This window comes from Pantoea sp. X-Soil-ISGK-259, assembly GCF_059730705.1.
The window spans coordinates 456,868-514,538 of sequence record NZ_AP035987.1 but is presented as its reverse complement, the minus strand read 5'-3'; the positions used below and the strand labels follow the sequence as shown (position 1 = coordinate 514,538).

Annotated in this window: 43 protein-coding genes and 5 pseudogenes; 27 read left to right on the top strand and 21 right to left on the bottom strand. The window is 50.6% G+C overall.

What is annotated here, in order from left to right; genetic code table 11:
* Window positions 1-200: 200 nt before the first annotated feature.
* The 5 genes from AC6I77_RS21605 to AC6I77_RS21585 are packed head-to-tail and all read left to right on the top strand — an operon-like array spanning window position 201 to window position 4,462.
* Window positions 201-1,388 (top strand): M20 metallopeptidase family protein, encoded by a 1,188-nt coding sequence (locus AC6I77_RS21605; protein ID WP_497817339.1) that lies wholly within the window; start codon window positions 201-203, stop codon window positions 1,386-1,388.
* 21 nt (window positions 1,389-1,409) lie between these two features.
* Complete coding sequence (locus AC6I77_RS21600; protein ID WP_485523319.1) at window positions 1,410-2,258, top strand: ABC transporter substrate-binding protein; 849 nt, start codon at window positions 1,410-1,412, stop codon at window positions 2,256-2,258.
* Window positions 2,259-2,264: 6 nt separating this feature from the next.
* On the top strand, window positions 2,265-2,990 hold the full coding sequence (locus AC6I77_RS21595) for an ABC transporter permease (protein ID WP_497817338.1): 726 nt from the start codon (window positions 2,265-2,267) through the stop codon (window positions 2,988-2,990).
* A gap of 9 nt (window positions 2,991-2,999) precedes the next feature.
* Complete coding sequence (locus tag AC6I77_RS21590; RefSeq protein WP_497817337.1) at window positions 3,000-3,686, top strand: ABC transporter permease; 687 nt, start codon at window positions 3,000-3,002, stop codon at window positions 3,684-3,686.
* The gene (locus AC6I77_RS21585) at window positions 3,683-4,462 is read left to right on the top strand and encodes an ABC transporter ATP-binding protein (RefSeq protein ID WP_312545034.1); all 780 of its coding nucleotides are present in this window, start codon (window positions 3,683-3,685) and stop codon (window positions 4,460-4,462) included. The genes AC6I77_RS21590 and AC6I77_RS21585 overlap by 4 nt, the downstream gene beginning before the upstream one ends.
* Before the next feature lie 126 nt (window positions 4,463-4,588).
* Here the strand turns inward: AC6I77_RS21585 and AC6I77_RS21580 are convergent, their stop codons facing one another.
* A complete protein-coding gene (locus tag AC6I77_RS21580; protein WP_497817355.1) occupies window positions 4,589-5,251 on the bottom strand; it encodes a glutathione S-transferase in 663 nt (220 codons plus the stop codon).
* A 180-nt stretch (window positions 5,252-5,431) separates the two neighbouring features.
* On the opposite strand from AC6I77_RS21580, the gene AC6I77_RS21575 reads away from it, so the two are divergent.
* The gene (locus AC6I77_RS21575) at window positions 5,432-6,001 is read left to right on the top strand and encodes a TetR/AcrR family transcriptional regulator (RefSeq protein WP_003855868.1); all 570 of its coding nucleotides are present in this window, start codon (window positions 5,432-5,434) and stop codon (window positions 5,999-6,001) included.
* A 3-nt stretch (window positions 6,002-6,004) separates the two neighbouring features.
* Here AC6I77_RS21575 and AC6I77_RS21570 read toward each other — a convergent pair whose 3' ends face one another.
* Window positions 6,005-6,775, bottom strand: a complete 771-nt coding sequence (locus tag AC6I77_RS21570) for a helix-turn-helix transcriptional regulator (RefSeq protein WP_003855869.1) — start codon at window positions 6,773-6,775, stop codon at window positions 6,005-6,007.
* Between the two features lie 104 nt (window positions 6,776-6,879).
* Here AC6I77_RS21570 and AC6I77_RS21565 point away from each other — a divergent pair, with 104 nt between their 5' ends.
* Complete coding sequence (locus tag AC6I77_RS21565; RefSeq protein ID WP_312545030.1) at window positions 6,880-7,959, top strand: alcohol dehydrogenase catalytic domain-containing protein; 1,080 nt, start codon at window positions 6,880-6,882, stop codon at window positions 7,957-7,959.
* 240 nt (window positions 7,960-8,199) lie between these two features.
* On the opposite strand, the gene AC6I77_RS21560 is transcribed toward AC6I77_RS21565, so the two are convergent.
* A complete protein-coding gene (locus AC6I77_RS21560) occupies window positions 8,200-8,709 on the bottom strand; it encodes an anti-virulence regulator CigR family protein (protein ID WP_476158057.1) in 510 nt (169 codons plus the stop codon).
* Window positions 8,710-9,092: 383 nt separating this feature from the next.
* Here AC6I77_RS21560 and AC6I77_RS21555 point away from each other — a divergent pair, with 383 nt between their 5' ends.
* Window positions 9,093-9,251: a con-10 family general stress protein gene (locus tag AC6I77_RS21555; protein ID WP_167518484.1), complete on the top strand. Its 159-nt coding sequence runs from the start codon at window positions 9,093-9,095 to the stop codon at window positions 9,249-9,251.
* A 113-nt stretch (window positions 9,252-9,364) separates the two neighbouring features.
* The gene (locus AC6I77_RS21550; protein WP_008924444.1) at window positions 9,365-9,934 is read left to right on the top strand and encodes a DUF4142 domain-containing protein; all 570 of its coding nucleotides are present in this window, start codon (window positions 9,365-9,367) and stop codon (window positions 9,932-9,934) included.
* Window positions 9,935-10,499: 565 nt separating this feature from the next.
* Here the strand turns inward: AC6I77_RS21550 and eptA are convergent.
* The 3 genes and pseudogenes from eptA to AC6I77_RS21535 form a co-directional block, all read right to left on the bottom strand.
* Window positions 10,500-12,149, bottom strand: coding sequence for a phosphoethanolamine transferase EptA (gene eptA / locus AC6I77_RS21545; RefSeq protein ID WP_497817336.1), 1,650 nt, complete (start codon window positions 12,147-12,149; stop codon window positions 10,500-10,502).
* Window positions 12,150-12,662: 513 nt separating this feature from the next.
* Window positions 12,663-13,897 (bottom strand): annotated as a pseudogene (locus AC6I77_RS21540) (NAD(P)/FAD-dependent oxidoreductase).
* A gap of 244 nt (window positions 13,898-14,141) precedes the next feature.
* The gene (locus AC6I77_RS21535) at window positions 14,142-14,750 is read right to left on the bottom strand and encodes a dTMP kinase (protein WP_497817335.1); all 609 of its coding nucleotides are present in this window, start codon (window positions 14,748-14,750) and stop codon (window positions 14,142-14,144) included.
* Between the two features lie 434 nt (window positions 14,751-15,184).
* Here AC6I77_RS21535 and AC6I77_RS21530 point away from each other — a divergent pair, with 434 nt between their 5' ends.
* The gene (locus AC6I77_RS21530; protein WP_318252025.1) at window positions 15,185-15,361 is read left to right on the top strand and encodes an SseB family protein; all 177 of its coding nucleotides are present in this window, start codon (window positions 15,185-15,187) and stop codon (window positions 15,359-15,361) included.
* An 85-nt stretch (window positions 15,362-15,446) separates the two neighbouring features.
* On the opposite strand, the gene AC6I77_RS21525 is transcribed toward AC6I77_RS21530, so the two are convergent.
* Both AC6I77_RS21525 and AC6I77_RS21520 read right to left on the bottom strand, forming a co-directional pair.
* Complete coding sequence (locus AC6I77_RS21525; RefSeq protein WP_497817334.1) at window positions 15,447-15,977, bottom strand: GDYXXLXY domain-containing protein; 531 nt, start codon at window positions 15,975-15,977, stop codon at window positions 15,447-15,449.
* The gene (locus AC6I77_RS21520; protein WP_497817333.1) at window positions 15,970-18,177 is read right to left on the bottom strand and encodes a DUF4401 domain-containing protein; all 2,208 of its coding nucleotides are present in this window, start codon (window positions 18,175-18,177) and stop codon (window positions 15,970-15,972) included. Before AC6I77_RS21520 ends, AC6I77_RS21525 begins: the two co-directional genes overlap by 8 nt.
* 392 nt (window positions 18,178-18,569) lie before the next feature.
* Here AC6I77_RS21520 and AC6I77_RS21515 point away from each other — a divergent pair.
* The 8 genes and pseudogenes from AC6I77_RS21515 (at window position 18,570) to araC (ending at window position 30,571) form a co-directional block, all read left to right on the top strand.
* Window positions 18,570-19,928 (top strand): annotated as a pseudogene (locus tag AC6I77_RS21515) (esterase-like activity of phytase family protein).
* A gap of 607 nt (window positions 19,929-20,535) precedes the next feature.
* Window positions 20,536-22,194, top strand: a complete 1,659-nt coding sequence (gene eptB, locus AC6I77_RS21510; protein WP_033763433.1) for a kdo(2)-lipid A phosphoethanolamine 7''-transferase — start codon at window positions 20,536-20,538, stop codon at window positions 22,192-22,194.
* Window positions 22,195-22,519: 325 nt separating this feature from the next.
* Window positions 22,520-23,653, top strand: a complete 1,134-nt coding sequence (locus tag AC6I77_RS21505; RefSeq protein WP_008924432.1) for a glutathione-independent formaldehyde dehydrogenase — start codon at window positions 22,520-22,522, stop codon at window positions 23,651-23,653.
* Between the two features lie 374 nt (window positions 23,654-24,027).
* Window positions 24,028-25,191, top strand: a complete 1,164-nt coding sequence (locus tag AC6I77_RS21500; RefSeq protein ID WP_039661883.1) for a PAS domain-containing protein — start codon at window positions 24,028-24,030, stop codon at window positions 25,189-25,191.
* A gap of 45 nt (window positions 25,192-25,236) precedes the next feature.
* Window positions 25,237-25,931 (top strand): IS6 family transposase gene (locus tag AC6I77_RS21495; protein ID WP_497817332.1). Its coding sequence is split into 2 segments (ribosomal slippage): window positions 25,237-25,810 and window positions 25,810-25,931, totalling 696 coding nucleotides; the frame shifts between segments, so codons are not numbered across the junction.
* Between the two features lie 228 nt (window positions 25,932-26,159).
* Window positions 26,160-28,190 carry a beta-galactosidase gene (locus tag AC6I77_RS21490; protein WP_497817331.1) on the top strand — a complete coding sequence of 677 codons (2,031 nt, stop codon included), beginning with the start codon at window positions 26,160-26,162 and terminating at the stop codon, window positions 28,188-28,190.
* Window positions 28,187-29,611: an MFS transporter gene (locus tag AC6I77_RS21485; RefSeq protein ID WP_003848210.1), complete on the top strand. Its 1,425-nt coding sequence runs from the start codon at window positions 28,187-28,189 to the stop codon at window positions 29,609-29,611. The genes AC6I77_RS21490 and AC6I77_RS21485 overlap by 4 nt, the downstream gene beginning before the upstream one ends.
* A gap of 82 nt (window positions 29,612-29,693) precedes the next feature.
* Window positions 29,694-30,571 (top strand): annotated as a pseudogene (gene araC, locus AC6I77_RS21480) (arabinose operon transcriptional regulator AraC).
* Between the two features lie 214 nt (window positions 30,572-30,785).
* Here the strand turns inward: araC and AC6I77_RS21475 are convergent.
* Window positions 30,786-31,430 (bottom strand): NAD(P)-dependent oxidoreductase, encoded by a 645-nt coding sequence (locus AC6I77_RS21475; RefSeq protein ID WP_497817330.1) that lies wholly within the window; start codon window positions 31,428-31,430, stop codon window positions 30,786-30,788.
* 221 nt (window positions 31,431-31,651) lie between these two features.
* Here AC6I77_RS21475 and AC6I77_RS21470 point away from each other — a divergent pair.
* Window positions 31,652-32,346 (top strand): IS6 family transposase gene (locus AC6I77_RS21470; RefSeq protein WP_497817329.1). Its coding sequence is split into 2 segments (ribosomal slippage): window positions 31,652-32,225 and window positions 32,225-32,346, totalling 696 coding nucleotides; the frame shifts between segments, so codons are not numbered across the junction.
* Window positions 32,347-33,103: 757 nt separating this feature from the next.
* Here AC6I77_RS21470 and AC6I77_RS21465 read toward each other — a convergent pair.
* The 3 genes from AC6I77_RS21465 to AC6I77_RS21455 all read right to left on the bottom strand — a co-directional run bounded on the left by AC6I77_RS21465 (window position 33,104) and on the right by AC6I77_RS21455 (window position 36,901).
* Window positions 33,104-35,161, bottom strand: coding sequence for a pyrroloquinoline quinone-dependent dehydrogenase (locus AC6I77_RS21465; protein WP_497817354.1), 2,058 nt, complete (start codon window positions 35,159-35,161; stop codon window positions 33,104-33,106).
* Between the two features lie 49 nt (window positions 35,162-35,210).
* Complete coding sequence (locus AC6I77_RS21460; RefSeq protein ID WP_140915774.1) at window positions 35,211-35,579, bottom strand: hypothetical protein; 369 nt, start codon at window positions 35,577-35,579, stop codon at window positions 35,211-35,213.
* A gap of 488 nt (window positions 35,580-36,067) precedes the next feature.
* Window positions 36,068-36,901 carry an oxidoreductase gene (locus tag AC6I77_RS21455; RefSeq protein WP_140034279.1) on the bottom strand — a complete coding sequence of 278 codons (834 nt, stop codon included), beginning with the start codon at window positions 36,899-36,901 and terminating at the stop codon, window positions 36,068-36,070.
* Window positions 36,902-37,007: 106 nt separating this feature from the next.
* Here AC6I77_RS21455 and AC6I77_RS21450 point away from each other — a divergent pair, with 106 nt between their 5' ends.
* Window positions 37,008-37,928 carry an AraC family transcriptional regulator gene (locus AC6I77_RS21450; RefSeq protein WP_140915775.1) on the top strand — a complete coding sequence of 307 codons (921 nt, stop codon included), beginning with the start codon at window positions 37,008-37,010 and terminating at the stop codon, window positions 37,926-37,928.
* 59 nt (window positions 37,929-37,987) lie between these two features.
* Here the strand turns inward: AC6I77_RS21450 and AC6I77_RS21445 are convergent, their stop codons facing one another.
* Complete coding sequence (locus AC6I77_RS21445) at window positions 37,988-39,466, bottom strand: SulP family inorganic anion transporter (RefSeq protein WP_105099632.1); 1,479 nt, start codon at window positions 39,464-39,466, stop codon at window positions 37,988-37,990.
* Between the two features lie 485 nt (window positions 39,467-39,951).
* On the opposite strand from AC6I77_RS21445, the gene AC6I77_RS21440 reads away from it, so the two are divergent.
* The 3 genes from AC6I77_RS21440 (at window position 39,952) to arsC (ending at window position 42,125) form a co-directional block, all read left to right on the top strand.
* Window positions 39,952-40,305 carry a metalloregulator ArsR/SmtB family transcription factor gene (locus AC6I77_RS21440; RefSeq protein ID WP_008924815.1) on the top strand — a complete coding sequence of 118 codons (354 nt, stop codon included), beginning with the start codon at window positions 39,952-39,954 and terminating at the stop codon, window positions 40,303-40,305.
* A gap of 86 nt (window positions 40,306-40,391) precedes the next feature.
* On the top strand, window positions 40,392-41,675 hold the full coding sequence (locus AC6I77_RS21435) for an arsenic transporter (protein WP_105099633.1): 1,284 nt from the start codon (window positions 40,392-40,394) through the stop codon (window positions 41,673-41,675).
* A 48-nt stretch (window positions 41,676-41,723) separates the two neighbouring features.
* Window positions 41,724-42,125, top strand: coding sequence for an arsenate reductase (glutaredoxin) (arsC, locus tag AC6I77_RS21430; protein WP_140915776.1), 402 nt, complete (start codon window positions 41,724-41,726; stop codon window positions 42,123-42,125).
* Window positions 42,126-42,488: 363 nt separating this feature from the next.
* Here the strand turns inward: arsC and AC6I77_RS21425 are convergent, their stop codons facing one another.
* On the bottom strand, window positions 42,489-44,150 hold the full coding sequence (locus AC6I77_RS21425; RefSeq protein WP_497817328.1) for a methyl-accepting chemotaxis protein: 1,662 nt from the start codon (window positions 44,148-44,150) through the stop codon (window positions 42,489-42,491).
* Window positions 44,151-44,452: 302 nt separating this feature from the next.
* Between AC6I77_RS21425 and AC6I77_RS21420 the strand changes: the two genes are divergently transcribed.
* On the top strand, window positions 44,453-44,905 hold the full coding sequence (locus AC6I77_RS21420) for a GNAT family N-acetyltransferase (RefSeq protein WP_110411859.1): 453 nt from the start codon (window positions 44,453-44,455) through the stop codon (window positions 44,903-44,905).
* A gap of 449 nt (window positions 44,906-45,354) precedes the next feature.
* Here AC6I77_RS21420 and AC6I77_RS21415 read toward each other — a convergent pair whose 3' ends face one another.
* Complete coding sequence (locus tag AC6I77_RS21415; RefSeq protein ID WP_008924809.1) at window positions 45,355-45,756, bottom strand: winged helix-turn-helix transcriptional regulator; 402 nt, start codon at window positions 45,754-45,756, stop codon at window positions 45,355-45,357.
* A gap of 85 nt (window positions 45,757-45,841) precedes the next feature.
* Between AC6I77_RS21415 and AC6I77_RS21410 the strand changes: the two genes are divergently transcribed.
* Window positions 45,842-46,777 carry an aromatic alcohol reductase gene (locus tag AC6I77_RS21410; protein ID WP_438476011.1) on the top strand — a complete coding sequence of 312 codons (936 nt, stop codon included), beginning with the start codon at window positions 45,842-45,844 and terminating at the stop codon, window positions 46,775-46,777.
* Window positions 46,778-47,181: 404 nt separating this feature from the next.
* Here AC6I77_RS21410 and AC6I77_RS21405 read toward each other — a convergent pair whose 3' ends face one another.
* The gene (locus tag AC6I77_RS21405) at window positions 47,182-48,099 is read right to left on the bottom strand and encodes a LysR family transcriptional regulator (protein ID WP_140034278.1); all 918 of its coding nucleotides are present in this window, start codon (window positions 48,097-48,099) and stop codon (window positions 47,182-47,184) included.
* Between the two features lie 130 nt (window positions 48,100-48,229).
* Between AC6I77_RS21405 and AC6I77_RS21400 the strand changes: the two genes are divergently transcribed.
* Window positions 48,230-49,627: an amidohydrolase family protein gene (locus tag AC6I77_RS21400; RefSeq protein ID WP_140034239.1), complete on the top strand. Its 1,398-nt coding sequence runs from the start codon at window positions 48,230-48,232 to the stop codon at window positions 49,625-49,627.
* Between the two features lie 178 nt (window positions 49,628-49,805).
* Here AC6I77_RS21400 and AC6I77_RS21395 read toward each other — a convergent pair.
* The 3 genes and pseudogenes from AC6I77_RS21395 to AC6I77_RS21385 form a co-directional block, all read right to left on the bottom strand.
* A pseudogene (locus AC6I77_RS21395) lies at window positions 49,806-50,066 on the bottom strand (transposase); the annotation flags it as partial.
* Between the two features lie 376 nt (window positions 50,067-50,442).
* On the bottom strand, window positions 50,443-51,687 hold the full coding sequence (locus AC6I77_RS21390) for an aromatic amino acid transporter (RefSeq protein WP_497817327.1): 1,245 nt from the start codon (window positions 51,685-51,687) through the stop codon (window positions 50,443-50,445).
* Window positions 51,688-52,742: 1,055 nt separating this feature from the next.
* Window positions 52,743-53,273, bottom strand: a pseudogene (locus AC6I77_RS21385) (DUF2778 domain-containing protein).
* Between the two features lie 681 nt (window positions 53,274-53,954).
* Between AC6I77_RS21385 and hemH the strand changes: the two are divergent.
* The gene (hemH, locus tag AC6I77_RS21380; protein ID WP_110411858.1) at window positions 53,955-54,926 is read left to right on the top strand and encodes a ferrochelatase; all 972 of its coding nucleotides are present in this window, start codon (window positions 53,955-53,957) and stop codon (window positions 54,924-54,926) included.
* Window positions 54,927-55,255: 329 nt separating this feature from the next.
* Here the strand turns inward: hemH and AC6I77_RS21375 are convergent, their stop codons facing one another.
* Window positions 55,256-55,951 carry a cyclase family protein gene (locus tag AC6I77_RS21375; protein WP_497817326.1) on the bottom strand — a complete coding sequence of 232 codons (696 nt, stop codon included), beginning with the start codon at window positions 55,949-55,951 and terminating at the stop codon, window positions 55,256-55,258.
* A gap of 1 nt (window position 55,952) precedes the next feature.
* Window positions 55,953-57,302, bottom strand: coding sequence for an MFS transporter (locus AC6I77_RS21370; protein ID WP_039661342.1), 1,350 nt, complete (start codon window positions 57,300-57,302; stop codon window positions 55,953-55,955).
* Between the last annotated feature and the right edge of the window lie 369 nt (window positions 57,303-57,671).

Here is a 57,671-nt window from a genome sequence, read left to right as displayed (position 1 = left end):
TTGCTGATCCGCTGCTATCTCATACGCCTTTCCAGTAAATATGTCTATCTTATTGATTTTAAATAACTAACTGTGGGTTATTCCGCGTTGCTTTCTGAGTCGTGCTGTGAATAAATAAACCGTCATTATCATCCACCTTCAGGATGAGTTAAATAAAACCGTCGGCAGCAGACTGCCGATAGCATATTGCCGGGGCTGCGATGAATCAGGAAAAGGCACGACTGGCCGGAGAAATTAAAGCCGGAGTTAATGAACTGGAATCGCAATTAGTGGCGATTCGACGTGATATCCATGCGCATCCGGAATTAGGCTTTGATACGCTGCGCACAGCCAGTCTGGTCACCGACTATCTGCAGACGCTGGGACTTCATCCCCGCACCGGTGTAGGTCGCAGCGGTGTGGTGGTGGATATCGACGGTGCAGAGCCGGGCAAAACATTGCTGTTGCGCGCCGACATGGACGCGCTGCCGATCCAGGAACAGACCGGTTTACCTTTTGCCAGCCGCTATCCTGGTAAAATGCACGCCTGCGGTCACGATATTCACACTGCGACGATGCTGGGTGTGGCAACGTTATTACCACGCTATCGTCAGCAGCTTAAAGGGCGCGTCCGGCTGATTTTCCAGCCTGCAGAAGAGACACCCGAAAGTGGTGCTGAAGCGATGATCGCGGACGGCGTAGCGGAGGGCATCGACTGGGCTGTCACTTTGCATAACAAGCCTGAACTGGCGGCGGGGGACGTTGCCCTGACACGCGGTGCCAGCACCGCCTCCAGCGACGAATTCGATGTCACGGTACACGGCGTATCCACACACGCGGCACGTCCGCACATGGGCACCGATCCAATACTCGCCACCGTGCATCTTATCAGCCAGTTGCAGACCATCATTTCTCGTGAACGCGATCCTGCACACTCTGCCGTCCTGACTATCGGGCACATTCAGGGTGGGACTACCCACAATATCATTCCTGACAGCTGTCTGTTCCAGGGCACCATCCGCACCAAATCGCCAGAAGTGCGTGCTGCCATGGAAGCCTCATTTAAGCGGATGTGCGAAGGGGTGGCGCTGGCACAGAACGTGCGCGTGGAGGTTAACTTCCAGCGTGGTGTGCCGCCATTAATGAATGACGATCGCCTGATTGATTCACTGGAAGAGATTCTGTCGCATCAGTTTGATAAAGCGATCATCGCGCAGCCCAGCGCCAGCTTTGGCGCCGAAGATTTTTCACTGTTCACCGAACGGGTTCCGGGTTGCCAGATCCATATTGGTTCGGCCACGCCAGGCCGGGACGATCATCTGCATAATTCCGATTATCAGCCTGATGAACGAAGCATTACCGCCGGGACGCAGGCGCTGACCCGCCTTGCAATTGATTTGCTCTCTTAATAATAAATAAATGAGGTTTTTATGATGATGCGCAACCGTCTGTTCACGGCTTCTCTGACCGTGGCACTGCTCGCCACTTCCGCATTCAGCCAGGCGAAAGATTTCGGCACACTGAAGTTTGCTACCGAAGCGGCCTATCCTCCGTTTAACCAGACTACGCCGAGCGGTAAAATCGTGGGCTATGAACCGGATATGGTGGCGGAACTGGCAAAGCGTGCAGGCTTTAAATATGAAATCATCGCGCAGAAATGGTCGGGCATGATTCCTGGCCTGATCGACGGTAAATATGATGCAGTGGTCGACGCCGTGACTGTGACGCCAAAGCGTGCTGAAGCGATCGATTTCACCCATCAGTACACCGTCAGCGTCTCAAGTTTTGTGACCGCCAAAAAAAGCCCACTGGCCACGCTGCCAGGCAGTGGCACGGTTGTGACGGCGGATGATGCCGCTGGCATGAAAAAAGCGATCGACGATCTGAAAACCACCTTTAAAGGAAAAACGATCGCGGTACAGGTTGCCACCATTCAGGCGGACTTCCTGCAAAAATATCTGGGCGATGTCGCCACCATTCGCACGTATCAGGCCGGTCCTGAAACCTTCGCCGACCTGATGAATGGCCGCGTCGATGCCGTCATGGCTTCGCGCACCAACCTTAACGCCTTTGTGAGAAAAAACAGCGATGCGATCAGTAGCAGCGGCTACGGCTTCTCCGGTGGCGTGCTGGGTGCGGGATCGGCCATTGGTCTGCGTAAAGGCAACAGCGAGCTGCAGCAGGTGCTGAATCAGGCGCTGGATTCCATGATCAAAGACGGAACGCTGAGCAAACTGTCGATGAAATGGTTTGGCGAAGATGTCGCGCCAAAAGCGTAACCACTGATGCTGATGAATATTGACTGGCAGATACTGGGTTTCGGGGATGAGGGCTGGGGTGGCGTGCTGCTTAGCGCCGCCGCCGTCACTGTCAGCGTATCGCTCTGCGCCTGGCTGCTGGGTGCGGTGCTGGGCAGCGTGCTCTGCTGGATGCAGATCGCCGGTTCGCGCTGGCAGCAGAGACTGGCGGCAGGCTACATCACACTGTTTCGCGGCGTGCCGGAACTGCTGGTGATCTATCTGTTGTACTTCGGTGGACGGCAGGTCGTTTCCACCGTGGGCACCGCGCTGGGATTCCAGGGACCGTTCGATGTGAACGGTTTTGTCGCGGGTGCGATCGCCATCGGGCTGATCTCCGGCGCCTATCAAAGTGGTGTGTTTCGCGGCGCGTTCTACGCCATTCCGGGCGGTACGCTGGAAGCCGCGACGGTAACCGGCATGGGGCGGCTGATGATGTTTCGACGCATTATCGTGCCGCAGGCGTTACGCACTGCGCTGCCGGGCATGGGCAACCAGTGGCAATCTGTTATCAAAGAGTCGGCGCTGGTCTCTGTCACCGGGCTGGTCGAAACCATGAATCAGGTTTCCACGGCAGCCAACTCCACCCAAATGTCCTTTTTCTTCTACAGCGTGGGTGCGGTGATCTACCTGATTATCACCACCTGTTCCGATATGGTTTTCCGCTACGTGGAAAAGTTTGCGATGCGCGGTCAACAGCGCGTGAAGGGGTAAGGAGTCCACGTGGATATCATGTTTTTACATCAGACGCTGCTGGCACTGCTGAAAGGATTGCCACTGACGATTAATCTGGCATTGCTCTCGCTGCTGGGCGGCGGCGTGCTGGCGCTGCTGCTTAATCTGCTGCGCATGACGCGCGTCGGCAGTTTTTTCTGTCGTTTTTACGTGTGGCTGTTTCGTGGTACGCCGTTGCTGATCCAGATTTTTATGGTGTATTACGGCCTCGGCAGTTTACCGGCGGTGCGTGAAAGCCTGTTCTGGCCACTGCTACGTGACCCGTACTGGTGTGGTTTGCTGGCGCTGATTCTTAACGATGCTGCTTACACCTCAGAAATCCTGCGCGGCGGTTTGCGTGCCGTCAGCCAGCAGTCGCTGGAGGCCGCTAAAGTGTCGGGCATGTCGTCGTACAAAATCTTTACGCGCATCACCCTGCCGATAGCGATTCGTCAGGCGCTACCCGCCTACAGCAATGAAATCATCTCGATGATCAAAGCAACGTCACTGGTCAGCACCATCAGCCTGATGGAGATGACCGGTATTGCTGACTCAATAGTCTCTTCCACTTTCCGCGCGCTTGAAGTGTTCCTGAGCGCGGCGGTGATCTACCTGATACTCACCATGCTGGTCAGCAAAGGGGTCTCGATGCTGGAACGACGCTTATCACCTTACTATTTTGGAGCACGCTCATGACCGCACCAACCATCATGCTGAGTCATCTCAGAAAGAGTTATGCGGGACATGAAGTGCTGCACGACATCAGCCTGACCGCGCAGGATGGCGATGTGATTTCGCTGATTGGTGCGAGTGGGTCGGGCAAAAGTACACTGTTGCGCTGTATACCGTTTCTTGAAGTGCCACAGGCGGGTGAAGTTGCGGTGGGCGACATTAACGTCACGCTGGATAACGCCGATGAGAAACTGAGCCGCGAGCAGCGACGTCGCATCAAGCTGATGCGAATGCAGCTCGGCTTTGTGTTTCAGAGCTTCAACCTGTGGCCGCATAAAACCGTGATGCAAAATATCATCGAAGCGCCGGTTCATGTGCAGAAGCGCAGTCATAAAGAGGCAGTTGAAGAAGCCGAAGCGCTGCTGCATAAAGTGGGACTCTATGCAAAACGCGACGCCTGGCCGTCGCAACTCTCTGGCGGACAGCAGCAGCGCGTGGCAATTGCCCGAGCGCTGGCGCAGCAGCCGAAAGCGATCCTGTTTGATGAGCCGACCTCTGCGCTGGATCCGGAGCTGGTGGGGGAAGTATTACGAGTGATACGCAGCCTGGCAGAAGAGGGACGCACCATGATTATCGTGACGCACGAAATGGGCTTTGCGCGTGACGTGTCGAACAAAGCGGTGTTTCTGCATCAGGGCATGATTGAGGAGTCCGGTTCGCCGGAGCAGGTGTTCCTTGACCCCATCTCGCCACGCTGCCGAACCTTCGTGAACAGCCACTTTGAGCGTAATGCAGGCTAGAGCAGCAGGGGAACGTATTACCGCTAAGCCGCGTGTCTTAAAATCAGAAAACCCCGGAAGCATTTCCGGGGTTTTTTTCAGCCAGGCTGCGTGATTCGGTCAAGCCTGTAAAGCAGTATCCTGAAATTAAGGATTAAAGACAGGGCGGCCCGCTTCAACCAGTGCCTGCCACTGCTGATAGCTGGGACGGCGCTGGATGTTTGAATACCACGCTTTCAGAGCAATACATTCGTCTGGCACAGCAAGGTTCACCAGAGCCGCGAAGATCATGCCGCCGGTTACGGCGATGTCGGCCATCGTAAACGTATTGCCCGCGACATAAGGCTGTGAGCGTAAAACGCCATCGAAATAGTGCATGCCACGGATGGCCTTTTCACGCATCTTCTCACCCCATTCCGCATTCTGATAGAGCTCAACCTCTGGCCCTAATCCTGCGGTGGCATGGTGGAAATAGACGCTGACCGCATCAAGAAATTCGATTTCAGCCCGTTTGGTCATCATATGGATAACGCCTTTTTCTACCGGCGTGACGCCCGTCAGAACAGGGTTTTCATCCAGCACGTCCAGATATTGCGTAATCGCGGTGCACTCTGCGATCAGCGTTCCATCTTTCAGCGCTAATACTGGCAGGGTTCCTGAGTAATTGATCGCTAAAAATTCAGGCTTTTTGTGCTCGCCTTTCCACAGATTGATCGGAATAAATTTCACCTGAGAAAGTAATCCCTTTTCCGCCAGGGCAATTCTTACCCGAGCAGGATAAGGGCCATCATACCAGTCATAGATTTTCATCGAGGGGAGTGAAGAAGCTGCAGATGCATTGTTGATATCAGTCATGATTAAACCACCTACCTGTCAATTGGTAGGTAGATAGTGGCGCCAGATATTTATCCTGTCAAGACCTGTCTACCAGTTGGCAGGTAAAATTTTTTCTTTATAATGGGTTTAAACTTCAATAAGGAAAACCGACTGATGAGCCTGAACGCACGTGAAGCTATCCTGGCAGCAGCAAAGAGTGCTGCTCAGAATCATGGGTATAACGGGATTAACTTTCGCAGCATCGCTGATGAGGTGGGGATTAAGAATGCCAGTATCTATTATCATTTCGCCAGCAAAGCCAACCTGGGGGCCGCCGTCGCTAACCGATACTGTCAGGACACGGCGCAGAATTTAAAAACCATCCGCGAACAAAGTGCGTCACCGGATGAGGCGCTGCAGCGTTATCCGCAGATTTTCCGTATGTCGCTGGAAGATGCCAACCGGCTCTGTCTCTCCAGCTTTATGGCAGCGGAATATGACGATCTGCCGGAGGAAGTGAAGCGCGAGGTGCAGTGTTTCGTTGAGGCGAACGTTGAGTGGCTGACGCAGGTCCTTAATGAAAAGGAACCTGATAATACCGGGAAAAATGCTCAGCGCGGACTGGCGATCTACACCGCAGTGGCCGGTGCGCAATTAATTGCCCGCACGCGTCAGGATATTAACCTTTTCGATAGCCTGATTATGACCTATCAGGAGACCGGCCTGATTCCGCTGTCGCGATGAACATTATCCTTCAGGCACATAAATCGACATCTTCAGCGAGGGCGCATCATTCGACATGAAGCTGGAATAACTGAAATTTCGCTTCACGCCATCCTTGCCTGTCAGGCATTTTGTCCCGGAGACGGGAGCAGCTATCACATGCTCGTTCCACCATTCGCTGAATTCCTGACACTCGCGCTCAAGCCGGCTAATGAGTGATGGAAATGCGGGGTTATGCGCATTTCGATCGTAGTCAGCATGAAACAGGCCCAGCATTCTTTGGGCTTCTTTATGCCAGGTGTCTCCGAACAGGGCACGGGCCTCAGCTGTGGTCAGCATGAAAATCAGGATGTTCCTGTCTTTGACCGATAACTGGCCGAAGTCGGTGATCAGCTCTGCAGCAGCGCTGTTCCATATCAGCACATCCCAGTGTGCGTTAGTGACGTAGGCGGGCTCGGCTAAGCTCCGAATCAGTTTGATTACGCCCTCCGGAATAACGCCGTCGTTCTCAGTCTCTGTTTTCCGACGAGTAAGCGACTGCAGATGCAGCACCTCGACCTTATCAAGCTCCAGCGCCCGGCCCAGCGCGCTGACGATCCGGTCTGAGAGCGTGTCTACCCGGCCCTGTTCGATTTTTGTATACCATTCTGTACTGATGCCAATTCTTGCTGCGACCTCTTCACGCCGTAATCCCGGCGTGCGACGCCTTTCACGGGTTCTTAAATCCCTGCTGTCAGGCTTGGTCCTGGCGCGGCGCGAACGCAGGAAATGACTTAATTCACTTTTTGGCTGCATGAGTTAACCTGGTCGTAATTTATACCCCTATAAAACTAGTCTATTTTCGCCACCGTTAAGCCCTTTTATAGTCGTGTTCTCCACAGCAGATGAGAGGTAACACTATGAAAGCAGCTGTACTCGAATCATTCGGTAATCCACTCAGCATTCAGGATGTCCCGCCGCCGATCCTCGGAACAGGGGAGGTGATCGTGGATGTTGTAGCCGCTCCCGTTCTTTCCTACGCCAGCGAAGTATTCAGTGGCGCCAGAAGATACCTTTTACCTCCACCGGTTATTCCTGGGTGTGGGGCCATTGGCCGGGTGCGCGAAACAGGGCCCGATGCTGCATGGCTTAAACCGGGTGACTGGGTTTTTTGCGATCCCACCGTCCGATCGAGAGATAACGCGCAGTCGCCTGAAATCGTGTTACAGGGCTGGAGTGCACGGGGGGAAGGCGGACAAAAAATCCAGCAATACCATCTGAATGGCAGCTTCGCTGAACAGATTCGTGTGCCCACTGAAAATGCTGTGGCAATAGGTGATATCGATCCTGCTGAAGCCGCTGCATGGTGCGCCATCAATACGTTACTGGTGGCCTATGGTGGTTTACTGGCGATGGAACTTAAAGCCGGTGAGAACTTACTGGTTAGTGGGGCCACCGGTAATTTTGGCAGTTCAGCCGTGCTGGCTGCCCTCGCCATGGGAGTCAGTAAAGTCATCGCGCCCGGACGCAACCCGCGGGTTTTGCAGGAGCTCAGGAAACGGTTTGGCTCGCGGATTGAAACCGTCACGCTCAGCGGTGTCGCTGATGAAGATATTTCTGCAATGAAAAGTGCTGCGGAGGGTCCCATTGATGCGGTGCTGGACTTGCTCCCGCCTTCAGCTCCGGCATCCACGGCGCGCAATGCCATTATGTCGGTGAGGCCCTATGGTCGTGCGGTGCTGATGGGGGGCGTCGGCATGCTGGGTGGGGATGATCTGGCGCTGCCTTATCCGTGGATCATGCGCAATCTCATCACCATTAAAGGACAGTGGATGTATGAACCTCAGGCTGTGTACACGCTCGTGGGGCTGATCCGGGCAGGATTACTGGATCTCAGCCATTACGCGGTAACGGAATTTGCACTGAGTGATATTAATCGCGCCATCACGCATGCCGCTGAAAATAGCGGTCCCTTTAAGCTGACGGTGATCCGCCCGTAACGGTTTCAGAGAAAGCCTGTTGCTTACTTTTAGCTGCGCTATTCATTTACGCTCAATAACGACGCCTCATGGACTAACCCATTAAATGTCGAGTGATTTATAATTTCTGCGCAACTGAATGCGCCAGGGAATCCCGGTAAATAACAGAGTCGTAGTCGTGACTACCCATGGCAGCTAAATAACAGTAACAGGACATTCAGTCAGGTTCAGGCTTAATTACACTGAATCACTAAAATGTGGTTAGTCGAAGACACCATTGATGACGGCGGTTACGATAGCGGTGCTTAGAGCAATAAGCACCAGGTCATCTCCTACGGCTCTCCACTCGTAGCCAGGATAATAGGGCAGTTCATTTATCATTGATGGAGGCAACGTTTTTTTGGCGATACCCGGCGGCAAAGGTTTACCCCGCGCAACTTTTTTTGCTATTCCTGGCGGGAGGGACTGATAACCGACCAGTCCATGATTGACGGCAAGATTACGCGCAAGAGAGAAGTTGATATCTGACTCAAAGTGATTGGGTTGCCTATCGTGCTTACGATTTCCGTGTTTGTCTTTTGCGCCCGCATTACCATGCCCCTTGTTTCCGTGCTCTCCGCTTTTGCCGTTATTACCCTGGGTTCCGCTATTACCATTACCCTGACCGCCACCACCGTTGCCGTTGCCCGGATTTGCAGAAACTGGTGCAGCAAGCACGGTACAGGATATAACCACCGCAAATGCGGCTTTTAAAGAGCGAGATTTGATCATGTTATCTTTCCTTAATATTATTCAATATTCTGAACCAGGACATTAAAAAGCGATGTAAGGAGGTGACATGAGTTCACCCTCATCACATTATTATTCCACCTGTTCATTATTACCCAGCATTAAACGGTCGACAAGCGCATAGCAATCTTAAGAATTATCTCAAAAAAAAATCCTAAAAAGCTGTACCGTGTTTTGATATTTTGTATGAATTTCATGCTGAAGCCTTTGCTTGTAATAGATAAAAATCCGGCTTTAAGCGAGGCGGAATGCCTTTTCATTATTTTTATAATGCTGCAATTCATTGTATATATTTGCGATTACCTGAAATTACTACGACGCTTAATAACTCTGCAATATATGGCACCTTAAGCGAGGTAGAAAAGATGACGATTCATCGAGGCGGATCAGGTAATTTCCTGGAAAACCCGCAGCGGACTGAAGAAGCGGAAAGCAAAGGCGGCTCTGGCCGACACTTCGCACCTGCAAGTTTCATCTCTTTCTACCGTGATTGCCAGCTACCATTTCCTGTATTAAAAATCTGAACGGCTTTAGCAATACGCGAGTTCACGCGCGAACTGATACCTGGACTTATTTCACTATCAGGCTGAGCTGAGTTTTCTGATACCGGTCTCCCCATAATATTCAGGAGTTCAAAATGAAAATTAATAAAAGCTATAAAGGATGGCTGGCTGTATCAGCCGTTGTCGCTCTCTTCAGCACTGCCAGCGTGCAGGCTGAGACGCAGACAAGCGCCCCGCAGGGTGGGAATACACCGCAGACCATTAAGAATGACAAGCTCAGTCCTGGTGACGAAAAAGCACTGAAGGATATGGCTCAGGCCAATATCAATGAAATTGCCGCCGCCAAAATTGCGCTGAACACGACACAAAGCGCAGAAGTTAAAACCTTTGCGCAGAAGATGGTTGAAGATCATGGCAGTGCCTTGAAAAAAGTTCAGGCGGTTGCTAAGCAAAAAGAGGTGGCATTACCTACTGCACCAGATGCTAAACATAAGGCCATGGCCGACAAACTGGAAAAGCAGAGCGGTGGTAATTTTGACAAAATGTATATGGAAAATGCCGGTGTAATGGACCATAAGAAGGTGCTGGCGACGTTGAAAAGTGACGCGACGAAGATAAAGGATCCCGATGTGAAGGCGCTGGCCGATGCACACACCCCTGTTGTAGAACAGCATCTGACGTCCGCCCAGCACATGTCGATGTAACGGGGCTGCCCGGTTACCGAATTATCCGCCAGCGCTGTTACGGGATCAATTAAGCGGATTCACATCTACGTGGATCCCGATTTCGACAGCACGCATGAAGAGCGATTTTTGTGGCGTGCAGTGGATATGACTCGTTCAGGTGACCTCTGGATGATGAAGTGGCATGCGCTCAGACACTGACGTGGAAGCCGTCATTCACGCCATTCCGCTGCCAGCACTCAGTAGCCGGAGATCATTATGACGCGGTGCAAACTGCTATGTCTCCGGTCAACGATACCGGCTTTGAACCCGTGTACTCAGTGCCGATCGCGGAATCATGGCGTCAGCAGCCTTGTTACTGCTGTGACCGGGAAAGCATCCGTTATGCTGCGTACTCAGGTGGTAACCAACGAGGGAGAAGGTCAGGCCCGGTTGCCACTGCTTTACGCCAGCTTCGCAAAGCTGGGTAGTGCACCTTCTCCTCAGGATATTATCGAAAACAACCGCGCCATAAACTGGCCGGTTAGCCCGGTTCCGCTGCTAACATCCAGCCTGAATAAAGCCCCGAAACGAGGCTTAATGATTTTTATTTTCCACCAGGCTTATTCCTGCATGTCGCCAGTATATCGTCCGTCGCAACATACTCCCGAGTCTGAACGCCGGTAATACCCAGCAGGGTTGAAAACAGATTGTCCTGAGAGTATTTTTGCGTCGAACCCCGATGGCTCAAACATGTGTAGTCCACGGCATAACGCTGCTGGTAATCGGGCGACAGCCAGATAAGCAGCGGCACGCGGGTCTGGACTTCAGGCGCGATAGCATAGGGCAGGCCATGCAGATAAACACCTTTTTCACCCAGTGACTCACCGTGATCAGACAGGTAAACCAGACTGGTCGTAAACTTCTCCTGATGGGCTTTCAGTAATTCAATCGCTTTATCGACGATATAGTCCGCATACAGGATGGTGTTGTCATAGGTATTAACCAACTGTTCCTGCGAACACTCCTGAATCTGATTAGTTTCACAGGTGGGTTTAAATTTGCCGAATTCCGGAGGATAACGGTGATTGTAGGTCGGGCCATGACTGCCGATAGTGTGCAGCACGATCACGCCACTGCCCTGAAGCTGGTTGATATACGCCTCCAGGCCATGGAAAAGAATCTCATCATAGCACTCGCCTTTGATGCACATTCCCGGAAGATTCAGCGCGGTCATATCCTGATTAGGCACGCGATCGCACGCCCCTTTGCATCCCGCATCGTTCTCATGCCATAGAACACTCAGACCTGCACGCTGAATCACATCCAGCAATCCTTCCTGATGACTGGCCAGGGCGTCATCGTAATGCCTGCGTGGCATGTTCGAGAACATGCAGGGAACGGAGACCGCCGTGGAGGTGCCACAGGAGGAGAAGTCATGAAAATAGACAACGTCCTCTTTCGCCAGTAAGGGGTTGGTCGGTCGTTGATAACCGCCCAGAGAAAAATTGGCGGCACGAGACGTTTCACCCACCACCAGAATCGTCAGGTTCTTTTTAGGGCCATCCAGCATGACCGGAAGTTGATGGGCATCTTCACCTATTTTCACCAGCGGAAGATTGGCCCGCTCGCGGTGATTATAGTAGGAGAGCGAGGCAGCAATGAAATTCGACGGACTCAGGGATTTCACCAGCTCGTGATTGTTACGAAACAGTGAGGCGTAATCCTTATAAAACAACATGGCTATGATGGCTATCAGTGCAACAGAAATCACCAGACTCACCGCGCGCTGAATCACGCCTTTCCATACCGGAACCGACTTTTTAAACGCAGGCCATAAGGCCAGAGCAGCCATAAAAATACCGGTAAAAAATATCACCGCAATCATCTTTGGTGTCAGGAGCGCCATACTTTCTGCTGGCGTGGTATCCACCATATTGGTGATCATCGAGCGATCAAGGACGATGCCATAGTGCTGAATAAAGTACTGAGCCGCAGCGGAGACAATGACAAACAGTGCAATGGTTATCCTGTCCAGCCACAAAAATGAGGCAAGCGTCAGCACAATATTAATGACGCAGAAAGCGACGATTGGCATGGAGAGGAAAAAAAGATATTTGCTAAGCCCGTTCATCTCTATAAGCGAGTAAGCCTGGCGGTAAAAGGCGAAATTGAGAAAAACAGAAATATAGAGTGAGAATAACAGGATGAATGTAATGCGGGGCAATACAGGCTGACTCATTCTGAAGCGTGCCATAAAGGTATTCCGTAACCTTGAAGAAGTGGATCCAAAAAGATTGTTTTTAAAATTGATTAGTAAAAATTAATAAAAGCTATGTGCCGTATACCACAGATAGATGAAGCTCAGCACAGTAAATACTGAAATAGCCAAAGAAAAACATTCGCTTAATGAAAATTTGAGCATGGCTGGCGCCTGAAAGTTTGCATATTCACATTAGCTAATGTGAAGCTAAAATGAACTTATTGCTACAGTTTGTGCGGTATATCTTGGGTTTTTGTGATCTGTATCTCATTAATTAAACTGAGGTCCTGAAATTGATTAGTGTGGCTGGGGGGATTACAGAACAATTTGAGAGACGCTGAACGTCTGGTATCTGACAGGAATCTATAAAATAAAAAGAGTCAGCGCCCGTTCAGTCTATCCTCTGTAATATTAGCCCTGCGTCTCATACGCAATCGGCTTCATCAGAAAAGGCTCAATCCGGATAGAAAGCGAACGGGTTTCCCCGTCCGTTTTTACCAGGAACAGTTACACCTCTTTTCGTCCAGAAAAACGCTCTTTCATCATAGAAAACGCAATGCCGATATCCAGCGCCGGTGAGGGTGGCACAAAACTGGCTTTTCCCAGCGACAGCATATCCGCAATATGCGGGTTATCCTGCTTCATAATGAAATCTGCCAGCAGACTGCCCGCTACGGTCTGTTTAGAAACGCCAGCACCGTTACAGCCACCCGCTGTGCAAACAAATTTGTTCAGCATGCCCCATTCAGGCGCCCCGTTCCGCGTAACGCTGATGGTACCGGACCACGTGTGAGATAACTTGACACTGCTCAGGGTCGGATAGACTTTATTAAATAAACGCTGATGCAGTTGAGTTGCCAGGTAAGTCCTGGCGGTACTCACCTGACCTTTAAGCGCGGGTATTACATGCTGGCGAATCAGGAAGCGGCGATCTGTTGTGAAACGGAAGGTTGCTCCGGCAATGGCATTGACGGGCGTCAGCCCCCAACTCTGCATAGGAGGAAGGGTCGTGAGTTGTTCATCTGTCAGTGGATCGGTAATGCTGGCAAACGTGGCCATAGCGGCCTGACGCGAGAGTCCCGGACGCAGCTCTGGCGAGAGTGCATTGGTAGCCAGCATCACTTTTGGTGTTTTGATCACGCCAAATGGCGTCAGCACTTCAGCCACGCTGCCATAACGAATACCCAGTACTGGTGTATTATCGTAACGTTGAATATTTTCAGGAAAATAATGGTTCAGGCCGGCAATCAGCTGCGCCGGATTAACCAACACGCAAACTGGCGTGAATATTCCTTTGCTGTAAAAGCGCGTGCCGAGTTTAGGGTACAGTTCTTCGCTGCTTAACATCTGCCACGGCTCATCCATTAAATCGAGATGGCTGGCGTACTCCTTCAATATACGATCATTGCCACGCTCCGCCTGGCAGTGATATTTACCGACCTGTTCCCAGTCGCACTGAAGATCATGCTCTGAAATGACCTGCTCCAGCTGACGAATGCCTTCCTGAAGCAGGTTACGGTAAGTGTTGGCCTTTTTTAATTCGGCCGTTGAGCTGCCAATATTATGAGGCAGCCCGATAACAAACCCGGAGTTGCGTGCGGATGCGCTTTCCCGTGTGGTGTACGCGTCGACGATGATGATTTTCAGGGTGGGATTAATTTCAGCCAGGCGGCGCGCAAAAGCGACACCGGCAAATCCCGCACCGACAATGACCCAGTCGGCGGTGATATCCCTCGCAGCATAGGTTGCGAGGGGAAACATGACTCACCCGCAGGTCAGCCTGAATGATTATGATTGAATGGTATTGATGCGTAGCGCAATTCCCTGTGCCTTATTTGAAAAATAAAGCAATTTTTATAAGGGAAAGTGGGATAACTGTACCAGCGCTAATCTGACCATTGTTGATTTCAGACAAGTATAATTCTGGTGGGGAATTATTACTCAACAGGTAAAGAGGGGCGGACGCGTAAAGATCTTTGCAGGGCGTTAAAGCATTCTGTTGATTTCAGCGACTATTTGCATTGTTGCTTCTTCGATACTTCCTTCATTGCGGCATAAAAACCAGCCGTGCCTGGCAACCTCAAGCTCAAAAGCACGGGTACAGGCGATATGTTCTTCCAGGCGGTGAATCACCGTACTTCCCAGACCCCGCGAACGCGCTGCGGCTCTTTCCCATGAAACCTCTGGTGCGGTGACCACCCCGACATGCAGGTCTGGTGCTCGCACGTTGTGCTCTATATTTAGCTGCACTATCTCTGCGAAAGGCACCATTCGTCGAAATGCGGCATCCGACGGATACCAGCGATCCATCAGAATAATGCAGTTCCCGGGCTGCTTAGTGAGTACGTTCTGTGAAATCCAGGCACGGCTTAAAGCAAAGCGGTCACAGATCTCCCGTTCCAGATCGAGGGAGGGATTTCTGGCGAGCCGGTTAACCAGCGCCATGGATTCCGCCCTGAAGGGATCGCTTTTTTGCTCGCTAAGCCGGACCACCTTCCTGTTATCTGCTCTTAGCACTTGCGTAATGGACTCCAGCAGGGTGGTTTTACCGGTTCCCTTGGGCCCATCCAGAGTCACAAAAAGCTGACGATTCATGATCCCAATGACATGGGAGTCGGGGAGTGTATATAGCGGGTACTTGCCAAAAGCATGTTTTTTACCTGATAAAGCTGAGCTTACGTCGTTCGCTGGGGGCCGTATAAGCGCATGGGTTGAGATCAGTACGGTGTAGTTTAAGGGAAGCGTCAATTAAACGGAAAAAATCCCGCGAGTGCCTGTCTCTATTTTATCTATTCAAATTCACGCCTTCATTTGCAATAACGAGGTGTTAAAGGAAACCTCCAGCACAGGCTGGAGTCTGGTGAGCAATACGCGTCACGATTATGCTCATAGCGCCTCGTTAAATTGCTTCTATTCTAATCCTGCGAAAGGTGGCTTTGATGTCTGACGAAAAGTAAACCAAACTGGAGACCGCTTTAAAACTGGCGGCCGATCATCAAGCAGAACGACCTGAATTTTAACGGGTACTTTTGGCGTCATCGCTTTACCTCCCTTGTACTTCCGGACGGAAAATGGGTGAGGGTAAGGTCAAACTGAAGGCGGGTGAGAATATATCAATTCAGCTTTGGGAAAAACCGGATGGCACGCCAGTCATTCCGGTATTCAGTTCGCAGCGAAGAGAGCCGGGGGTCTGGACTTCTGGTTAATGAATTGCCAGCGACGTACAGGATTTTAAATACCGCGCGCGGAACAGAGCTAAAATTCAGTCAGACCCGCAAGCATCCCTTACCCTTAAGGCTGAATCACCTTACCCTGCTCATCAAGCAGGGCCGTCAGGAGTGCCGTGCCATCGCTCCCCACCCGGAATGCTCCAAAACGGGCCTGCGCAAAACGCTCGCCATGACCTTCCTGAAAGAAATACGCGTTAGTGCCGACGGTCAGCGAACCATAATGTTGATGGTATTTCACCCGCAGCTGATTTGGTTGCAGAGGTTCACCCTGATCAAATCGGGCCTGAGTCGCATGACGCTGTGCATCGAGATCCACAATCAGGGTTCCGCTGGTGGGCAGGCATGGCGCTGACAGTGTCGCACCGCAGGCCTCAGCCTGTTGATACAACATCACCTCCAGCGGTCGGGTAAGGGCATAATTCAGTGCCATGTAGTCGCCCTGCATCAGGGATCGTGGGTCAACCGGGGCAAGAGGTAAAATCATGACCGCGCCTTGCTTCAGCAGCTGCTCTTTTTGCCAGATGCTGACATTGACGACTATCAGCGCCAGCACTATTACCGCGGCTGCCAGCCATCGGCTCTGTTTACGCATTCTCACGGGCACCTCCAATCTGTGCAGGTAATACTTTTTTGACTCCCCATGCCAGGCCCAGTAAAACCAGACCGCCCGCCAGCAGCAGCAGGGATTTCTGCAACAGCGTCACTTCCATGAAGTAATACCAGCCAATGACGTACAGAACTAAGAAACCGCTACTGACCACCAGCAATCCCGGACTTCCCTGATAACGCGCCATCAGAATCAGCCACAAGCCCAGCCCGATACCCGGTGCGAAAAGAGCAGCAGCACCGCAGATCAGGGCCACGGGCAGTGTGATTATCGAAAACAGCGGCTGGCCGTTCCTTCTCTGACTCAGCACACTCAGCATTAAACCTGCCGCGATCCCTGTGCCCATAGCAGACTGAAGCGTAGCAAACTGCGCAGCGGACCAGAACAAATCCGTGATAAACGCCGCGTTTATTCCCAGGAAACTCAGCATCATCAGACCAGCCGGTATGCCATACAGCAGGGGATGTAGCGCGTCAGCATATGGCCCAGCCTGTAACCTCAGTTGATGGCTGACAATCCCTAGCCACAAAAATATGACCGCCGCCACCAGTATGGAAACAGCAAAGTGACCCGCCATCGGCGACAGGGTCAGCCGGGCCAGTGAATAGCCCGCCAGCACCAGAAAAAAGGTCATGGCCGTGATGGCCATAAAACGGTAGGTGCGGTCAGGCATCGACACGGCCATCACGGCAAGAATCGGCAAGGCACACAATGAACCAGACATCATAAAGCTGAAGTCACTGCTCTGGATTTGCAGCAGAACGCCGAAGATCAGCCCGCACGTTGCCGCAATAGCCCACGCCAGCCCGAGGTGATGTTTACCATCACGCTCATTGCGTAACAGGCCTCGCGCAATGACGGCGAGCAGCAGTGAAGGCAGAATAAGGGTGGCAGAATTCGGGTCGTCGAGTAAGTCAGCGGCATAGAGCACCAGCGCCATCAGTAACAGAATGATGATGGCTGCGATCCAGCCTCCGACACTCAGCGCGAGCCTCAGATACCAGGGCAGATCCGATGCGTGACCGCGTTGATTAATTTCCTCAATCTGCGAGGCGCTCAGCAAACCCTGCTGACGCAAGGTGCTTGTCAGTAAGGTCAGCCTGGCAGAAACCAGATCGATTGGCCCCTTTTCAGCCAGTTTGCGTTGCCAGTTCAGCAGGATAGAACCATTGACCAATACCCAGCAAATCATTAGTGCACCGGTCAGAAACAGGTCACCCGTATCATAGGCCAGCAGGAATAGCTGCATGATCAGCGCGCAGCCCACAACGGTCAGACTGGCAACACCCAGCGTCAGCATGCAAAGGTCCACGTAGCGATAACGGTACAGGTAATAGCCTGCCAGCAGGGTGATCATCCAGCTGACCGTGACAGACGTAACGTGGTTAGCCCCTTCCCAGTCAGAAAGATTTCCGGCCACGATGGTGGTCAGCAGCAACAGTAAAAATCCTGCCATAACGCGTGATAACCAGCGGCTTGCCAGCCAGCTTTTAGGGCGATGGGTAATCGCCCGCCAGGCCAGCGCTTCCCGGACAATCAGGCAGGCTGCCAGCAGCGCCAGATAGCTGTAAAGCACAGCCGTCGGGAGCCGGGTAACGTTGTCAAAGACAGCGAGATCCAGCAGTGACGTGGGTAACGTGGTGTAATAGAGCTGAAACCCCAGGTTAGCGACCAGCCAGCTGCAAAACCACAGGCTGTTCTGCCGGGCAATCAGCGCCAGCGGCAAAAGAACGCATAACCAGGCCCGGAATAGCTCCCAGCTGTCAGCTCCGGTCTGGTAAATCTGCCCGTAGAGTGCAAACAGGGTGCCGAATCCTAAGCCTGCCGCCAGCAACGCGCTGCGAGCCAGCGTGCTATACCATCGCCACCAGACCACCACCGTCAGCGCGGCAATCAGCAGTTCGGCCAGGGAAAATTTCGCCATCTTCGGCAGCCAGGCCCAGTTCCAGGCAACAAAGAAAACCGCTCCGGCAACCAGTGACAGCAATCCCAGACAGCAAAGCACCGGGATAAGAAACTGTCGCCACTGAGTATCTGATGGCCTGATACCACAAAAAGCATAGATACGCAGGCAGGTCTCCGGCGTCAGGCTCCCGCCTTTTACCAGCCCAGCGATCTGACGGCACAGATACGCTGCCGTCCGTGACGGCATCCCGGTTATGCCATCAGGTGCAATCTCCCTCATACTTTCCCTGCCTCTGTTTGCGGTGTGACTTTAATGATGACGTTAACCACTGCTTTTCCCTGTGATCAATCCATGTATCAGCTCTGCTGAGCGGCAGATAATTTTGCAGAACAAATGTAAACATCTTTTCCGGGATATAACAGTGTAAATCAAAGGCGAGGCATGAACTCTGCGCGATCCGCCGCATGCTTATGATCATGAGTATCGCAGACCAGAAACATCTACATTTACTGATGTAAAAATCCGGACCATTGTGTCTGAACAGACTGTTTTACCCTGCTTCAGTCATGGCGAATTAATCCATCTGATAGCAGCCCATGTTTCCCAAAGATTTCATTTTTCTGTCATTTTTATTCTTTACGATCGTAGCTTCTCTTCATGGATATAAAAATATGAAAATAAAAGCTATTTCTCTGGTTATCGGTTGTGCGATCTCTTTATCAACATTCGCGGCACAGCCAAAGGTCGAACACTATATCGTCAGTTTTCCCGAAGGGACGCGTGTGAGCTACTACGGTGCCTTCGCCAGCGCGTTTCCCCAGGGTTTGCCGGTGGGTATCGGCTCGGGTTTGCTTTTTACCGGCAGGCAGGGGGATGCGCTGACCTTCGTGACCATCACTGATCGCGGACCGAATGCCGACTCGCCTGATAGGGGTAAGAAAGAGTCAAAAATTTTTGTCACGCCAGATTTCGCTCCATTGCTGATGAATATTCGTGTACAGAACGGCAAAGCCGAAGCCACGGATGCCCGACCGTTGCATGACGATAAGGGCAACGTAAACGGATTACCGTTGCAGGATGGCGTCATTGGAGCAACCAATGAAATCGCATTAAGCGATACGCTGAAAGTGCTGCAGGGAGATAACCGCGGTCTGGATACAGAAGGCATTGCGCCGGATGGGAAGGGCGGATAATGGCTGTGCGATGAGTATGGCCCGTTCCTGATTAACGTTGATGAGCGCGGTAAAATTCTGGCGATGCATGGCCCTCAGGCAGCAGACGGTGAAAAATCCATCGCGGGCGGACTGCCGAACATACTCAAATGGCGTCAGCCTAATCGTGGTTTTGAGGGAATCACCCGCATGCCAGATGGGCGAATCATCGCTGCGGTGCAGAGCACGCTGGATATCGACGGTAAAAGTAAAAAGCAGGCGCGCTTTACACGGCTGGTTAGCTTCGATCCGGCGACCGGAAAAACCGCGATGTATGGTTACCCTATCGACGGCGAGGCTTACAGTAAAAACAGTGATGCAAAAATTGGCGATATCGTGGCGATCGACAATCAGCATCTTCTGCTGATAGAGCAAGGCACCAACAAAAATGACGCGATGCGTAACCTTGTCTACAAGGTAGATTTGCGTCCGGCTACCGAGCTTTCAGCATTTGATAAGCCTGGCGACTATCCGGAGTTCGACGACGAGAAAACGCTGGCGCAGCGCGGTATTAAGCTCGCAGCGAAATCGTTGGTGGTCGATTTACGTCAACTCGGTTGGCAGCAGGAAAAGGCCGAAGGACTGGCATTGATCGATAATAGTATGCTGGCGGTCACGAATGATAACGACTTCGGTGTGAAAGCAGTCATGCAAAATCCGGTTGAAGGCAAGAAGCGCAAAGATTATCGGGTGACGGATCAGGGGACACTGACGGTAGATGATAAGCCGGTGGCCACGACAATCGGCCTGAAGCCGCTGAAGAAACCTGAGGTGGATAGCGAGTTGTGGATCGTAACACTGGCGGAACCGCTTAAATAAACGATATCCCTAACCCGGGCTGTGTTCCTTAATTGCATCACCTGCTGTAAAAGAGCCGGATGTAACAGCCCGATTTTAACACCGACAGATATTTCCCGGCCGTTTTGTCACAAGGTGTGGCAGTCCGCTAGTCATTTCTTACCATTCAAATGTTTCTCTGATGCTTTGCGGCGTTAATCTTCATGGGTGAGTTCTGTGCGCCTGGCCGAAACAGAGTAACTTGCAATTGCGAGCGCACTACGGCCATCTGTGAACCTGATGGCATCAGAAAAGTGGTCGTCTGCTGATAGTGCATTTAGTCATCTCAATTTCTCCTTTTAATGATGCTTCCTTCGTTATGTATCCCCCGCTTATCAGCGTATGAAGATGAAAAATTTTGAAAACGACATTCGTTCAGAAGTTTTCAAAAGGGTAATGCCTGCAATTGCCTTTCGGGAAATAACGTTGGTTTTCATTGAGTTGAACAGTAATCTCGATGGTTATTATTTATTGTTACATTATAACGTAACTAAAAATGTCGCATATTTGAACCCTTTCTTTAATCTGTCGTCTTAGGACCAGTGGGTAACTGACTGATTTTAAGAATTTAAGGACGAGGTGCATCATAATGTTTCAAAGGCAGTGGCTAAAGCAATTTTACATGCCAGCATTCATTTCTTTTTATATTGGTGTCTTATTAAACACGCCTGTTTTTATCCGCCGTTATAATCAACTGCATTTTGATAATAAACTTGCGTTAACTTTCGAAGTTATAGCCGCCTTCTTTTTTGTTATGTCATTAACGCTGCTGATTTCCCTGACAGGAAAAATTCTGACACGCGTACTCCTGACGTTACTTGTTATTTTTTCAAGTGCTGCCAGTTACTACATGATATTTTATAACGTTGATATTGGTTATGGCATTATTGCTGCCGTTTTAGCAACTGACTCCTTAGATCTTTCAAAAGAGTCTGTTGGATGGCATTTTATTATCTGGTTAATCTTAGTTAGCATCCCGCCCCTGTGGGCAGTCTGGCGCGGAACGCGTACGCTTCCTGCTTCAAAAAATACAAAAAAGCGCAACTGGTATTGCAGAAGTGCTGTATTTTTCATCGCCGCTTTATGCTTCTGGCTGCCCTTAAATGTCATGGGAAAACTTCAGAACGAACAGGATAAAAAAACCAATCGAATGATGGCGAGTTATGGCGGCATTGTTGCAGGTACTTATTCTCCCTCTAACTGGTTGTCAGGCATCGGATTGCTGGCATACAGCTCGATCAGTCAGGCTGAAGATAATCATAATCTTTTCGATCCTTCCGAACATTTCCGATATGTTGCACCAAAAAAATCAGATGACTTATATATTGTGTTCATTATTGGTGAGAGCGCCCGGCGTGATCATATGGGGTTATACGGTTATGCCCGCGATAATACGCCTTATCTCGATCGTGAAAAAAATCTGGTTCACCTGCAGGGTTACTCATGTGATACCTCGACCAAGCTCTCGCTCCGCTGCATGTTTGTCAGAATGGGAGGCGCATCCGAAGCACCACAGCGCACCTTAAAAGAGATGAACGTATTTACGGTAATGAAAAAGCAAGGTTTTACTGAAGACTTATACTCTATGCAAAGTGAGGCATGGTTTTATAACAAGGTCATGGCGGACAGTTACTCGCTCAGGGAATCTATTCAGGCCGAGAAACGTCACACCGGTCAGCCGGTGGATGATATGGCTCTGGTGAGTGAATTAAAGGATTCGATACAGCAGCATCCTAAAGGAAAACATATCGTCATTCTGCATACGAAAGGCTCACATTACATGTATACAGAGCGTTATCCGCGCGAATTTGCACGTTTTAAACCTGAATGTCAGGGGATCGATGATGCCTGCAGTACACGGGAGATGGTGAATTCTTATGATAATAGTCTGCTATATATGGACTACTTTATTAAACAGACACTCGATACCCTGAGAGATAAAAATGCTATCGTTTTCTACGCATCAGACCACGGTGAGTCGATTTCTGAGAATATGCATTTTCATGGTACACCACGCGATCACGCACCCTTAGCCCAGCGCACTATTCCTGTGATGGTCTGGGCTTCTGACAAATTCCTTGAGGATAAAGATAACAACGCCTCTTTTGAAAAATTAAGACAACTGCAGGACAAAAAAACACCGGTATTTCATGAAAAGCTATTTGACAGCATTTTAGGTTGCTCTGGATTTACATCACCTGATGGCGGTATTAATCCGTTAAGAAACTGGTGTTCCCATTCGCAGTAAAAGGGTGGTCAGCGCTTATGAGATCTGACTAAAAATGAAATCATTACGAAAAGGTGAACTGAATACTTTCATTTCACCTTTTTTTTACCTGCACTCACACTGTTCGTACTCCCGCTGATCGCCGACTCCACCAGGATTCAGAAGCGTCATCTTTCTCAGACTGCCTTTGTCCGTCATCCCTGCATCAGCATGCTTCAACACAGCCAGCCAGGAAATATCCCGATTACTGTGCTGCCGATCGCGTTATCAGCCATGGCAGCTAAGCTTAGTTGACAATCACCCGGCCGGAAGAGAGTCCACTTCCGGACGCAAGCAGGAGAAGATCATGAAAGCAGTAATCTACAACGGTCCCTATGACGTAAAAGTTAAAGACGTACCTGATGCGAAAATTGTTCGTCCTACAGATGTCCTTGTCCGCATTACCACCACTAACATCTGTGGGTCTGACCTGCACATGTATGAGGGCCGGACCAGCTTTGAGCAGGGACGTATTCTGGGGCACGAAAACATGGGTGAGGTGGTTGAAATTGGCTCGGGTGTTGAGCGTATTAAGGTCGGTGACTATGTCTGTCTGCCGTTCAATATCGGATGCGGTTTTTGCGAGAATTGTGAAAAAGGTCTGACGGGATATTGCCTTACCGCCAATCCAGGTACCGCGGGAGCGGCCTATGGGTTTGCTGAAATGGGCTCCTGGGAAGGCGGCCAGGCGGAACTGCTTCGGGTTCCTTTTGCAGACTTTAACTGCCTCGTGCTACCGCCTGACGCAGCAGAAAAAGAAGATGACTATGTGATGCTTTCGGACATTTTCCCTACTGGCTGGCATGCAACAGAACTTGCCGGATTAAAGCCTGGCGAAAGCGTTGCCATTTATGGCGCGGGGCCGGTGGGTTTGATGGCTGCACACTCAGCCATCATAAAAGGGGCTTCACAGGTATTTGTTGTGGATACACATAAAGATCGTTTAGCGCTGGCAGAGAAATTGGGGGCAACGGCCATCAATGCCGTTGGTGATGAAGCCGTACAAAAAATTCTTGACCTGACGGACGGGCGTGGCACCGACTGTGGCTGTGAATGTGTGGGTTATCAGTGCTGTAACAAACATGGCCATGAAGACAATTCAGTCACCATGAACAGTCTCGTTGCGTCAACGAAAGCAACCGGGGGAATCGGTGTCGTTGGCGTATTTGTCCCTCAGGATCCGGGAGCTTCTTCAGACCTTGCTAAAGAAGGTAAGATGCCCTTTGATTTCGGGAGTTTCTGGTTTAAAGGACAGGCAATCCGCACCGGTCAGGCTAATGTCAAAGCCTATAATCGTCAGTTGTCACGCCTGATTCATCAAGGTAAAGCCAGCCCGGGAGACATAATCTCACACCGTCTTTCGCTTGCAGAAGCGCCTGCGGGATATAAGCATTTTGACGACCGCGATGAAGGATGGACGAAGGTTATACTGAAGCCATAACATAAGTTGGCCGGTAAGCAAAAATCGTAGAAATGCTGAAGTGCCGACGGGATACCATTGCGTATCCCGTCATTATTTTGCTCTGTTTCAGCAAGCCACCCTGCCTCTTGTCAGCCACTTATTAAACAGGCATTCCGTTCTGTTCTTTGTCATAACATCACATCATGTCATGTAGCCCTCTAATGCTTCTGTATTCTGCTTTAAAAGAGACGGGCACCTCAAAACCGGGAGAAGGGGCAGGCCTTTCATGAAATCATCTGCACACAATGCCGCTACATTAAACAATAGAAAATTTAACGATTTATCTCGCTTATATAAGCTGTGATATGGCCGATAACATGACTGTTATTTATTTTTTCTCACCGGGAGCCGTCATGTTAGGTAAATTATTCAGAAAATCACCCTCCGCCGCAGAGGTCATTTCATCCACAGTGCCTGAAGTGTTAATTGAAGAGTTCCAGCCACGTAGTCAGCTACCCGAACGTCTGGACAGCTTTTTGGCCCTGCTGCCAGAAGTGTTATGGATATGTGAGGGTAAAGACATCAACGAGAGCACGCCGCTATGGATTTCATCGGCAGCGTCGTTAGGTTTGTCACGCGGAAGCAGTAATACCATGACGCTCTCAGCGCTCTGTTCCCTTGTTCATGAAGAAGATAAAAGCCATTTCAGGCATCTTTTACGAAACACGCAGGCCCCTGTTTCTCGCGACGTAAAGCAAAAATGCCGTTTTAAGACAGCGGGCGGAAGTTACGAGTGGTTTCAGGTGGCTGTAAAACGTGAGCGCAGCCCGGACAGCCAGAGTCAAAGACTGACTGGAATGTTGCTGAACATTAACGATGATGTTGCGCACGAAAGTGAATACGACATCGCCATGACCCGTTTCAACCTGTCACGTGAAATGCTGAATGACGGCCTATGGGATCTTCAGATTATCAATGGTGACCCTTTACATCCGAAAAATGTGTTCTGGTGGTCTCCACAGTTCAGGAAACTGCTCGGATTCGAAACTGTTGAAGAGTTTCCTGATGTGATTGACAGCTGGGCTTCGCGTCTTCACCCGGACGACAGCCATCACACGCTGGATGCCTTTATAAAACACCTTAACGATCATTCAGGCGCAACAGGTTATGACGTTGACTACCGCGTCAAACTCAAAAACGGCAATTACCGATGGTTCCGGGCCCGCGGTCAGACCCGACGCGACAAAGACGGCGTACCTTTGCGGGCGGTCGGGGCCCTGATTGATATCCAGACACTGAAAGACCGGGAAGCTCAGGCTGAGCATGAACGTCAACGAAGACATGAGGCTGCAGCGTCTGTCAGTGAAATTGCTGATTTGGTCTCCGAAAATGCAAATATCGCTGCTCAGATCAAACTCATCTCATTGAACGCCAGCATTGAGGCCGCAAGAGCAGGGGTACAGGGGCGGGGCTTTTCCGTTATTGCCAGTGAAATTCGCGAACTGGCGGACAGAACCGCTGAGATAACCGAAAACATTAGCCGCCTGCAGGTCCGGCTGGAGGCTCTGTCGCATTAAGGAGCCGTCAGGTAACATGCTGTTTTTTTTGTAATGTTGCCGAATATGTCCTTGATCCAAAAATCTTTCCGACGCCTCCATTATCCCGTTGATATTATCGCGCAGTGTGTCAGCTGGTATCTGGCGTACTCACTCAGCCTGCGCAACCTCGAAGAGATGATGGCTGAGCGGGGTATTATTGTTGATCACTCCACACTTCACCGCTGGGTCATCCGCATGGTACCCCGGCTGGACAGGGCGTTTCGCAGATGTAAACGCACAGTGGGTCGTCGATGGCGGATGGATGAAACCTCCATAAAAGTTAAAGGTGAGTGGAAATACCTGTACCGGGCAGTTGACACTGATGGTCAGACCATCGACTTTCTGCTGACGGCTAAACGGGATGCAGCGGCAGCACTACGTTTTTTCCGCAAGGCCATGCGCCACCACGGTGAACCGGAGGTTGTGACCATTGATAAAAGTGGCGCCAATACGGCAGCGTTGACCATACTCAACGCCGGTAAATCAGCAGATGGAAGCATCAGGGTCAGACAGAGTAAGCACCTGAACAACCTGGTGGAACAGGATCACCGAAATATCAAGCGCCGGATACGGCCCATGCTGGGATTCAAATCATTTGGCGAGCGCAGACGATACTGGCTGGCATTGAGTTAATGCACATGATACGCAAGGGTCAGTTTCATCATTCAGCCAACAGTGAATTGTCACCGGCAGAGCAATTTTATCTGTTGGCTGTTTAATAAATCGGCAATGCCACTTTTGCTGACTTGTCTACGCTAATGCGACAGAGCCGTTAATACGGTAGAAAGATTAAAACAGATTAATGATCCTCTCTGTCCTTTTGTGATGGACTTCATAAGACTCACTGGGCAGCGAGTTTTTCTATGTTGCCAGCGACATGCTTTATCTATCTCTGACCGCCTTGCTCTAATTTATCCGCTAAGCATTTACAATAAAAGGCGGTTCAAGTGGAGAAGTTACTATACGGTGTTGCTTACTATCGTGAATATATGCCCGAAGAAAGGCTGGATGATGACATACGCCTGATGAAGGCGGCAGGCATTAATGTGGTTCGTATTGCTGAAAGCACATGGAGTAGTTATGAACGACAGGATGGGGAATTTAACTTTTCCAGCGTACTGGCCGTTCTGAACCGCATGCATGCTAACCATATCGCCGTCATCATCGGCACGCCAACCTATGCCATCCCTGCATGGCTTGCGAAAAAACATCCTTCGGTTATGGCCACCACCCCACAGGGAGTGAACAAGTATGGTCACCGTCAGAAGATGGATATCACCAGCCCGATTTACCTACGATACGCCGAGCGGGTTATTCGCAAATTGTTAGACGCCACTGCCAGCCATCCAGCCGTGATTGGTTATCAAATCGATAATGAGACTAAATATTATGATACCTGCGGAGAACCCGTTCAGCTTGGCTTTGTGGAGCATCTGAAAAAACTGTTTGATAACAATGTTGAAAAAATGAATCCCGAGTATGGACTTGATTACTGGAGTAACAGGGTCGACGCCTGGGAAGATTTCCCACCGCTTGAAAGTACTATTAACGCAAGCCTGGGTGCCGCTTTTCAGCGCTATCAGCGCGGATTGGTCACGGACTTCCTGGCCTGGCAGGCAAAACTTATCAATGAGTATCGTCTCCCTGGTCAGTTTATTACGCATAACTTTGATTTTGAGTGGCGGACCTGGTCCTTTGGCGTTCGTGGTGAAGTTGACCATTTTACGGCCTCTTCAGTGCTGGACATTACAGGGGTAGATATTTATCACCCAGGCCAGCATCAGCTTACCGGTGTGGAAATAGCCTTCTGCGGTGACATTGCGCGTACGACAAAAGACTCGAACTATTTTGTTCTGGAAACGCAGGCGCAAGCGTTTAAGAACTGGACCCCTTACCCCGGCCAGCTCTTTCTCCAGGCTTTCAGCCATATTGCATCTGGTGCCGCGATGATAAGCTACTGGCACTGGCACTCTCTGCACAACTCATATGAAACGTACTGGAAAGGACTGCTCAGCCACGATCTCGAGCCAAACCCTGTCTATAACGAGGCTAAAAACATCGGTCAAACCCTGGCTCGTCTTTCTCCGCAGCTCACGGGCCTGAAAAAACATAATCGTGTCGCACTGCTCGTCAGTCAAGACTCATTGACGGCTATTGACTGGCATCCTCACAAGGGGCACCAGTTTGGCCGTCATAAGGAGCATCAGTATAACGACACGGTACGCGCTTATTATGATGCCCTTTACCGCCTCAACATTGAGGTGGATATTCTTGCGGTTGACGATCCCCGGCTGTCCCGTTATCAATTGCTGATTGCCCCCCTGCTTTACGCCGTTTCTGAATCATCTCTGCAACGTCTGAATCAGTTTACCCAAGAGGGCGGACACATCCTGTACGCCTTCAGATCTGGCTTTGCCAATGAACACCTCAAAGTCAGACATGTCAGACAGCCAGCCGTCATCAGGGAAGCTGTTGGCGCAAATTATCAGCTATTTGTTGAGCCGCACGAAGTGACGCTTCAGTCCGATCAGCTAAACATCCCTTCCGGACAAGCCATTGTGTCTGACTGGATGGAGCTGCTGGAAGCCGATGCCAGCGCTGAAGTCTGGGCCAGTTATAGGCACCCCTACTGGAATAAATATGCGGCTATCGTTCACAACCAGTATGGTGCCGGAACGACAACCTACGTTGGCTGCAGCATCAGTTCTGAAGCCGTGGAAGCGGTGCTTCTCCGACTGATTGAAAAAACAACTCTGGATGTCGCCACTATATCGCTGGACTATCCGGTAACGGTGAGACATACGGTTAACCGTTCAGGCAATACCGTTCTTTTCTTCCTTAACTACTCCAGCCAGCCTCAGACCATGACCCTCACGTTTAATGCTGACGAGTTATTGAGCGGACAGCATTACTTGCAGGGGCAGTCGCTCAACCTTGCGGATTGGGGCGTGGCGATTTTTGAAGTGGAGAAACAATGATGACCTCTAACTCATCAAGTCATGATCTGCAGCGTATTAGCATACGGGAACGTCTGGCCTTTGGCGTGGGTGATTACGGCACCAATTTAACGTATACATTAATGGTGACCTTTCTGGCGTTTTATTACACCGATGTTGTAGGCATTTCTGCTCTGCTGGTTGGATCACTGATGTTCTTTGCCCGTGTTCTGGATGCCATTATCTGTATTTATGTAGGTATACGCATTGATAAAACGCGCTCCAGCCTAGGCAAAGCCCGGCCCTGGGTGCTGTGGACCGCCGTTCCGTTTGGTCTGTCAGCCATTTTAATGTCGACCGTCCCGAACGCCAGTTACACACTGAAAGTGATATACGTCTGCATTACCTATCTGCTAACCAATATTATGTTTACCGCGAATAACATTGCCTACGGTTCGCTCCTCGCTTTAATCACGCGTGATAATTATCAGCGTGGCATGCTGAGCGTCTTTCGGAAGGGATTTTCAACCTGTGGTTCACTTACTGTAGGGGTATTAACATTGCCGCTGGTAGCATTTTTTGGGAACAGCAGCACGTCTTGGATGATCGTATTCGCTATTTTTGGCATATTTACCTCCGTATTTCTGCTTCTAACCGCGCTGGGTACCCGGGAGCGCGTAGAGCCGGTGAACAGCAATAACAGCCAAAGAATTAATGCCAGGCAGGTCACGCGTTCAGTAATGGCAAATCGCTACTGGCTCATCATTTTTTTCTATCTGATGATCACGTTCACCAGCCTTACGGCATTGTCAGCAGTGGGGGTGTATTATTCAAAATATGTTCTTGCCGATATATCACTGATTGCATACATCAGTATGGCCCAGTATATACCAGGGTTGCTTACGCTGATGATCATCCCCGCGCTGCTTAAAAAACTGGGGAAACGGCGCCTTGCCATGCTCGGATTAACCATTTGCTGTGTTGCTTACCTGCTCCCATTGTTCGACAAGCAAAATGCGTTGTTTGTGATAGTGGCAACGGCGGTACGTAGCGTGGGATTTTGCGGCATTGGTGCCACTATGTTCGCCCTTCTGGCAGACACTATCGACTACGGTGAATGGCGAACCGGGTTACGTATTGAAGGCATTCTCTTCAGTGCAGGTACGCTGGGTCAGACACTTGGTATGGGGCTGGGTACGGCAAGTGTAGGCTGGATACTGGGTGCGGCCGGATTTGTTAGTGGTGGTGGAGCCCATCAGTCTGAAACCGTCATCAACACTATCGAATTTTTGTTTATCTTTTTCCCGCTAATCCTTGCGGCGCTAAACCTGGTACTACTCTGGTTCTACAAGCTCGATGATTTCTATCCCCAGGTAGCACAGGATTTATCTGCCGGCCGTTATCAGCAATCTGAGGGAGCGAACCCTGCGGCCATGAGTGACGGTTTGCTAAATCCGAAGTGATTTCTGCTGCATAAGATTACATCTCCCCTTCAGCAAGGGGGACAATATAGTATCTAAAATTTTGAAACAGGAACGGGTGAAAATGGAAGAAATGAATGAAGCAGATTTGTTAAGCTTTTCGCCGCTAATGAAAAGATTCTCTTTTAATGCATTCATGGTTTCCGGATTCACCCCTATAAACCCTGGCAGTAAACTCGATTTTTTTATCCATCGCCCTAACGGAATGAAAGGTTACATGATTAATCTGACGTTGAAAGGCGAAGGGATTATTTATCATGCAGATGGAGAATTTTATTGTCAGCAAGATGAGATGCTGCTATTTCCTCCTGGTGTTATTCATCACTACGGCCGGGCAAAAGAGAGTATTGCCTGGGATCATCTTTGGATCTATTTTATCCCCCGCCCTTACTGGACTGACTGGCTGCGCTGGGACAATAAACAGGGAGACATCGGCCGCATGAAGCTTCCTGATAATTTGCACAGCAAGGAAATGGTTCAGCTCTTTAAGGAGGTTATATCGGGTATGCAGTAGGAGCATCCCTGCCGGAAGCACTGGCCATGAATGCGCTTGAGCGTATCATCTTAAAGGCTTTCCAGCTTCAGCCGGCCAGCAACCAGCATAATCGGGATCCGCGTATTCTGATTGTCTGTGATTACATCAATAAGCACCTGTCCGAAGATACCCGTATCGAAGCGCTTGCGCGCCTGACCTTCCTCTCAGCTTCACGGCTCACTCATATATTCAGAAAAGAGATGGGCAATACCATTTACGGCTGGCGTGAACAACAGCGTATTTCTCGCGGCTGTGATCTCCTTCGATATACCCAGCTGAATATCACTCAGATTGCTCGCGCGGTAGGCTATGAAGACCCACTTTATTTTTCACGCGTGTTCAGTCAGCATAATCAGCTGAGTCCACGCGATTACCGAAAAAATTTTGAAAGAGCTTCCCTATTTTAGCAATGCAGAGCCTTTATGCTCTTCAAGCGTGGCCACAATTTTTCCCTGTTTTAATTAAGGGGTGCCAGTAAGTATTGGAAGCAATAACGAACTCCTGCTTCTCGCTTCTGGAAGACATCAGCTTAGTGCCAAAAGCGGACCTTCATCCGATAAAAACACATCACAGCCGCAAAAGAGCAGGAATGTCATAACAAGCAGACGGTCTGAACAATGATTAATATCCCAGCGTCCGGTCCACTTCATTGACAAGAGGAGTGCCGTTCCTCATCCATTGCAAGTTATCAATGAACTGGTCCACAACCGGCTCTGTTGATGGTTGCGCGACAATATGAGGTGTCACCAGAATTTTCATGTGGCCCCAGAATGGACTATCGGGGCCTAACGGTTCCGCGGCGAAAACATCCAGTGCAGCGCCGCTGATGTGTCCGTTCTCAACGAGCTCAAGCAGATCCTGCTCTACCAGAATTCCCCCGCGGGCCAAGTTGATGACATAACAACCCTTATGCAGCCTGGAAAGCATATGTCTGTTCAAAAGATGACGCGTCTCGTCAGTCAGCGGAAGCAGACATACCAGAAAGTCACACTCTTCCAGAAAGGCGACCAGGTTCTGCTGTCCGACAAACCGCTCAACACTGACATTACGTGATGCAGTGCGGGTCCAGCCGATTACCCGGAATCCGAGCGCAGCGACGGCTTGAGCGACCACCACGCCTGTCTGACCAAGCCCCATGATCCCCACGGTTGACTGACTGGCGCTGGCAACAGTTAAGCGCGACCACTTCGCAGAAGCGTGCTGCCGCTCAAGCGTTCGCAGATCGCGAAAGTGACGCAAAATCTGCATTACGACATACTGAGACATACTGTATCCCAGCCCGATGTCACAGGCGCGGGTCACTTTTACCTCCGGAGGGAGATCGCGGGCCTGAAGTATTCCGTCAGCCCCGGCCCCCACCGACGCCACCAGTCTGAGCTGCGGCAACCGCGGTGCTGTTCCTTCAGGCAGGGAAAAGGTAAAGATGGGGCTCTGTCGCATTAAGGAGCCGTCAGGTAACATGCTGTTTTTTTGTAATGTTGCCGAATATGTCCTTGATCCAAAAATGTTTCCGACGCCTCCATTATCCCGTTGATATTATCGCGCAGTGTGTCCGCTGGTATCTGGCGTACTCACTCAGCCTGCGCAACCTCGAAGAGATGATGGCTGAGCGGGGTATTATTGTTGATCACTCCACACTTCACCGCTGGGTCATCCGCATGGTACCCCGGCTGGACAGGGCGTTTCGCAGATGTAAACGCACAGTGGGTCGTCGATGGCGGATGGATGAAACCTCCATAAAAGTTAAAGGTGAGTGGAAATACCTGTACAGGGCAGTTGACACTGATGGTCAGACCATCGACTTTCTGCTGACGGCTAAACGGGATGCAGCGGCAGCACTACGTTTTTTCCGCAAGGCCATGCGCCACCACGGTGAACCGGAGGTTGTGACCATTGATAAAAGTGGCGCCAATACGGCAGCGTTGACCATACTCAACGCCGGTAAATCAGCAGATGGAAGCATCAGGATCAGACAGAGTAAGCACCTGAACCACCTGGTGGAACAGGATCACCGAAATATCAAGCGCCGGATACGGCCCATGCTGGGATTCAAATCATTTGGCGAGCGCAGACGATACTGGCTGGCATTGAGTTAATGCACATGATACGCAAGGGTCAGTTTCATCATTCAGCCAACAGTGAATTGTCACCGGCAGAGCAATTTTATCTGTTGGCTGTTTAATAAATCGGCAATGCCACTTTTGCTGACTTGTCTACGCTAATGCGACAGAGCCGTCACAGCGGCGCAGCCATTACCCATGCCTTTCTCATTTCGCTTCTCATAATGGTCGCCTGCCTGACTATCGGGGCAGCACTGTGTACCCGGCTTATCCGGCTCGGATCGCTCCGCGAGCCCGGCCCGCGTATCCCAACGGTAACTAGCAGGCTCAGCTGGCTGCGTTGCAGCGGCCAGCAGATAGACTCTCTGTTTTCACTTAAGTGGTGCACAGCCTATGCATGGGAATCTGATCGCTTCTTCAGTCTGGAACGACAGAAGAGTGGCCACTATTTCAGCAGTCATCGATCAAGCAGACAGGGCAACAGACCCAGTTCGCATTAAGTGAGCAGCAGATGCGCCATCACTGATATCAACCTTACTGACAGGCATCACACACTTATGGAAGGAATTGCGCCGCGAGGCCCGGAGTAATGGTGCATTTCAGCGCCCTGATCGACAACATTGCGTCATCGTCCATTACAGAGCTGGTTAAAAAGCATGCTAAAGCGGGGTTGGTTAAGCTGGCGCAGTAACAAAGCTAACGGGGTGCTTTAATCGGTCAAATGAACTGCACCTCATCAGTCAACAAGGCTTGTAAAAATTTCACAGGATTACGGCCAAAACGCAGTAAAATGGTCTGGTTTTAACAGGCACGTGATGCCTGGACGAAAAAAAATGGGGCCCTGAGGCCCCATGCTACTTAGCGTTTCTTCGGCGTCTGTTATTCAGGAAGGGCGTAAACCACCACCTGATCACCCACCTGATCTTTCAGGATGGTATTACCACCCGCGACAAACGCCACATACTGACGGCCTTTGTACTCGTAGACCGATGGGTTAGCTACCGCAGGGGCTTCTGCCTGATCGGACCATAATTCTTCGCCGCTCTCAACAGAGTAGGCGCGAACTTTTGCATCCATTGAAGCACCGATGAAAATGACGCCACCTGCCGTTACAGCCGGGCCGCCAATCGTCGGGGAGCCCCAGCTTTCTGGCATAAAGAAGCCATACTGCTGTGATGCGCCAACAGGACGACGCCATTTAACGTCACCGGTGTGCATATCAATTGCGACGATTTCACCAAATGGCGGCTGCCAGCACGGCATACCCAGCCAGTTGTTTGCAACCATCAGGCGCAGGCCGTAGGGCGCGCCTTCCTGAGGGGCAAAACCGCTTTCATTGCCGGAACCGTTATCCGCTTTTTCATAATCTTTGCGGCTGTAAAGTTTCACATACTGCACAATGTGAGAGGTGTTAACGATAGCAATCTGTTTTTGTGGATCGAACGCCACGCCGCCCCACTGTACGCCACCGGCACTGTCCGGGTAGGTCAGTGCACCTTCGCCTTTGGTCGTTGGCGGCGTATACATACCCTCATAGGTCAGCTTATCCCACAGTCGTGAACACTGACCGGCACCCACCACATCCGCCAGTTTCCAGATTGCCGGTTTTTTCGACTGATCGAGCAGCGGCGCAGGTTTGGTTGGGAATGGCTGGGTTGGCGAGAGCACTTCACCCTCTACGGATCCATCACCCTGAGGCACCGGTCGCTCTTCAATCGGCCAGACATCCTCGCCGGTCAGACGGTTAACCACAAACAAAAAGCCCTGCTTGGTGGCCTGAATCAGTGCCGGGATCTGTTTACCGTTGACGGTGATATCCATCAGCGTTGGCGCAGAGTTGATGTCGTAATCCCACACATCGTGATGTACCCACTGGCGGGACCAGACGACCTTACCGGTATTAATATCCAGTGCCGTGGTTGAGGTGCCTAGTGGAATAGGCGCGGTACGGTTACCGCCCCAGTAGTTAGGAGACGGCGACGAGACAGGCAGATAGACCAGACCGTGCGCTTCATCGGCAGACATATGGGTCCAGACGTTAGCCGTACCGGTGCGTTTGCGAACCTCCGCCGGAATGGCTTCAAATGTCCATTCACGTTTGCCGGTCTGCGCGTTGACGGCAAAAACGGTGCCTGGAGGGGCTTCAGCATAGGCCCAGTCTTTACCTGCCCAGCCAATCAGAAGATGGTTACCGACAACCGTGGGTGGCTGTAGCACCGACAACGGGTATTTGGCATTCACAGTGTTCCACTGATTAAGATCTAATATGCCATTTTCCGCAAAATCGCTGCACGGCTTACCGGAATCCGCATCCAGCGCAAAAAGTTTGCCATCCACGGTTCCCATGTAGACGATCTTCTGACAGGCCTGGCCGGCAACCGGATTTTTAGCCTGCCAGTAGGATACGCCACGGTTTTTCAGAACCGGCTGAGTCAGCGCTTTACGGGATGATTTAGTGTCATAGTGCCACTTCTCTTTACCTGTGCCTGGGTCAAGCGCGATCAGGCGATCAAACGGTGTACCGATATAGAGTGTCTGATTGGCAAAAATGGGTGTTGCTGACCAGACGGTAGCGGGTGTATCGCCTTTACCATCGGAGACATCGCCGGTATGAAACTCCCAGACTTTCTTCAGTTTGCTGACGTTGTCAGCGGTAATCTGTTTAAGAGGACTGTATTTCTGCGCATTCAGCTGACCATGAAAGCTGTCCCAGGTGGCAGAGGCGGGCACCAATGGGGTGGCGGGATTATCCGCAGAGAGGACATTTTCTGCACTATGCGTACCGCTTGATGCTTCATCAGTCGTTTTTGTCGTGCCTGGCGACTGTTGATTGGCCGCCTCAGCATCGACTTTTTCGCGCGCGCCCATTGAGGCTTCTGCGGCTTTATCCTGCGCATGGAGAGTGAGCGGCGCAAGCAGCAGCGCCAGTGCCGTCATACTGACTTTCATGAGTGGAGAATAGTGATTGTTTTGCACAGGGGGTTCCTCAGGCGTTGACGCGATGGCGGACGGAGTGATTGTTAAGTGTAATCAGGCCAATCAGGCCAATCAGGCCGATCACCATCGCTGCGGTAATGATGTACTGATGCAGCAGCGCAGCAGCAAAACCGATACCGATCAACAGGAGTAAAGTCAGCACCATTAACGTAATGCGCGCACCACGCCTGGATGCGCCACGCAAAAGAAACGTCAGCAACGCCAGTACTACGCTGGCAATAGCCACACCCAGCGCTCCGATGGTGCCAGTCACGCCGGTCAGTGGTGTGAGCCACGCATACAAAGCGACCGCGAAGCCAATCACGGCGGCGAGTAGCATGAGTAAGCCGCCCAGGCGGGAAGGTTGAGAGTGCATCATACCGGTAAATCCTTTTTGAATTCGATCAGTCATTAAATATGGCGCACTGACGTAATTTTGCGGATTATTTTTCCTGAACCCGGTAAAGGGAACTATTCACGCAATCCACACAACGATTATTGGTCACTAAACCTCCTGTCGGAAGGTGAGCGCCCAACTGTTTTCCCCGTTCTTCTGTCTTTCAGCCCAAAGCGGTCAGAGAGTACGGGTATCGACGCGGAATTGCGCGTCTTGAGAAGGCGTATATGAAAACTATGCTCATCACCACAGTCGTAATCAGTTAATGCAGCCAGCAGTGTTTTATTTCGACAGGAGAAATGATGTTATGCAACGGATAATTAAGACATCGCTGTGCCCAAATACAGGACGTGCAGGCGCATGACATCTTGAATAAAGAGCAGCATAAAGATCAGTAAAGCGCCGGAGTGAAATGGCCGCTGGTGCGAGCGGCCATCATTATTCAGGGAACGCTTTGTATCAGTAACGGTTTACCCATCCGTTGAGCGTGTGAGGTTTTCCCATTGATCTATTTCCCGACCTAATGCGGCGAGATCCTGCCGTACTAACGATAATGCATCACTGCCTAATAACAAATGCCTGGGTGGGTTCTGACTGTTAATTAATGTCAGGATGGCGTGAGCAGCCTTGACGGGATCACCGGGTTGCTTACCACTTTTTTCCTGACGTGCCTGACGAATGGGGTCGAATAAAGCGTCATAGTCCGGGATACTGCGGTCGCTACGCACCATTGAACGCCCGGCCCAATCCGTGCGAAACGAGCCGGGCGCCACGGCAGTCACATGTATATTAAAGGGTGCCAGCTCTTTGCTTAATGTCTCCGATATTCCTGCCAGTGCAAATTTGCTGCCACAGTAATAGCTTATGCCGGGCAGCGTAATGAAACTGCCCATTGAGGTGATATTAATGATGTGTCCACGGCGCCGATGGCGCATTCCCGGCAGGACAGCTTTGATCATCGCGACTGCGCCAAACACATTCACGTCAAACTGCCGTCGCATCTCAGCGAGCGAGGATTCTTCCAGAATGCCCTCATGGCCATAACCGGCATTATTTACCAGGACCTCAATGGGCCCGACGTCGGACTCAATCTCATTGACTACCTTATCAATACGCTCAACGTCCGTGACATCAAGCAGTCGTCCAAAAGCGCGCTGTGCATCAAGCGCCTCAAAAGCCTTTTGGGCTTCGCGGTTGCGCACAGTACCGATGACTTGATGGCCTGCGGCAAGTGCTTCCCGTGCCAGCGCGAGACCAAAGCCACTGCTGACGCCGGTGATTAAAATGGTTTTTGCAGATGTCATAAAAAAGAACTCCCATACAGTGTGAAGGTTGCATGGTATTCTCAGTATCGCCGCATTCTTAGGCCGTATCTTCTCTTTTTCTTGCCTGATTTTATGAGGTGGCGGGATGTCAGGAATCATTTCTCTGGTGAAAACACTTGCGGTGCAGGAGGGATACAACCTCACTGCCTTACCCGATGTGCGCATTTTGCGCTCCGACCGACCGCTTAGGAGAACGCCTGTCCTTTACGATCCGGGCATTGTGATCGTCTGCCAGGGCAGTAAATGCGGTTATTTCGGTCAGCAGACTTATCTATATGATGAGCAGCACTATCTGGCGGTTTCAGTGCCCGTACCCTTTGTGATGGAAACCGACGCGTCGGCAGAACATCCGTTACTGGCGATGTATCTGCATCTGGACTTTCAGCTTGCCGCTGAACTGATGCTGCAGATTGAGAAGCATGGCACCCCGCATCCCTCGGCAGTGCCGCAAAGCATGATGTCGAGCATAATGGATGACAGGGTTAAAACGGCTGTGCTGCGCTTGCTCGAAGTCCTGAATGATCCGCTTGAGGCGGAGATCCTGGGTCCTGCACGCCTTCGTGAACTCTATTTTCGCGTGCTGACAGGCGTACAGGGCAACGCAATGCGTGCCGCGCTGGCCTTACAGGGCCAGTTTGGCAAAATCGGCAAAGCGTTACAGCGCATCCATGCCACTTACGCGGAGCCGTTAACGCTGACACAACTGGCGATGGAGACGGGAATGAGCGTACCGACGTTCCATCATCATTTTAAAGCGATAACCCGGATGCCGCCGATGCAGTATGTGAAATCGATACGCCTGCATCAGGCGCGCATGCTGATGGTACGCCAGCAGATCACCGCGGCCGCCGCGAGTTATGCCGTTGGTTATGAAAGCCCGTCGCAATTTAATCGCGAGTTCAAACGCCTGTTTGGCTTGCCGCCAGCAGAGGAGATAAAACGTATGCAGCGTCATTTTGTTGTCCCGCCTCCGCAGCCAGCGTCGGTATTCATTTCATCGCATTAAGCTTTCTCAGTTTCGCGGAATAGGGCGTGCGGATTGGCACGCCAGTGATCTCATGTGGATTAATGGCCACCCATTATCCGTTCAACCTCTTCAGGTTTGTCATGCACACCAAAACGGTCAATGAGCGTGCGGGTTGCGTCGTTCATGCCCCGGATTTCCACTTTGGCACCCTCGCGGCGGAATTTAATCACGATGCGGTCCAGCGCGTTGATCGACGTAATGTCCCAGAAATGCGCGAACGTTACGTCAATCACCACTCTTTCCTGAGTTTCCTGAAAATCAAAGTGGCGGGTAAAACGATCTGCTGAGGCAAAAAAGACCTGGCCTGTCACTGTGTAGGTTCGGGTATCACCCTCCAGTGACGACCTGACTGTCATAAAATGGGCCACTTTTGTGGCAAAGTTCAGTGACGCAATCAGCACGCCGGTCAGCACACCAAACGCAAGATTGTGGGTTGCCACCACCACGACAACGGTCGCCAGCATTACGATGCTGGTTGAAACCGGATGGGTCCGCAGGTTCGTAATTGATCGCCATGAGAAGGTGCCGATGGAAACCATAATCATCACCGCAACCAGCGCCGCCATGGGTATCTGAGACACCCAATCGCGCAGGAAGATCACCATCAACAGTAGCACCACGCCGGCCGTGAGAGTGGAAAGCCGCCCCCGTCCACCCGACTTCACGTTAATCACTGACTGACCAATCATGGCGCAGCCCGCCATGCCGCCAATAAATGCCGTACAGACGTTGGCAATGCCCTGCGCCTTGCACTCGCGGTTTTTATCGCTCGGGGTGTCGGTCATATCGTCCACAATAGTGGCGGTCATCATGGATTCCAGCAGCCCTACAACGGCAAGGCCGGCGGAGTAAGGCAGGATTATCAGCAACGTATCCATGTTCAGTGGAATGTCCGGGATAAGGAACACCGGCAGGCTATCCGGCAGCTTGCCCATGTCGCCTACGGTGCGCACATCTAAATGCAGCCACATGGAGATGGCGGTCAGCACCACGATGCAGACCAGCGGGGAGGGAAGGGTTTTATTGAGGTAGGGAAAGAGGTAGATGATTGCCAGGCCTGCGGCGGTGAGCGCATAGACGTGCCAGGTGACGTTTGTGAGCTCTGGCAGTTGTGCCATAAAGATCAGTATCGCCAGCGCATTGACGAAGCCGGTCACGACCGAACGGGATACGAAGCGCATCAGGCTGCCGAGTTTCAGGTAGCCGGCGAGCAGCTGCAATATGCCGGTCATTACCGAGGCAGCAAGCAGATACTGCAGGCCGTGGTCCTTAACCAGCGTGACCATCAGCAGCGCCATTGCGCCGGTTGAAGAAGAGATCATCGCCGGACGGCCGCCAAAGAAAGCCATGACGATGGGGATACAGAATGCGGAGTAGAGTCCAACCTGCGGATCTACGCCAGCGATAATAGAAAAGGCGATCGCTTCTGGAATGAGTGCGAGCGCGACAACAATACCAGCAAGGACGTCACCACGGACGTTGCCCAGCCAGTCCTTACGCGTCGAGGACAGCAGCATAGTAATTTCTCAGATTTTGAATACAGTCAGCCCGGGAGGGCAAAAAGTTTCAGGTACAAAAAAGCACATCCGCAGACAGGATGTTTTCGAGTGTGCGACTGAGATTACTCAGTGCGACAGGGGAGGGTGAAGACTCAGGGTGGCGTAAGACGCATGATTTTTGAGTTCTCCTTTAAGGCAAAAAGGTGCCTGCAGGACTGAATTTAGCCAGCAGAGACGGTGGAGGCTGCGCTGACGGTGATGTCCGTTCTTATCCGGACAGGCAATCAACTATAAACGAAAGGGATGTGAGGTCAACATTTGAGCGCGCAGAAGGGTGTCGGTGACAGCCGCAGAAACGGGCATGCAGGTACGCGCCATCCGGGGCATAGCACAGTAATATGTGAAACCAGCTGAACAATATATGTGGAATGATGCATGTGTGTTGACGGCACAGAGATAGAAAGTCACACTGTTTTTTTACCCCTGTTATCGGGAGCTCTATCATGCCCCAGCTTTCTCCTCTTCAGCTCTTCAAAGGGCTGTCGGACGAAACGCGTTTAAACCTTGTCCTGCTTTTGCGCGAAAAAGGCGAACTCTGTGTGTGCGAGCTGACGCTTATACTGAAAGAAAGCCAGCCCAAGATATCGCGGCATCTCGCTTTACTCAGAGATACAGGCCTGCTGATTGACAGGCGAGAGGGCAAATGGATTCATTACCGGTTGTCACCTCACATGCCCGCCTGGGCGGCAGCGGTGATTGAACAGGCTTATCTTTGTCAGCGGGATGACATTTTGGATCTCAGCAAGCAGGCTGAACGGGACAACGTGACCACTAACGGCAAATCTGTCTGCATTTAAAAATTTTATACATACACATATGTTTTTTCATATGTATTTTGAATTGCTGTGCCCGTTATGACAGGCGCAGTATTAAAGGAGAGTGTATGTTTCTGGCGGGTGCAGTTTTTATCCTGACACTGGTACTGGTTATCTGGCAGCCGAAAGGGCTCAGTATTGGCTGGAGCGCCGTTATTGGTGCTGCGCTGGCACTGCTCACCGGCGTGGTGCATATCGATGATATTCCGGTTGTCTGGCAGATTGTCTGGAATGCCACGGCCACGTTTATTGCGGTCATCATCATCAGCCTGCTGTTAGATGAGTCTGGCTTTTTTGAGTGGGCGGCTCTGCATGTTTCCCGCTGGGGAGGCGGCAGAGGCAGACTGCTGTTCACCTGCATTATTTTGCTGGGCGCGGCGGTGGCGGCGCTGTTTGCCAATGACGGTGCTGCACTTATCCTGACGCCCATCGTCATCGCTATGCTGCTTGCGCTGGGTTTCAGTCCGGCTGCCACGCTGGCATTTGTTATAGCGGCCGGCTTTATCGCGGACACGTCCAGCCTGCCGCTTATCGTCTCGAACCTGGTCAACATCGTGACGGCGGATTTCTTTAAGCTGGGCTTTAGTGAGTATGCGTCCGTCATGGTTCCGGTGAATATCGCCTCTGTTGCCGCCACGCTGGGAATGCTGCATCTGTTTTTCCGCAAAGAGATTCCGGTCACCTATGACCTGACCAGGCTGAAGCGTCCACGGGAAGCCATTCGTGACAGGCGAACCTTTAAAGCCGGCTGGCTGGTTCTGCTCCTGCTGCTGGCCGGCTTTTTTGGTCTGGAGCCGCTCGGCGTGCCGGTTAGTCTGGTTGCGGCGGTGGCGGCATTTATCCTCTGGCTGGTTGCCCGAAAAGGGGCGGTTATTGATACCGGTAAAGTGCTGAAAGGTGCGCCCTGGCAGATAGTCATCTTTTCGCTGGGCATGTACCTCGTCGTGTATGGCCTGCGCAATGCCGGACTCACGGATTACCTATCGGCTGCACTGAACCGGTTTGCGGAGCACGGCGTCTGGGGTGCGACGATGGGTACCGGTTTTCTCACAGCCTTTTTGTCATCAGTGATGAACAACATGCCAACGGTCTTAGTCGGAGCGCTCTCCATTGACGGCAGCACCGCTCAGGGTGTGGTGAAGGAGGCGATGATATATGCCAACATCATCGGCTGCGACCTCGGCCCGAAAATCACTCCGATTGGCAGCCTGGCAACCCTGCTGTGGCTGCACGTTCTGGCACAGAAAAACATCAGCGTCAGCTGGGGCTATTACTTTCGCGTGGGCATTATCATGACCCTGCCGGTGCTTTTTGTGACGCTGGCCGCGCTGGCCCTGCGTCTCTCTGTTTAACCTTAATCTGGCGCTGCGTGCACGCACCGTCTTAAAGGAACATCGCTAATGACTGACATAACTATTTATCACAACCCGGCCTGTGGGACGTCTCGTAACACCCTGGCGTTTATCCGCAACAGTGGTGTAGAGCCTTTAGTGATTCTGTATCTGGAGACGCCGCCGACCCGCGACGAGCTGCAAAAACTGATTGCAGAGATGGGAATAAGCGTGCGCGAATTACTGCGCAAAAACACGGAACCGTATGAGCAACTGGGGCTGGCAGAGGACAAGTTCAGCGATGATGAACTGCTTGATGCCATGCTGGCTCATCCTATCCTCATTAATCGTCCGGTGGTGGTGACGCCGCTCGGCACAAAGCTTTGTCGTCCGTCGGAGGGGGTTCTGGAGATTCTGCCGGACCCGCAGCAGGGACCGTTTACCAAAGAAGAGGGTGGGAGTAATCAGTGAAACATCAGCGCGTCTGATAACGTCAACGTGGGCAGATTCGGTTACGCTTCAGGCAGACCTGAGAATACCTTGTGGGCATGTATCAGAGCGGATACGGCAGGGCCGCAGAGAGCGATGTTATCCGCAGCGGATAAAAGCGCGAAGGTAACCTGACCGTAAAACGGCTGGTTACTCTCAATTTAATTGTGAAAGGTTCTCAGTTAATGATAAAAAACCCGCCATCTTCAGCGGGTTGAACAGTTAAGTCGTTCAAGTTTTATTCCAGGCGCCAGCTCCAGCAGTGAAGTGGCACATTTCAGCCTGGAAGAAAACGCAAATTCTGCAAGACGAATTAATATTAAAACAGATTAAAGCGCTGAATCATCAAAAGCTTTGCCAGTTCTGATCACCTGCTGCCGCGACGGCAGGACCTGTGCGCAAAACGGGTGCGGCCGGTACCGGGCGGTTTACATTGCTGTGTGATGGCGACGCAGGGACAGACGATGAAGCGAGCGTGAAAGTATTGACCAGCTGGTTAAGTGACGCCGCCTGCTCCATCAGCGAACGTGAGGCTGCAGAAGCCTCTTCAACCAGCGCGGCGTTTTGCTGTGTTACATCGTCCATCTGATCCACGGCTTGATGAACCTGTCCGATTCCCTGAGACTGCTCACTGGCCGCCACGGATATTTCATCGACCAGATGAGTAACCTGACGAACGGCATCGTTCATTCTGGCAATATTTTCGCCCACACCTTCTGCCTGTGCTGAGCCAGCCTGAACAAAGCCCATAGACGATTCGATAAGCGCCTTGATTTCACGCGCTGAAGACGATGAACGCTGCGCAAGATTGCGGACTTCACCGGCCACGACGGCAAAGCCACGGCCCTGCTCACCAGCACGGGCAGCTTCTACAGCGGCGTTGAGGGCCAGAATATTGGTCTGAAAAGCGATCCCCTCGATCAGTGAAATGATATCGGTGATTTTCGATGAGCTTCCCCGGATATCGCTCATTGTTGACAGCAGAGTGTGCACACGACCTGCACTGTCTTCTGAGATTTCATGCGCATTTTTTGCCAGCTGGCTGGCAAGACGCGTGTTTTCTGCGGTCTGACGGACGGTCTCACTCAACTCAGACATACTGGCAGCCGTTTGCTCCAGTGAGGCAGCCTGCTCCTCAGTACGGGATGAGAGATCTTCGTTACCGGCAGATATCTGCGCCGAGGCTGAGCTGACCGACTGAGCAGAAGCTTCTACTTTTGAAAGCGAGGCTGAGACATTGCCGATGAGCTGATTGAAGGCCTTCGCGGTCATGCCGATTTCATCCCGGCGTGACTCGTCCACCCTGAGGGTAAGGTCAAGCTTCTCGCTGGCTGTTTCCATGGTCTTCCGCATACCATTCAGCTGACTACGGATGGCGAAAATAGTTTTCAACGCAAAGAATGCAAGAATAGTGATAGCCAGCGCGGAGCCACCCATCAGGCTCCAGAGTGTCACCTGATAACTCCGGTCGTTCTCTTTTCTCAGGGCTTTACTGATGTCCACATTAAGCTGAAGCTGTTTCTTGTAACCTGCAATCAACTGGCGTGCCCATTCGCCAAGGCCGTCATTACTTTGAAGCGCGCCTAGCGCAACAGCGTCATTCTGTGCGCGTGAGCCAGCAAGAAACTCCGGAAGTGAGGCGTCAATTTTTTTTATGGTAGAGAATGCATCCTCAGTTAACTGCCGGTCTTCCTCATTGGAAATGTCGTTGCTGAGGTAAAACTGATTCATGGATTTGATATTGCTGATAGTTTCATCAATTTTTTTTTCAACTTCAGCCTGGCGCCGGGGTTCTGTTGCACTCTGGTGGCGGTACAGCCAGATAATTAGCGTATTACTGTCGTCAATCAGTTTGCCCAGATCCAGAAGCGATGGAACCGTGTTTTCCTGCACATACTGAAAGCGGGACTGAAATCCGCTAGCAACGAAGACGGCCACAATAACCATCGCGACCAGCGCGGTAGAGAGAAGTGAAAAGGTGAGCAATAATCGCTGTGTAATTGTCATCTTTATTCCTGCTTTTTTAAGTGGTTAATGATATGGGCTGTCTATTTGAAAATATTCAGCATATCTATCGGCATAAAGATGAACTTAATTAGAAAAAAACTGATGTTTCAGGTAACTGAAGTTCAGTGCAGTGTCTTGACTGGCATAGTCGTCGTAAGGATCAGAAATACAGGTTGGGAGTAACGTCTGCTTCTGGCACAAAGCGAACATTGATGGCATTAGCCATGAGAGGGTGCAATTGTCATACTGGACACAATTATAATTCTGTCCAGACCATGCAAATTGAAATCACAGGAAGAATTATGGACATCCAACTCACAAGCGTTACCCCGGACAGCCCAGGATTTGCTGAGTTAAGATCGCAGAGCATGGCTGAAGGATTTAACATGTTACGCCGACTGCAAGATAACTGGCTTAGCGGACAGAATCGCTTTGATAGACCAGGAGAAAAACTAATTGGGGCATCTATAGATGGATTAATGGTTGGCGTTTGTGGACTTAACATCGATCCATTTACCTCAGAAACTGGCATCGGACGTCTGCGACATCTCTATGTAGACTCAGGATGGAGAAAAAGGCAGATCGGCAGTGCCCTGCTCAGTGAGATAATTAAGGATTCTGACCGCTGGTTTGATTTTATCAACACAAACGCTCCTCCATTGGCATTCATTTTTTATGAACGAGCTGGCTTTGTTGCTTTAACTGGCATAGAAAAAGTTACCCACCATCTCTGCCTCAGAGACCCTGCGCGTTAATACAGTCATCTTGTGGATTGACCACATATTCTGTCCAGTGAACCTTTTTTACAGGAATGCCGGCCAGGGTATAGTCCTGGCGTAATCAAACCGTAAATCAGAGACATTACATTAAATCCATGCCGCCTGGACACACTGCGTTTCTGAGCAGGTTTGCAGAACGGCGACTGGAAAATCTTCAAGATATCAAAGGAACTGACTGGCAGCTTTGAGCGAAGAGCGGACCTGTAGGCTAAGAATGTAGGCTGCAATACCATTATGCTGATTTATTGTGCAGTGAGGTATCCTGCATCCTGCATCCTGCATCATGTTAATGAAGACAATATTCATAGCGATTAGCCAATCGGCATTTTTTCTGAAAGAGAGTATGTTGAACCGTCTGCTTTGATTAGAGTTTCAACATTCATAAAGTCCTCTGTTCTCTGCCTGCCAGTTTGTCACCTGAACATTCAATCACCGTCGTACTGTTCTCTTGCTACCCGAAAATAGCTGGAGGAGGTGATAATCCAGGACCATAAAGGTAACATCCGCATAAGCATTTCTTTTCCCATATGGGTAATCGCATAAACCACCCGGGGCAATTTTTCCTCGTAATCACAGCGGGATATAAGCCCGTCCCGCTCCAGATGGCGTAATGTTCGCGTCAGCATTCTTTGAGTGACATCCGTAAGGTAGCGGCGTAACTCACCATAGCGAAGAGGTCCGCTGGTACCAAGAATATGCAGCACGCCCAGCGACCAGCGATTACCTGCATGCGCCAGGATCTCACGTTTCAGTCCCTCATCATCGTTGCTTAATTCTTCACAAAACTCCTTTGAAAATTGCAACAGTGCTTCCCGTTCAGACTCCATATCACCTCCGGTATCCTGTGTGTGCCTAATTGAACCAGGCTATGTCAGCTGTCAGGATGACGTTTTAATACAACAGGAAGCAAGAATGAATTTCGACATAAAACCTATAAACACTGTTCTTATACTGGGTGCTGGAGAGCTTGGTATTCAGGTACTGAGAGCGATAAGCAATAAAGCGCAGGCGCATACTCATGTAAAAATTAGTGTGTTACTCAGAAGCGAAGCCGCTCATGCTGTTTCTGGTTCACGCAGGGCACGGCTGGATGAACTGATGAAGCTTGGGATCGCTGTGGTGGAGGGCGATCTGCAGGAAAACAGTATTGATGAACTGAGTGAGCTATTTGCTTCTTTCGACGCCGTCATCAACTGCAGTGGTTTTGTTGGCGGCCCGGGAACGCAGATAAAAATTACGCAGGCGGTATTGAAAGCGGCTGTAGCTCGCTACTTTCCATGGCAGTTTGGCGTTGATTATGACGTTGTGGGTAAAGGCAGCGGGCAACAAGTCTGGGATGAACAGCTTGAAGTTCGCCACCTTCTACGCCAGCAGAATGTGACAGGATGGGTCATTGTATCTACAGGTATTTTTACCAGCTATCTGTTTGAGCATGATTTTGGTGTGATTGACGCAAAAAGTAAAACTGTCTGTGCTCTGGGAGACTGGCAGCACGCCGTAACGCTGACCACACCTGAAGATATCGGCCAACTGACAGCGGACATTTTCTTCCATCAGCCCACTTTCCAAAACGAGATTATCTATATTGCAGGTGATACGCTTACTTATAGTGAACTTGCTGATTTAATGCGTGACCACTGGGGTGCTGAAGTAAACAGAAAATTACTGGACAGGCAAAAGCTCCAGGATGATGTGCAACATAATCCGCAGGATGTCGGGGCAAATTACCGACTTGCTTTCGCACGGCCTGACGGAGTAGCCTGGAATAAGAGCGATACTTACAATCAACGTCAGGGGATTGCAACTACAACGGCCCGTCAGTGGCTTGCAAAACAGCATGGAATGTAGCAGTCCGGTACTGACAAAAGCACAACATTACGCGGTGCATGCCAAAGTCTGATACCGATGTCGTTAATATATTGCTCTATATTTCACCGAAAAAAATTTCCTGGCAGTTTTGCTGACAAGACGATTGGCCCACGTATGCTAAAAAGGCCAGAACGTAAAGTGATGGCCCTAACTTAGTTAGGGAGGGCCTTTGTATTGGATCAAGGTTTTAATGTCCGCTTCTGGCACAAAGCGGACTGATGCATGGCCAACGTCCGCTTTAGGCGAGGAGCTGACGCTAACGTTATTTTTTAAAAATTTGGTTTGTATCTTTTTGCATTAGTCTGTAGTCGAAAAATATTGCGTCGGTTATTTACCCTATGTTTTTCTCAACATTGTAATAAACGCGCTGCCTGAGCCGTTTTCTATGGGGAAAACTGCTTTTCACCTGCGCCTTCGTTGAAAAGCCCGGCGACCCAGTCAGCAAAAGCACGCACGGCGGGAGAGAGAAAACGCTGATGCGGATAGAGCATCGTCACCGGCACGGAGGGTGGCTGCCAGTCCGCAAGAACCTCGACCAGTTTGCCTTGCTGCAGATTCTTTGAAATCACATTCTCAGCAAGCTGCGCCAGCCCAAAACCCTCAAGACACAGTCTGATGTAAAGTCCCGTTTCGTTGACGGCTGTATCCCCCTCCACCGGAACAGAGAAGGCCTCAGCGCCTCGTATAAAACGTAGCTCATTAGTGCGTCTTCCCGAACCGAAAAAGTAATGAATCGCCCTATGCTGCGATAACGCCTCCGGCGTCTCAGGAATACCGTATTCCCTGAGATAGTCCGGCGAGGCGCAGGTCAACCAGCGAAACCGGCCAAGCGGACGTGCAACCAGTGTGGAGTCAGTTAATTCACCGGTTCTTATGACGCAATCTACACCTTCCTGCACAAGATCGACCTGCCGGTCGCTCACACCAATCATCAGGTAAATATCCGGATAAAGTCGGTAAAAGTCTTTCAGGTTGGGCAGGACGATGAAATGCGCGATCCCACCGGGCATATCAACCCGCAGGCGCCCACGGGGGCGCCTGTTCGAATCAGCCAGACTGGCTTCAGTATGTTCAATTAAAGCCAGAATTTCCCGGCATTGCGCCAGATACTGCAGGCCTTCAGGCGTAAGGCTGACCCGTCTTGTTGTGCGGTTCAGCAGACGTACCTGCAGGTATTTCTCCAGGTTTTTAATAGTACTGGTAACAGTGGAAGAAGGCAGTGACAGCGTTTCTGCCGCGCGTACAAAGCTCCCGGCCTCAGCAACCCGTATGAAAATCTGCATAGCCTGAATCCGATCCATCATCCTTCCCATGGGTAAAAACTGAGTCTGATTATTCGCAAATTATGAATTATGAAAACGGTTTAAGCACCTTTTTCAGGATAATGGCCTGGCGTATCGTTTCCACATTGATCAGGAAAGAGGCAAGTTAATGACCGGGTATATCAGAAATATTGTTAGCAATCAAAATGTCACTTCACAGGCTATGTTGATTCGTGGTGCCACGATACTGAGCATGGACGAGAGCGTCGGTAACATTGAGCGCGGTGATATTCTCATCAACGGTTCAACGATTACCGCTGTGGGTCAGAACCTTGACGTTCCGGGCGCTCACGTCATTGATGCCAAAAATATGATTGTCATGCCGGGTATGGTTGATTCCCATCGTCACGCCTGGGAAGGTCAGCTGCGCCGCATTAACCCTAACGCCACCTGTCTGGACGACTACAGCAACGCCACGCACTTCTCGTTCGCTAAATATTACCGCCCTGCAGATATCTATGTCGGTAACCTGCTGACGGCGCTGGGTGCGATTGACGCGGGCATTACCACGATGATTGATAATTCGCATAACAGCCGCACCGCAGAACACGCCGATGCCGCAGTCGAGGCCCTGTTTGATAGCGGTATTCGCGCTATCCATGCTTCCGGCGCACCGGTTGCGGGTGAATGGGATAATGCGCACTGGCCTTGCAACTGGCAGCGTCTGCAGGAAAAATATTTCAGGGATAATCCAGAGAGTCTTGTGACGCTGGGCGTCATGGCTCAGCTGGATCCGGAATTGTGGGCTGAGGCCCGCAGACTGGGGCTGCCGATTGTCACCGAGTTCTTTGGTGCTGAAATGGCCTCCGAGCTCGAATCACTGCATCAGCAGGGTCTTCTTGGCCCGGACAATATCTTTAACCACTGCACAGCCCTGCCTGATGAGGGATGGGAAATCCTGCGCGACGCCGGTGTCCGGGTCAACGTCTGCCCGCGCTCAGATTCGCACTATGGGATCGAAAGCGGGATGTTCGCCATTGAAGCCGCGCAGCGTCATGGCATCAATCCTGGACTTAGCGTGGACAATGAAACGTCTTACAGCACCGATATGTTTACAGAAATGCGCGTGGCGTTCTATCTGCAGCGTGTGATGGGTATGCATAAGCAGCACTGCTGTAATTCAGAGCATTCGCTGACAACGCTTCCGGCTGCTAAGTTGCTGAAATCGGCAACCGTTGATGGCGCGTTTTGTGCCGGACTGCAGGACAAAATCGGGAGCCTGACGCCAGGCAAACAGGCTGACCTGATCCTGATTAACGCGACTGACCTCAACCTCTATCCAAACGGGAATGCGTTTGGCACGGTGGTGCATGCTGCTGAACGCAGCAACATCGATACCGTGATGATCGGCGGTCGCATCGTCAAGCAGAACGGCAAAGTGCTGGGTGTGGACAGCGAGCGCCTTCGCGCAGCGATTGACGAATCACGTGAGCACCTTTTTGCGGCAGCAGGGTATGAACCAGACATCTTTGCGGAAAAATTCCTGCCACCTATTCAGTCTGACTGACAGAGACGAACAGCATGATTATTCGCCGGCTTGCAGCATTGTGTCCTGTGGAGTTTCGGATCAACCAGAACTATCACCAGGCCAGCGAAGTGCTGGGCGTTGAACCGAATATTGGGGACAAACTTGTCAGCCCGCAGGTACGACAGTGCTAAAGACCTGAAACCTCACACTTGACTTACAAGACTTCATATTTTTGATTAATTGTCAGAACTTACGGATGAGAGTCATCTGAAGTGCCTCCCTGGCAAGTATGGCTTCAGCGAGCAGCTTCCTGAGGCGTGTATTCTCCTCTTCAAGCGACTTGAGCTGCTTCACTTCAGGAACCTCCAAGCCGCCAAACTTCTTGCGCCAGGTGAAAAAATGACGTCGGAAATAGCTTTTTACGGCAGAATTCACCGGAAGAAAAAACAGCCTCATCTGAGCGGAGGATACTGATGATCTGTTCGTCGGAAAAAGCTTCCTGGTAGGGGTGTACGCAGGTGGCTTATGAGGACATCACTTACATCGCCTGTGTTAATCAGCGGAGGGCAGGTCAGCCTGTTTATGCAGGAGGTTATATTACAAAAGCTTTTCTGGTTTAAGGATAAGGGATGTAAATCAGAACTGCTAATTTGACCTTTATCAGCTAATACAAAGCTGGTGGCGGGGTAGATAGTTAAGCACGGGATTTTGCCTGCGATGTTCATGGCCGTACGGTGTGTTGTTAACCAATCGGCCAGAAAGTATGCAATTGACGCACTTCCTGACCGGCTTAATCATTAAATTACAGGCTGTTTTGCAGGAAATTATTATGTCATCAGACCTTTCTGATGACGTTAAAATACCGGCAACAGATCAAACTCGCTCAGCGCCCATGAAAGGATGTTCAGGGCGGCGAATACCATAATCATGCACAACTGAAGCCCGTCCCACTGGCTGCGCTGATAGCCTGAGTCATGACGGGATCGCATTTTCAGATGAAGTAATCCCGGAACAATCACTGCCCATACTGTCGCGATTAGCCCGGCATAACCAATCGCCCTAACAAACCCATCCGGAAAAAGCAGAGATAAACTCAATGGCGGCAGGAACGTGATCGCTGTGGCTTTGAGGCGTCCCGTTCTGGTCCTGGGAAGAGTCAGGCGGTCACTGATGTAATCCACAAGGCCCGCTGTCACCCCAACGAACGAACAGATAACGGCAAAATGCGAAAATATCGAGAACAACAGCGACATTCCGGCCGTATAACCGCGCAGACTAAACGCGTGCATTAGCGCGGCAATGTCGCCGCCCTGGCTGGCAATTTCCGGAAAGGCTGAGCGCGGAAGGTTACCCATCGTGCAGATTATCCAGAAAAGATAGATAACCAGCGCCACGGCGGTGCCTGTGTACAGGCATATTTTCACACGTCGATGATCGCCATTGTAATAGCTAATCAGACCAGAAATGTTTCCATGATAACCGAATGAAGCAAGGCAGAATGGCACGATGCCTAACATATAGGGCCAGTAGGATGCTGCCGGATTCTGACTGTCCAGCAGGTAGTCGACATTCACGGTAGTAAATAAACCACCAAACAGGATAAGTAACAGAACAATTTTAGTGATGAGCAAAACAGACATTATCCTGCCAATGGTGCTGGTGCCTAACCAGACGATGGCAGCCACGGTCAGGCTTAACATAACTTTGGCTTCGGATGATGAAACCGTTTTGCCGGTCAGTCTGCTCAGTGAGTGATCATAAACAGGCCCGACCGCTGAAATATAGGCGTATGTCAGAATGCCCAGCACGAAAACCAGGCTCAGGCCATTTACTTCAGCCCAGTTACGGCCTAATACATCACGGACGATTTTGTCATAGCCGGTTTCCAGAGGGTAATGCTGGCTCACACGGTGAAACATCAGACCACTGATTAACATACAGACCCAGCTAAACGTCAGTATCAGTAACGCCCATCCAAACCATGCCCCGGCCATCACGACCGGCAGGACGAACATGCCTGCACCCACCACGGTGCCGCAAATGATGGTCGCTCCCCAAAATACCGAAGGAGAACGCCTTGAAATTGCAATATCTGACATAGGGGTTCCTGAAGTGAAAATTTAGCGCTGAAGGATAGCCTCTATAGCCAGGGCATGGCTAATTAACTGACGATCTTCTTTCGGCAACCCATCTGACGATAATCCTGCTGACAAATGTCCCCGGCCAGTAACCGGCATTTTATGCTGGGCACACCTGTGCTGCTGGCAATGTCGGTGTTACGAATAAGTTTATTGGAAATATCAGGTAGACCGGCATTATCGATTCGTGGCACTTCACACCACAGAGTCGGATAGACTCAGCCGGTAGCCCTGATCATGCAGGCAGATGAGGGATAACAGCGGGTTCACCCATCACTGCTGCGTCGGGTAGCGACAAGTTGCTGACTGTCGGGGCAACAAATCCAGGGGTATCTTTGGTGAGGGATATAGGAACAATACCCCGGCTGAATAACTTCCCTGCGAAAATGCGCACATACCGGCAGCTACCGATGCGATACTTCCGCCGCTGCTTATAACTACCCGCTCCCGGGGAAATCAGCGACAAAGAGCACCTAAGCAACAGGTTTCACGGCGGGACTGAGCGCTGATTTCAGGCATAGATTATGCAAAATCTGTGGGGTTCAGAGGCGGGCAGGGGGAGTTTAACAGGTTTAATACTTGTTTAGAGAAAGTGTGCTGCTCCGAAGGTCAGGGTTCGCTTTGAGCGATAAGCGGACGTGAAATAGTATCGATAGGGACGTTCTGCTATATCAAATATAACGATACGCTCGCGAACCCTTGTTGGTGTTGATTTTTCAGACAGAAGTGCAGGGCAATATAAACCCCAGGTTTTTAATGCAACCAGCCTATCCACGTTTTACTTTTTTAATTGCCATTTTTACTAACCAATACATGGCTAAAGCGTAAAAAGCGATAACGGTCACAAGGGAAAAGAACGTAACCGGATCCGTACCGGCTTCGTATACGTCATCCTGATAACTGCCGAAAATTTGATGAGAATGTTCAACGAGCCACGCCGTCAGCGGATAGAGTGGCATCCCGTAACGCGATACCATAAAGGCCGCAATAAAGCAGACGAAAAACCCGCTGCTTTTCTAGCGAATTTTGCTGTTTGCAAAATTACTTTCTCCCTGAACGTCAACGTAGCCGTATGCCATCAAGCTGTTTCGCGAACCCGGCTCGCGAATTGTTTTTCTCCGGAGCAGCGCCTGTCTTACCGTATAGAAATCAGTGCGCCGCACGAAGGTGATACACCCTTCACTTTCTCCGGAGCCGTCTGGCCGAAGAGGATGCAGGCGGAAACCGCCGCGGGCAACGCCATTGATGAAGATGGAAACACTCATCGTTTCCGAATTAAAGAGCGCAAACCATTCAGAATGATTTGAGTTGTTCCAGGTGTCGACGGCCTATCCTCTGATCCGGTTAGCGATACTGCCTTCAGGACGCGGAACAATCCAGTAGCGCCCGACCGGAATGGCACTGTTAGGCTTGTAAGTACAGTTTGGATCATTGGTATAAGGCTTTTGGCCGGAAAATACCGGGAAGGTACCCACGCCGTAAACGTGTAGCTTTGCTTCGCCGCCGCCCTTTGTCAGATCGTCGTAGGTCATTCTCTTTAACTGCATTAAACGCTCCCTGCAGGTTATAAGGCATGCCAGTGAACCGGGCAATGCTACCATTCATTCATAGAGAAGTTAACGGGCAGGCGGGCGCTTGACAGCCAGTGATCTTCTGCGAGCCAGACAGCATTATTTATCATAAGACTATTTGCCGCATCCCGTCATAGGCATTCGGCGCGATCCTTCAGCACAAATACGTATGTCCGCTTCTGGCACAAAGCAGAAGTGCGTCTTAGGCAAGGTCCGCTTTTCAGCAAGTCGCGGACGTTGCTAAAAGCGTTCTGTATGAATTAACAGGGAGCAGGTCAGTCGCCTACATCACTTTTACGCATAAAAAGATAAAGCCTGAGGCATGCATCTGCGCGAGCATCCAGATGCGGTTTTTCTCACCTCCTCCAGCCAACTAACCCCCACACGCCGACTTCGATAATGACGTCGCGTAGCCCCGCACCGGTTAAATCTGACGATAGAGAAAGTAATGTTTTTACTGATGATATGCCCTAAAATCATGATCGTTCAGTCAAAGCGATGGCTGCAATCAGTTGCATAGAATCATAAGCCGTGAAACCGTAAAGCTGCATTGCAAATATTTCTACAAAATGAGGTCAAATTGAGGCCTGAAGACAAGCAGCTACGGAGTGACTGGCATGAGTGAATTAGTGACAATGGCTTTGAGGGCCCCACTTAATGACGAATAAACAGGGTGTTTTGATTGTTAACCTTGGAACACCAAATGAACCAACGCCTGCTGCGGTTAAGAAATTTTTATCTAAATTTCTGCATGACTACAGAGTGGTCGACTTACCGAGAATCATTTGGTGCCCCATTCTACATGGCGTGATTATCCCATTACGTGCGAAGCGAGTGGCGAAATTATACTCTTCGATTTGGATGGAGGAAGGTTCCCCTCTCATGGTTTACAGCGTCAGGCAAGCCCGTGCGCTTGAAGAAGTGACAGGTTTGCCCGTCGAGCTGGGGATGAGTTATGGCGAGCCGGGTATAGGTAGTGCAATTGACAGGCTACTGGAAAAAGGCGTCGATAAAATTATCGTCATTCCTTTGTATCCCCAGTTTTCATCTTCGACCGTTTCTTCTGTTTGGGATAGCGTGAGCCGTCACCTGCAGACAATGAAGAACCGCTATACACCCTCCATAAATTTCATCAATGACTATGCCGATCTTCCTGCCTACATTGAAGCGTTAAAAGCATCCGTTCTGGCATCTTTCGAAGCTAACGGCATTCCAGATGCATTGTTGATTTCATATCATGGTATACCGGTAAGGTTTGTCAAAGAGGGGGATCAATACCAGGAAAGATGTGAGTTAACGACAAAGTTACTCATTGAAGCAATCAATATGCCGTCATTGAAAATATTGATGACGTTCCAGTCAAGATTCGGCAGAGAGCCATGGTTAACGCCTTATACTGATGAGACAATTAAAAATCTGCCGAATGAAGGAATAAAAAGCCTGCATGTAATCAGCCCGGGGTTCGCATCAGACTGTTTAGAAACGCTTGAGGAGCTTGATGAGCAGAACAGGGAGATTTTTATGCATGCGGGTGGTAAATCGTTTACTTACATACCGGCGCTTAATGATAAACCGATTCATATCGAGATGCTGCGACAACTTGTGAAGCTTAATCGGTTTCAGGCATGATTTCACATTCTTGTGAGCAGGATGTTGCAGGTGTCAACATTCATAGTGAAACCAGAAGTGGGCCCTCCCGGACATGTATTTGATACGTGCCGGGACGGCCTTATAGGGGCCGCCTGGAAAACCCGCTACGCCAGCTGCAAGCAACTGTCTTATACGTGGGTATGAGTCGAAGATTATTCGAGGGCAGGTCAGCTATAAGCGAGGAGCGGACATTGCTAAAAGCGTTCTGTATGAATCAGCGGGGAGCAGGTTAAACATCGCCTGCTCCCCGTTAATTAATCCTGAGCTTCGTTAAAATTGCGTCCTGTTCAGGCAAACACCCGCGTCATTTACTCTACTAGCGCCACTGCCCGGATTGGCGAAGCCGATGCACCTTTAATCCTGAGCGGAAATGCCATGAAAATAAATTCGGAAGGCAAGGCTTGAAGATTAGCCAGATTCTCAATGATCAGGCAATCAGAGCCGAGAACGGCAAGGTGAGCCGGGTATGCTTCATTATTATATCTGTCCAGCGACATGGCATCTGTACCGAAAACAGTAACGCCTTTTTCAATCAGATAATCTGCTCCTTCGCCTGATAAGCCTGGCCAGTTTTGCAAAAATGGCGCATGGTTTGGACGACAGCTCCACTTCTCATCATAACCCGTTCGAAATATCACAATATCTTCTGCAATGATTCTTCCTTTATCAGCTTCCCAGGACTGGATCATTTCTACAGTGATGTCACTGTTCTCTGCCAGATGCGACATATCCAGGCAGCGACCCCGTCCGGTGAGCTGGCGCACGTCAATCTGCTCTATAGTTTTTCCACCTTCAATGAAATGAACAGGCGCATCCACATGAGTACCGCAATGATCGCCGAGGCTAAGTTGACAGTTATAATTGCCATCACCAGCAATGTAGTCTTCGGCACGGCTGCAGAAGAATTTTCCATGGGTTGGCCAGACTGGCATGAACTCTTTATAGAGATGGTTTAACTCAATGAGTTTATGGTGACGTAATAAAGTGATCAGATCGCTGGTCATATCAGGCCTTTTTCAACGTTACTGTTTCTTTAATGAACCAAAGTGGAACACATGAGATAAGTAATACCGCGACAATAACCAAATAGTGCACGGTGAAACCGTAGTTGTGAATAATCCAACCACTAATGGGTGCGACCAGAATACCAGCGATGCCAACTGCGAGGCCGATCATCAATCCCATGCTGGACGCTGCAGCACGAGGAGATGAGTCGATAAGTAAAGCATAAGCCACAGGGTAAGGTGAGTTGCGGAACAGGCCCCAAAAGATAAGAATGGCCCAGCCAAGTGTTGCGGAATGGATGAACATGCAAAGCGCCGCTGCCAGAATCCAGCCCGTAATAATGATGCCCAGAGAGCGTTTACGCCCTTTCAAATCCGAGAAGCTGCCCCACAAAATCTGCCCAATCCAGCCAGTCAATCCGGATGCACCAGAGATGATTGCTGCGGTCGAGAGGTCGAGTCCAACTTCACGCGTCAGTTGCAGCGTCAGAAAGTTAGCTATCCCCATCTCTGCCCATGTAAAACCAAAAATCAGCAGAATACTCAATTGGCAGTTGCGGTTTTTCAGGCAAGATGCGGCATTAGCCCATACCGAACTCTTTTCAATGGTGTTCTGCAATGATTCCGTAACGGGCGGGGTCAGCTTGTTATCAACAATCCAGTCATTAACCCTCTGATGATTTTTACGTGTACCAACGATTAACTGTGCCACTAAAATAACTAAGCCAATCAGTGGAATAAACAGAAATGCTTCACGCCAGGTCGCAAAAGCCAGAATGGCTGCGATCAGGATAGGACCAATAAATTGTCCTAGCGGAAATCCGGTATGATGTACTCCAATAGCAAATCCACGGTTCTCTTTCTGCCACCACTCCCCGAGCAGAGCAACGTTTATCGGTTCCGACCCCCCGGTTCCCATGCCCATTGTGACACGCAGCACCTGAAACGCTCCCAGCGTCTTACAAAAGGCAGTCGCCACACCTGAGATAATTTCCACAAGCACCGTTACGCACCAGCTGTAACAGCGCTTATGCCCGGCACCTAACCAGTCTGAGAACAAACCGAAAACCACAGCGCCAGCTAAGGTTCCAACAAAGCTAAGTGAGTTGAGCCAACCTGCCTGAACTTCGGTCAGGTTAAATGACTGCATTATTGCCGGAAGCAGAGTAGGAAGAATAATCCTGTCAATTGAGTTCATCAGGATCGCAAGAGTCGTAATGACCAGCATCCACCAGGAGAGAGGATGCGCTTTAGGGAGAAAACGATATAGCCCGGTGCGCGGAGCGTGTTCACCGTCAGTCCAGGTCTCTTTTGGCGACTTTTTCGTCTGTTCAGATGTGGAAGTTGTCATATCTGGTGCCTTAGAAAAATATTTATTGTCAGCAGCCCTACTGATGCCGCTGGCGAGCCCAGCCCCTATTTGTAGTTATTATTGTTATGTTTAAGGAAACAATAGATCAAAATTTAAACACCTTGGTAACATAGCTATTGCGGCTACTACCATACAAGTAGCTTGCAGTTGATACTTGACCTTGATCACGGTTAATCAATGATTAAATAAAAAAACCATTAAAGAGATCACATAACTGGACTGATTTGTCGGGTGATTTATAACCAGGCAGGCTGTTCAGGTATTAAATTGAGTTTAAAGCAGTAAAATCCGAGTGTCCGCTTCTGGCACAAAGCGGACTAAATGCTGCCAGGTCCGCTAAGAGCGAGA

Bases quoted from the DNA above. Each gene is read 5' to 3' on its own strand.
- arsC (WP_140915776.1), top strand. From the start codon at position 41,724: ATGACTGACATAACTATTTATCACAACCCGGCCTGTGGGACGTCTCGT.
- AC6I77_RS21475 (WP_497817330.1), bottom strand. From the start codon at position 31,430: ATGTCTCAGTATGTCGTAATGCAGATTTTGCGTCACTTTCGCGATCTG.
- AC6I77_RS21535 (WP_497817335.1), bottom strand. From the start codon at position 14,750: ATGAATCGTCAGCTTTTTGTGACTCTGGATGGGCCCAAGGGAACCGGT.
- AC6I77_RS21450 (WP_140915775.1), top strand. From the start codon at position 37,008: ATGTCAGGAATCATTTCTCTGGTGAAAACACTTGCGGTGCAGGAGGGA.
- AC6I77_RS21520 (WP_497817333.1), bottom strand. From the start codon at position 18,177: ATGAGGGAGATTGCACCTGATGGCATAACCGGGATGCCGTCACGGACG.
- hemH (WP_110411858.1), top strand. From the start codon at position 53,955: ATGACGAATAAACAGGGTGTTTTGATTGTTAACCTTGGAACACCAAAT.
- AC6I77_RS21525 (WP_497817334.1), bottom strand. From the start codon at position 15,977: ATGCGTAAACAGAGCCGATGGCTGGCAGCCGCGGTAATAGTGCTGGCG.
- AC6I77_RS21585 (WP_312545034.1), top strand. From the start codon at position 3,683: ATGACCGCACCAACCATCATGCTGAGTCATCTCAGAAAGAGTTATGCG.
- AC6I77_RS21440 (WP_008924815.1), top strand. From the start codon at position 39,952: ATGCCCCAGCTTTCTCCTCTTCAGCTCTTCAAAGGGCTGTCGGACGAA.
- AC6I77_RS21500 (WP_039661883.1), top strand. From the start codon at position 24,028: ATGTTAGGTAAATTATTCAGAAAATCACCCTCCGCCGCAGAGGTCATT.
- AC6I77_RS21600 (WP_485523319.1), top strand. From the start codon at position 1,410: ATGATGATGCGCAACCGTCTGTTCACGGCTTCTCTGACCGTGGCACTG.
- AC6I77_RS21405 (WP_140034278.1), bottom strand. From the start codon at position 48,099: ATGGATCGGATTCAGGCTATGCAGATTTTCATACGGGTTGCTGAGGCC.
- AC6I77_RS21580 (WP_497817355.1), bottom strand. From the start codon at position 5,251: ATGAAAATCTATGACTGGTATGATGGCCCTTATCCTGCTCGGGTAAGA.
- AC6I77_RS21570 (WP_003855869.1), bottom strand. From the start codon at position 6,775: ATGCAGCCAAAAAGTGAATTAAGTCATTTCCTGCGTTCGCGCCGCGCC.
- eptA (WP_497817336.1), bottom strand. From the start codon at position 12,149: ATGGCACGCTTCAGAATGAGTCAGCCTGTATTGCCCCGCATTACATTC.
- AC6I77_RS21575 (WP_003855868.1), top strand. From the start codon at position 5,432: ATGAGCCTGAACGCACGTGAAGCTATCCTGGCAGCAGCAAAGAGTGCT.
- eptB (WP_033763433.1), top strand. From the start codon at position 20,536: ATGTTTCAAAGGCAGTGGCTAAAGCAATTTTACATGCCAGCATTCATT.
- AC6I77_RS21445 (WP_105099632.1), bottom strand. From the start codon at position 39,466: ATGCTGCTGTCCTCGACGCGTAAGGACTGGCTGGGCAACGTCCGTGGT.
- AC6I77_RS21400 (WP_140034239.1), top strand. From the start codon at position 48,230: ATGACCGGGTATATCAGAAATATTGTTAGCAATCAAAATGTCACTTCA.
- AC6I77_RS21460 (WP_140915774.1), bottom strand. From the start codon at position 35,579: ATGATGCACTCTCAACCTTCCCGCCTGGGCGGCTTACTCATGCTACTC.
- AC6I77_RS21560 (WP_476158057.1), bottom strand. From the start codon at position 8,709: ATGATCAAATCTCGCTCTTTAAAAGCCGCATTTGCGGTGGTTATATCC.
- AC6I77_RS21390 (WP_497817327.1), bottom strand. From the start codon at position 51,687: ATGTCAGATATTGCAATTTCAAGGCGTTCTCCTTCGGTATTTTGGGGA.
- AC6I77_RS21425 (WP_497817328.1), bottom strand. From the start codon at position 44,150: ATGACAATTACACAGCGATTATTGCTCACCTTTTCACTTCTCTCTACC.
- AC6I77_RS21565 (WP_312545030.1), top strand. From the start codon at position 6,880: ATGAAAGCAGCTGTACTCGAATCATTCGGTAATCCACTCAGCATTCAG.
- AC6I77_RS21375 (WP_497817326.1), bottom strand. From the start codon at position 55,951: ATGACCAGCGATCTGATCACTTTATTACGTCACCATAAACTCATTGAG.
- AC6I77_RS21410 (WP_438476011.1), top strand. From the start codon at position 45,842: ATGAATTTCGACATAAAACCTATAAACACTGTTCTTATACTGGGTGCT.
- AC6I77_RS21455 (WP_140034279.1), bottom strand. From the start codon at position 36,901: ATGACATCTGCAAAAACCATTTTAATCACCGGCGTCAGCAGTGGCTTT.
- AC6I77_RS21465 (WP_497817354.1), bottom strand. From the start codon at position 35,161: ATGACGGCACTGGCGCTGCTGCTTGCGCCGCTCACTCTCCATGCGCAG.
- AC6I77_RS21550 (WP_008924444.1), top strand. From the start codon at position 9,365: ATGAAAATTAATAAAAGCTATAAAGGATGGCTGGCTGTATCAGCCGTT.
- AC6I77_RS21370 (WP_039661342.1), bottom strand. From the start codon at position 57,302: ATGACAACTTCCACATCTGAACAGACGAAAAAGTCGCCAAAAGAGACC.
- AC6I77_RS21435 (WP_105099633.1), top strand. From the start codon at position 40,392: ATGTTTCTGGCGGGTGCAGTTTTTATCCTGACACTGGTACTGGTTATC.
- AC6I77_RS21605 (WP_497817339.1), top strand. From the start codon at position 201: ATGAATCAGGAAAAGGCACGACTGGCCGGAGAAATTAAAGCCGGAGTT.
- AC6I77_RS21415 (WP_008924809.1), bottom strand. From the start codon at position 45,756: ATGGAGTCTGAACGGGAAGCACTGTTGCAATTTTCAAAGGAGTTTTGT.
- AC6I77_RS21485 (WP_003848210.1), top strand. From the start codon at position 28,187: ATGATGACCTCTAACTCATCAAGTCATGATCTGCAGCGTATTAGCATA.
- AC6I77_RS21595 (WP_497817338.1), top strand. From the start codon at position 2,265: ATGCTGATGAATATTGACTGGCAGATACTGGGTTTCGGGGATGAGGGC.
- AC6I77_RS21420 (WP_110411859.1), top strand. From the start codon at position 44,453: ATGGACATCCAACTCACAAGCGTTACCCCGGACAGCCCAGGATTTGCT.
- AC6I77_RS21505 (WP_008924432.1), top strand. From the start codon at position 22,520: ATGAAAGCAGTAATCTACAACGGTCCCTATGACGTAAAAGTTAAAGAC.
- AC6I77_RS21555 (WP_167518484.1), top strand. From the start codon at position 9,093: ATGACGATTCATCGAGGCGGATCAGGTAATTTCCTGGAAAACCCGCAG.